Raw genomic sequence first — 56,378 nt, 5'->3', positions numbered from 1 at the left:
CGTCGCTTCCGAAGCTAGAGCGCCGCAGGTAAACTGCGTTTCCCGTGTAAATGTCTGCAGGCTGGAGTCGGTAATGCGTAAAGATAAGAAACAGGTGATTGGTGACGAGATCGGCGACGACCAGATCAAGTTGTTCCTGGACTTCGAGCCGGTTGACGCGACTTCACCGTCCCTGCACAAGCTGATCAAGGCCTACCGTGGCCTGCGTATCGATGACTTTGGGCGGTTCCTGGGCTTTTTCAAGGAAGCCGGCCTGGACCTGGACGGCAAGGACGAGCATGGCCAGACCTTCGTTGACCTGATCAAGGATCAGCGCAACGCCGATGAGTACATCGAACTGATCAACGCCGCCCGCGGCTGATTACGCGAGACATAAAAAAACGCCCCGAGGGGCGTTTTTTTGATCGTTCCCACGCTCTGCGTGGGAGTGCATCCTGTGACGCTCTGCGTCACGTCCTCAAGCGTAGCTTTCGGCTTCGTTGCTTTGCTCAACCAGTTCCAGGCTGATGTTGTTCTGCGTGTTGATCTTGCGATACAACTCGGCATCCGTCTCCAGCACTTTTTCCCGCGCCGGGAAGATCTCGTGCAGCTTGGCCGCCCACTCACCGGCGGCTTTTTCCGGGAAGCAGCGCTCGATCAACTCCAGCATGATCGACACCGTCACCGAAGCGCCTGGGGACGCGCCCAGCAGGGCTGCCAGCGAGCCGTCTTTGGCCGCGACCAGCTCGGTGCCGAATTGCAGCACGCCGCCTTTCTTCGGGTCTTTCTTGATGATCTGCACCCGTTGGCCGGCCACTTCCAGGCGCCAGTCTTCGGCTTTCGCTTCAGGGTAGAAGCGACGCAGGGATTCCAGGCGTTGCTCCATGGATTGGCGCACTTCGCTGACCAGGTACTTGGTCAGGTCCATGTTGTCGCGGGCTACGGCCAGCATCGGGCCGATGTTGCCGGCGCGAATCGACAGCGGCAGGTCGAGGAACGAGCCGTGCTTGAGGAACTTGGTGGTGAAGCCGGCATATGGCCCGAACAGCAGGGATTTCTTGCCCTCGACGACGCGAGTGTCCAGGTGCGGCACGGACATCGGCGGCGAACCCACCGCAGCCTGGCTGTAGACCTTGGCCTGGTGATGCTTGACCACTTCCGGGTTGTCGCAACGCAGCCACTGGCCGCTGACCGGGAAGCCGCCGAAGCCTTTGCTTTCTTCGATACCCGAGGCTTGCAGCAACGGCAGCGCCGCGCCACCGGCACCGAGGAACACGAACTTGGCGTCGACTTCACGGCTGTTGCCGCTGTTGACGTCCTTGATGCTTACGGTCCAGCCTGCGCCATTGCGCTTGAGGCCGGTGACACGCTTGCTGTACTTGACCTGGGCATCCGGTGCGCTGGTCAGGTGCGACAGCAGTTGGTTGGTCAGGGCGCCAAAGTTGACGTCAGTGCCATTCATTACGCGGGTGGCAGCGATTTTTTCGTCGAGCGGGCGGCCCGGCATCATCAGTGGCATCCACTCGGCCATTTCGCTGCGGTCTTCGGTGTAGTGCATGTCCGAGAACGCGTGGTGCTGGCTGAGGGTTTCAAAGCGCTTCTTGAGGAAGGAAACGCCTTTGTCGCCCTGCACAAAGCTCAGGTGCGGCACCGGGCTGATAAAGGATTTGGACGAGCCAAAGGTGCCTTTTTTGGTCAGGTACGCCCAAAACTGCTTCGACACCTCAAACTGGGTGTTGATGTGCACGGCTTTCTTGATGTCGATGGAGCCATCGGCGGCCTGCGGCGTGTAGTTCAGCTCACACAGCCCGGCGTGACCGGTACCGGCGTTGTTCCACGGGTTGGAACTTTCCGCGGCACCCGAATCCATCAGCTCAACGACTTCCAGCTTGAGGCCGGGGTCGAGCTCTTTGAGCAGAACGGCCAGGGTGGCACTCATGATGCCGGCCCCTACCAGAACTACGTCGACTGCTTCGTTATGCGCCATTTAACGCGTCTCCAAAATCTGCAGCACCAAATTGACGGCATGGCTGCCAGGAGTGATGGGGCGGTTCACGTGTTGCCCCAGGTTACCCATGGCCAGGATCGCCATGTCCGTTTCGCAATTCTTTGCATCTTCAGCACACGCTTCCTGCCGGGCTAATCTGCCTATGAACGCATTCATGGGCGCCTGTGGCAATTCGACTTATGGTCAAAGCGTGTGATTTGTGCAACCAATCCGTAGCGGACAGGCTCAAGCTCCGGTTTTTGAGGAGTACTCGGTCCTGTGTGGTTGGGCTGTTCCAGACGCTGATGGTGCTTGTACAAACGCCAAACTATTCATTTGCTCGCCACACTCTTGTGAAGTTGTGAAAACCCGTTTTTTCACGCTCTTTTGAAGACGTGAACCTCAAAAAAGGGCTGCCCCAGCCTGGCACCTGGCCCGCAAACCTCTGCCGACACGCGGCAAAACGGGCAAACAACTCAAGTGGCCGAGCGCAATGGCAGCTCTGGCAGATTCGGTAAGGCGGGAGGTTTGCAAAGAAAACAGCAAGCGCGCCAGCTTCACTCGATCTGTGTGGGCGGCTCTCTGTGGGCGATTTTGGGGTTAATACCGAGGCATTAACGATGCTGCGAGGCCCGATCAGGAGACGTCCTTATAATCGGGGGGAGATTGTAGCGAAGAACGTCAGGGAAATGGGCGTGTTTTATGACTTTTATTAGCGTCTCGGTCAGGAGGCCAACGCATGCCGGGTTTGCGCGTGTGCAACCTTCGGGCTGATCCTGGCACTCGCCGGCAGCGGGCGGTGCATCCAGCCCAGGTGCGTCTCTGCGACCTCCACCCAGCCGTCGCCGACGGGCGGCAAGCTGCACTGTTTGAACGCCAGGCAATGGCCATGGCAATCGAGCAGGGCATAGTGCCGATGACGGCCGCGAGGCATGAACAATGACTTGAGAAGGCGCATGGCTTTGTACCTGTTACGTTACATGCTTGAAGGTTGCCAGTGTGCCATGACATTGGAATGACGGATTTATGTGAAATTGTAATTTGAGCCCGCCTTCAGCTGCCGTTCAGGATGGCTGGTGAGTGGCGCGTGTGCACCGTTATACTGGCGGCCTGTTTGCATCTAGTCCTGGAGAAATGAGTATGTTGCAACGCCTGTTGTTCGGTTTGATCACTGTGACCAGTTTGACCCTGGTTGGCTGCGCCAACAGCCCGCAACAACTCAGCCCGCAACCTAAAGTCACCGCGCAGTTGGCCCCTGTCGGCCACGGTCAGCCGGTATCGGTGCGTGTGGTAGACGGTCGTCCGTCGCCGACCCTGGGCTCGCGCGGCGGCCTGTACCCCGAGACTGCGCTGATTTCGGTACAAGGCCAGGACGTGCTGCCCAAGCTGCAAGCCCAGGCTGAAGCCGCCGTGCGCCTGCTGGGCTTCACCCCGGCCAACTCGCCGGGCGCGCCTCAATTGACCATCACCCTGGCCGAACTGAAGTACCAGTCGCCCAAGGAAGGCCTGTATGTGACTGAAGCCTCGATTGGCGCGACGTTCAAGTCCGACGTCAGTGCCGGTACGCGCCGCTACAGTGGCCGCTACGGCGCCTCGCTGAACCAGCGTTTTGGCATGTCGCCGAATCAGGAAACCAACACCAAGCTGGTCAGCGACGTGTTGAGCGACGCGCTGACGCGTTTGTTCAAAGACCCGAGCATCGGTTCGCTTCTCAGCTCGCAGTGACCGTCGGGCGGGCGCGGAGCGCCCCGATCGCCGTTACCACGCAGAGCGTGGGAACGATCACCGGGCTCAGTGATGAGCCCGGTTTTTTTATGCCTGTAACGTTCATGCAGCCGTTTCGACATACAAGTCCAGCACACTCACGCCGGTGAGCAGGTCCAGCTCCGGCAGGTCGGCATGCTGGTGCCCACCCAGCGCGCAATACACCAGCCAGTGGCGATCCTGAACGTTGAACGCCAAGCCGCCGACAAGCGCCTCCTGTTCATCCGTCGGGGCGATCAGATACAGCCGATCCTGGTTTTGCGCATGCAACATGACGAGCTCCTGAGCGTTCGAAGGGCAACAGAGTGGCTTGTTAAGGTGACGTTCAGGTGACGCTGTAAATTAATGGATACATTAATCGTACATGGGGGACGGAACGTTTCAGCGGCAGGATGCCAATATCGTTCAGGTTTGTATCTGAATTGATACCAGAACACTGTCCGACTGAGGTTCGCGATGGCGCTGCCCGCACTGCTGATCAATGCTGTGGCTTTATTGGTGGCCTGCCCGGGTGCAGCGCTGCTGTTCATTACCCGTCTACGCGAGCAACGTGCGCTGGCCGACCTGACCGCGCAAAGCGAAGATCGCGCTATCGACCAACCGATGTTGTTTCTGGATGTGCGCACCGAACGGGCGCATCGCCTGGCTTACCGCGTCGGGTTTGCCTGCCTCGCTCTGGCGCTGGGCGTCTCCTGGCTCAGCACCCACCTCTAACAAACACCACAAAACAAATGTGGGAGCGGGCTTGCCCGCGATAGCAGTGTGTCAGTCGATAAATTCGGTGCTGACACGCCGCCATCGCGGGCAAGCCCGGCTCCCACATTTGATCGGCGGCGGGCGCGAAATGTTGGTCTGGCAGAAACAAGTGTGGGAGCTGGCTTGCCTGCGATGGCGGTGGGTCAGCCAGCTTGGCTGTTACTGAACCACCGCCTTCGCGAGCAAGCCCGCTCCCACATTTTTTCCGCGTATTACAGCGGGATTCCCGCTTTAACCCGATACTGATTACGCACCGGCGTTGCATACTGCACCACCAGGTACGGGCGGTGTTCGGACGGGCATTCGTTCAAGCGCCGCTCCCATTCCGCCTTGGCCTTGGCCAGCTCATCCGCCGGGAACACCTCGGCCGCCGTCGGCACCTGCAATTGCGGGTCGGCGTCGCTCCATTGCGCATACGCCAGGTAATGCACCGGGAACAAGCGATAACCGCCGAGAATCTGCCGGTCCATTTCCACGGCCAGCAGCTTGGTGTCTTCAAAACGCTCGGTGATCGGCGGTGCAAAGTTGATGTGCACCCGGCCCTTGTAGCCGGTGATGCCGAGGGCAATGCTCACGTCATCTTCGCCTGGCGCTTTGGTGTAGGTGCCGGTGGTGGCACGGATATACAGCTCGCGCGCCTTGGCGGTGTCGCACGGGTCGTATTCGTAGCTGATCGACACCGGCGTGAGGTTCAACGACTGGATCACCTCGGCAAACGGCTCATCCTTGCGGCTGACGTGGAACATCTTGAGGATCGCCGACTCGGTGCGATCATCGCCATCCTTGGCACGCCCTTCGGCCTGGGCGATCCAGATCGACTGGCAATCGTTGCGGATCGAATGGTTGATGTAGGCCGACAGCAAGTTGTACGCCGCCATCTTCTCCTTCCGCCCGGTGATCGAGCGGTGCACGATGAAGCTCTTGTTCAGGCGCATCAGGTCGCTGACGAACGGCTTTTGCAGCAGGTTGTCGCCAATCGCGATGCGCGGCGTCGGCAGCCCGGCGTGATACACGGCGTAGTTGACGAAGGCCGGGTCCATCACGATGTCGCGGTGGTTGGCCAGAAACAGGTAGGCAGTGCCGGACTTGAGCTGCTCGACGCCGGTATAAGTAACGCCGTCGGTCGCGCGGTCAATGGTGTGGTCGACGTAATATTCGACTTTGTCCTGCAGCGTGGCCACGGTGGTGACGCCAGCGAACTCGCGGCGCAGCTTGCGGGCGATCATTGGCTTGAGCAGCCAGCCCAGGGCGCCGGCAAAGCGCGGGAAACGAAAGTGGGTCAGGATGTCCAGAAAGGCCTTGTCACTGAACAGACGTGCCAGCACTGCCGGGACTTCGCTGTCGTTGTAAGGTCGGATGGTATCGAATTCGCCCATCATGCTCTCTTGTTAGAAACGGCTAGTGTTAAGTAAAGGAAATATCAGGGTGCGGCCGCAATATTGGCTCTGCCGTGAATAGCCCTGTAAATAGACCGGCGATTATACGCACAAGTCACCTGGGAGACCGCGATGGAAGAGGAGTCGTACGAATGTCCTTATTGTGGCGAAGTGGTCACGGCGCTGCTGGACCTGTCCGCAGGCGATCAGGAATATATAGAGGATTGCCCCGTGTGCTGCCGGCCGATTACGTTCGAGCTACAGGTGCACGGTGACGAATGGATGCTGAACGTACGCAGCGAGAATGAATAACAGGTACGCCCATGCAGCGAATCTACGAACCGGAAAACCTGATGGAAGGCGAACTGCTGCAGCAGATGCTTGCCAGCGAAGGCATTGAGGCGCACCTGGTGGGGCGCCATTTGCTTGGTGGCACCGGCGAGTTGCCGATTTTCGGCCTGCTGGGCCTGGAAGTGGACAACGACCAGGCTGCCTACGCCCGCGAGCTGATTACCGCCTACAACGGCGCGCAACCACTGCCCGGCGATGAACCCGACAGCTTCCCCGACGTATTGGTCTGTTAGGCTGTCGGTCGGTTTACCCAAGAGTCGTGTTACCCCATGTGTGGACGTTATGCCCTGTTTCGCTGGAACCCCGCCTTCGCAGCCTTGCCCGGCTTCCCTGCCGATCAGCAGGCCCAGTGGAACATTTCCCCGAATGATTCGGTGCTGATCCAACGCCTGGAAGAAGGTCAGCGCACCCTGGCCCGCGCGCGCTGGGGCCTGACGCCGCCCTGGCTGACCGACCTTTCCCGCACGCCAGCCCATGCCCGCGCCGAAACCCTGGCCGAACAACCGATGTTTCGCGAAGCCTTTCGCCAGCGCCGCTGCCTGCTGCCGGCCAATGGGTTTTACGAATGGCGTGGCACCCAGCGCAAGCGCCCGTATTGGCTGACGCCGGGGGAGGGCTCGACGTTGTTTTTTGCCGCGATCTGGGAAGCGTATCCGGTGCAGGAGCAAGTGTGGCTGAGTACCGCAGTGGTGACCCAGGCGGCGCAGAGTCAGCGGCGGCCGTTGATTCTGGACGCGGCGGGCCAAGAGGCGTGGCTGAATCCGCAGACGCCATTGCATGTGTTGCAGGGCTTGTTGGCGGGTGAGCCGGCTGCGTTGCGTGAGCGGGTGTTGGCCAATATGGTCAATGATCCGAAGCTGAATGGGCCGGAGTGCCTGACCCCAGGCTGAGGTGGGATTCACTGGCCCCATCGCAGGCAAGCCAGCTCCCACCATTGATTGTATTCACAGATCCAAGTGTGAGAGCTGGCTTGCCTGCGATAGCGGTCTCAAGACCACCGCCAATCCCTAAACCTTAAACTGATTGATCAACCGCCGCTGCTGCTCCGCCAGCTTGGTCAAATCCGCACTCGCCGCACTCGACTCATCCGCGCCGCCCGCCACTTCATTGGCCACCTGGCCGATATTGATCACATTGCGATTGATGTCCTCAGCCACCGCGCTCTGCTCCTCGGCCGCGCTGGCAATCTGGGTGTTCATGTCGTTGATCACCGACACCGCCTGCGTAATCGTCTCCAGTGCCTCGGCCGCTTTGGCTGCATGCTGCACGCTTTCATCGGTACGGTTCTGGCTGTCTTCCATCACCTTCACCACGTCCCGCGTGCCTTGTTGCAGCTGCTGGATCATGGTTTGGATTTCTTCGGTGGCCTTCTGGGTTTTCTGCGCCAGGTTGCGCACCTCATCGGCCACCACCGCGAAGCCACGGCCTTGTTCGCCGGCCCGCGCCGCCTCGATGGCAGCGTTGAGCGCCAACAGGTTGGTCTGCTCGGCAATCCCGCGAATCGCCGTGAGGATCGCGTTGATGTTCTCGCTGTCCTTGGCCAGGGCTTGCACCACGCCCACCGCCTTGCCAATTTCTTCGGCCAGTGCGCCGATGGACGTGGAGGTGTCGCGCACGATGCGCATGCCTTGGCTCGCGGCCTGGTCGGCATGGCTGGCGGCTTGCGCGGCCTGGGTGGCGTTGCGCGCCACGTCCTGGGCGGTGGCGGTCATCTCGTGCACGGCGGTGGCCACCTGGTCGATCTCGACCATCTGTTTATGCACGCCCTGGTTGGTGCGAATCGCGATATCGGCGGTGTGCTCCGACGAATCGCTGACCTTCTGCACAGAACTCACCACTTGCGTGATCATGCCCTGCAGCTTGATCAGGAAGGTATTGAAGCCCGTGGCGATGGCGCCCAGTTCATCGGCGCGGTCACTGGTCAGGCGGCGCGTCAGGTCGCCTTCGCCTTGGGCGATGTCGTTGAGCATGGCCACCATTTGCTTGAGCGGGCGGGCGATGCCGTGGCCCACCAGCCAGATCACCAGCAAGCCGATGCCGGCGATCAGCAGGCCGACCATGGCCATGCCGAAAGTGTCAGTCTTGCGCTGGGCTTGCAGGTCGCTTTGCAGTTGCTGCGAGTCGGCCATCACCGCGCTCAGCGGCAGTTGCAGCATCAAGGTCCAGCGGGCTTCGGCCTGGCCGATGTTGAACGGCAGGAACAGCTCGATATGCCCGTGTTCCTTGTCGATGTCGTAGCGCACTTCGCCGACTTTCAGCTGGCCGAGGTTGGCCAGTTCATTGCTGTCGAGCAGGTCGGTGGCTTTTTCGCCGAGCTTGCTGGCGTCTTTGGTGTAGGCCACCAGGCGCCCATTGCTGGAAATCAGCGCCATTTCACCGGCGCCGTTATAGAGGTTCTGGTCGGCGCGGGTGAGCATGTCCTGGATGAAGTTCACCGACAGGTCGGCGCCGACAATCCCCTGAAAGGTGCCGTCGATCATGATCGGTTCGATAAACGAGGCGAGCATCACCATCGCATTGCCGACCTTGTAAGGCGCGGGGTCGATGGCGCAGGGCTTTTTGCTCTCTTTGGAACACAGGTAGTACTCACTGGCGCGCACGCCGGTGGAAAGAATGTTCTTGTCGTTGACGTCGGCGAGTTTATCCAGGCCCAGGCTGCCATCGGCATTGCGATACCACCACGGCAGGAAACGGCCGTCGGCGGCCATGCCGACAATCGGCGTGTTCACGTAGGCGGCGTCATTGTGGTCGATCGCATTGGGTTCCCAGCCGATATAAGCGCCGAGGATTTTCGGGTTGCGCACCACGGTTTCGTGCAGCAGGTTGATCAGTTGTTCGCGGCCCACTTGCAAGGCCGGTTCGCCATTGGCGCCTTTCATGCCGAGCAGGGCGTTGGCGGTGGCCAGGCCTTTGGCGGTCACCAGCGGTGCTTCCAATTCACGCTGGATCAGCGTGGCCTGGGTTTGCGCCAATGCCGTAAGGCGCTGCTCAATGATCTGCTCGAACTGCGCCTGGGTGCGTTCCTGCACCAGTTCCTGGGTGCGCGCGCCGGCAAACACGGCGTAGAGCACCAGCACCGCGACCACACTCAGCACGATGGCGCCGGTCAGTGCGGCGACAGAAAACTGAATCGACTTGAATTTCATGAAGGCTCCGGGCGCAAGGGCAGATGGGCTGCCTTTTTTGTATCGGCCACGAGCGCGGGAGGCTTAAGGCCGGGCCGGTGAAATAGTGCCGGATGTCGCAAATGGGCTGTTCGCCGCCGTTGTAGGTATGTGGGATGTATCTGAAAGTTAGCGGTTACACGTCTTGTGTATCTGGCGCAGATACACATGAGCGCCTACGATACGCGCCATGTTTTCAGGGAGCGTGTTCATGAAGAAGTCATTGGCGGTAAGTGGGCTGGCGGCGGCGTTGCTCCTGGCGGGTTGCCAGGTGGTCAACACCACCAGTGGCGGCGCAGTTGGCGTTGAGCGAAAGCAATATATGTACAGCCTGTTGTCGAGTCAGGAAGTCGACCAGATGTATGCCCAGTCCTATCAAAAGACCTTGGGCGAGGCGAGTGGTAAAGGTGTCGTCGACAAGACCAGTGCCAATGCCAAGCGCGTGCAGGCGATTGCCAAGCGTTTGATCGTGCAGGTGCCGGCGTTCCGCCCGGACGCTGCGCAGTGGCAATGGGAAGTGAACCTGATCAAAAGCGACGAGATCAACGCTAACTGCGGGCCAGGCGGCAAGATATTCGTATATAGCGCGCTGATCGACGACCTCAAATTGACCGATGACGAGTTGGCTGCGGTGATGGGGCATGAAATCGCCCACGCCTTGCGCGAGCACAGCCGTGAGGCCATGTCCAAAGCATACGGTATCGAAATGGCCAAGCAGGGCGCCTCAGCCTTGTTGGGTCTGGGCCAGGACAGTATGGCGCTAGGTGATGCTGCCGTTAAATACGGCCTGACGTTGCCCAACAGTCGCAGCAACGAGAACGAAGCGGACCTGATCGGCCTGGAGCTCTCGGCCCGTGCCGGTTACAACCCGAACGCAGCCATCAGTCTGTGGAACAAAATGGCCAAGGCTTCCCAGGGCGGGACACCGGAGTTCATGAGCACGCACCCGGCATCCGACAGCCGAATCGCCTCGTTGCAGGCGGCGATTCCGAAGGTGATGCCGTTGTATCAGCAGGCCAAAAAGTCCTGATTGATCGTTCCCACGCTCTGCGTGGGAATGCCGCTCTGGACGCTCTGCGTCCGCTCTTAAAGGCGCGACGCAAAGCGTCACAGAATGCATTCCCACGCGGAGCGTGGGAACGATCAGGTCGATCTAGATCCAGCCGCTGCTTTGCATGGCCTTGTAAACCGCCACCACCGCCAGGACGAAGAACGCCGTAGCCGCCAGCCTGCGAATCAACGTCAACGGCAGTTTCTCCGCCGCAAAATTCCCCGCCAGAACCACCGGCACGTTGGCAATCAGCATGCCCAGCGTGGTGCCGATAATCACCAGCCACAGCTCAGGGTATTGCGCCGCCAGCATCACCGTGGCGATCTGCGTCTTGTCACCGATTTCGGCGAGGAAGAACGCAATCAGCGTGGTCAGGAACGGGCCGAACTTGCGCGTGGTACTGGCTTCGTCATCGTCGAGTTTGTCTGGCACCAGGGTCCACAGTGCCGTGGCACAGAAGCTCGCCGCGAGGATCCAGTGCAACACCGCATCCGAGAAGAAACTGCCGAACCAGGCCCCCACGGCGCCGGCGGCCGCATGGTTGGCCAGGGTCGCGGCGACGATGCCGGCGATGATCGGCCAGGGTTTGCGAAAGCGTGCGGCCAGGATGAGCGCGAGCAGCTGCGTCTTGTCGCCGATTTCGGCCAAGGCAACGATTGCGGTAGGAACGAGTAATGAATCCAGCATCAGGTAGGTTTCCAGGGGCGGGTCGACACGGCTATGACACGTACAGCCTTCCCGCCCCGGGTAAGGTGTGCGTGTCATAGGTCTTGTCAAACCCCGGTCCGTCTGTGCGGACTCCTGGGTCGCATACGCCATGGTCTGTTGACCAAGTATGTTGACGTATGCCGGACGAGCATGGCGCTCGTGGGAGACTACTCCCCTAGGACGGAGCGGATTCTGCCTAGGCAAAACCCATTCGGCAAGCCTTCTTTTTCAAAAAGCCATCAGCCGCGTTTGGCACGATAAATGCGAAAACCATTGCCTTCGGCCTTGATTGCACACACGCCCAAATGCTCTTCGATCAGCGGTTGATACTTGAGGAAGCTGTTGGCGACCAAGCGAAGTTCGCCGCCTTTTGCCAGGTGTTTCGCAGCTTTTCGCAGCAGGTTTTCCGTGGCGAAATAATCCGTATGCACCCCGACGTGGAACGGCGGGTTGCTCAAAATCGCGTTCAAACCCATCGGCGCGGCGTCGATGCCGTCACCGCTCAACACTTCGGCTTCCAGACCATTGGCTGCCAATGTCAGGCGACTGCTGGCGGCGGCAAATGCATCCACGTCGAGCATCGTCACCGTGTTATGCGGGTAGCGACGCTTGACCGCCGCCCCGAGCACACCGGCGCCGCAACCAAAGTCCAGCAAGTGCCCGCTGGGCAGCTTGTCCAAGTGTTCCAGCAACAGTTCGGTGCCGCGATCCAGACGACCGTGGCTGAACACGCCCGGCAGGCTCACCACCTTGAGCGGCCCTTCGGCCAACGGCACGTCGAACACCTGCGCCAGGCTTTCCAGCTCGACCGCTTGCGGCGCATTGGCCACGGTGACTTGCCACAGTTGGCAGTGCCGCGCGTTGTCGAGCTTGCGCGGCTTGCCGAACGGGATCATCTGCTTGGCGGCGCTTTCGATGCCGCCTTTTTTCTCGCCGACCAGAAACAGCTCGGCGCCGGGCAAGCGCGCGGCCACGGCGTTGAGCAGGTAGTCGGTGAGGTCCTTGGACTTGGGCAGGAAAATCACCGCCGCATCAAACCCGCGTTCGGGCACGTTGACGCCGAACAGGCTGCGCTCCGGGAAGCGTGCGTCGAGCGCCGCCTGGTCGCCGGCGTGCCAGCTCCAGCCGTGGGCATTGGGCAGGCGGCCGAGCAAATCGTCGGCGGGCAAGCCTACCAGCAGCAGGTTGCCTTGAAAAAGTTCGGCCTGACGAAGCAGTACTTCACTGCGCGGATCCATGGTCTGCTCCTTGAAAAGGGGCGCAGTTTATCAACTGACGACGCGCAGCGGGGCGCCGCTGAAAAAGCCTCGGGCGTTTTCCGCCAATTGGCCGACGATACGCTGCCGCGCTTCGCGGCTGCCCCAGGCGTTATGCGGCGTGACGATCAGGCGGGGGATGTCACCGGCCAGCAGCGGGTTGCCATTTACCGGTGGCTCAACGCTCAGCACATCGGTGGCGGCGCCGCCCAAGTGGCCGTTGCGCAGGGCGTCTGCCAGTGCCTGTTCGTTGATCAAGCCACCGCGCGCGGTGTTGACGATAAACGCGCCGGGCTTGAGCAGTGCCAGCTCGCGGGCGCCGATAAAGTCGCGGGTGTGTTCATTGAGCGGGCAGTGCAGGGTCAACGCGTCGACCTGCGCGAGCAGTTCATCCAGCGGCACGCGGTCGGCACGGGCAGGGCGCCCCGGAATCGCGCCGAGCACCACGCGCATGCCGAAGGCTCCGGCCAGGCGTGCCACGGCACCGCCCAGTTCGCCGTGGCCGAGCAGGCCAAGGGTTTTGCCTTCCAGCTCGACAATCGGGTAATCCAGCAGGCAGAACTGCTTGGCCGCTTGCCACTTGCCGGCAGCCACATCGCGTTGGTAGTCCTTCAGTCGCGTCGCCAGGTTGAGCAACAGCATGATCGTATGCTGCGCCACCGACGGCGTGCCGTAGCCCTGGCAGTTGCTCACGGTGATGCCATGGGCGCGGGCCGCGTCGAGGTCGACGTTGTTGGTGCCGGTGGCTGAAACAAGGATCAGCTTGAGCTCGGGGCAGGCTTCCAGGGTTTCGGTGTTGAGCGCGATCTTGTTACTGATGGCCACCTGAGCGCCTTGCAGGCGTTCGATCACATTCTGCGGCGTGGTATGCGCGTACAGCTGGAGGTCGCTGAAGCTGTTGCGCAATTCGCTGAGGTCGAGGTCCCCCAGGTCCAGGGACGGGTGATCAAGGAAGACGGCGCGGCGATTGTTCGTCATCAACTGTACCTTTTGCGACAGGGTTCGAAGGCGTAATCTGCCGAGCCTATCAGATGAAATAATCAGTTACTTAATGGAGTGAGCATGTACGCCGCCGAGTTTTTGACCGTAGCCTTGATTCACTTGTTGGCAGTGGCCAGCCCCGGCCCGGATTTCGCCGTGGTGGTGCGCGAGAGTGTCACCCATGGCCGCCGCGCCGGCACCTGGACCGCGCTGGGCGTGGGTTCGGCGATTTTCCTGCACGTGGGTTACTCGTTGCTCGGGATTGGCTTGATCGTGTCGCAGTCCATCGTGCTGTTCAACGCGCTGAAATGGGCCGCCGCCGCGTATTTGCTGTACATCGGCTTCAAAGCCTTGCGCGCGCAGCCGGCCAAGCCGGTCGCCGAGGGCGAGTTGCACCGTGAAGCGGGCGAGCGCACCCCGCGCGGGGCCTTTACCGCAGGTTTTGTGACCAATGGCTTGAACCCCAAGGCCACGCTGTTTTTCCTGTCGCTGTTCACCGTGGTGATCAACCCGCACACGCCGCTGGCGATCCAGGCCGGGTACGGCGTGTATTTGGCGGTGGCGACGGCGCTGTGGTTCTGCCTGGTGGCGATGCTGTTCAGCCAGCAGCGCGTGCGTGCGGGATTTGCGCGGATGGGGCATTGGTTTGATCGGACCATGGGCGCGGTGTTGATTGCGATTGGGGTGAAGTTGGCGTTTACCAGCATGAAGTAAACACGGTTCCCAAGTCACCACAGCTCAAAATGGATCTGTGTAAGGCTCCAGTGCTGGCTCAAAGCTAGCATTCATTGGCCTCTACAAATCATTCCTTTGGCTGATTTGGCTGACACATAAGCTCTCTAAAGTGCAGGTCTTCAAGCCAAGACCGTGCAGTCAGATAAGGGATTCGTATGTTGCAGACCCGTGTTATCCCGCCCGCCGAAGGCGCTTACCAATACCCGCTGTTGATCAAACGCCTGCTGATGTCCGGGGCGCGTTACGAGAAGACCCGGGAAATCATCTACCGCGACAAACTGCGCTACACCTACCCAACCCTGATCGAGCGCGTGGCGCGCCTGGCCAATGTGCTCACCGAAGCCGGGGTCAAGGCCGGCGACACCGTTGCCGTGATGGACTGGGACAGCCACCGTTACCTGGAATGCATGTTCGCCATCCCGATGATCGGCGCGGTGATCCACACCATCAACGTGCGCCTGTCGCCGGAACAGATTCTCTACACCATGAACCACGCCGAGGACCGCTTTGTGCTGGTCAACAGTGAGTTCGTGGGGCTTTACCAGGCCATCGCCGGGCACCTGACCACGGTCGACAAGACCCTGCTGCTCACCGACGGCGACGCCAGGACCGCCGAACTGCCCAACCTGGTAGGCGAGTACGAAACCCTGCTGGCGGCCGCCGGCCCCAAGTATGACTTCCAGGATTTCGACGAAAATTCCGTCGCCACTACCTTCTACACCACTGGCACCACCGGCAACCCCAAGGGCGTGTACTTCACCCACCGCCAGTTGGTGCTGCACACCATGGGCGTGGCGACCATCATGGGCAGCGTCGACAGTGTGCGCCTGCTGGGCACCAACGACGTGTACATGCCGATCACGCCGATGTTCCACGTACACGCCTGGGGCCTGCCGTATGTGGCAACCATGCTCGGCTTGAAACAGGTCTACCCCGGCCGCTACGACCCGGAATACCTGGTGGAGTTGTGGCGCAAGGAAAAGGTCACCTTCTCCCACTGCGTGCCGACCATCCTGCAAATGGTGCTCAACGCCAAGGCCGCCCAAGGCGTGGATTTTGGCGGCTGGAAAATCGTCATCGGCGGCAGCGCGCTCAATCGCACGCTGTATGAAGCGTCCAAGGCGCGTGGCATTCAACTGACCGCCGCGTATGGCATGTCCGAGACCGGGCCGCTGGTGTCCTGCGCCCACCTCAACGAAGAGCTGATGGCCGGCACCGAGGACGAGCGCACCACCTACCGCATCAAGGCTGGCGTGCCTGGGCCGTTGGTGGAGGCGGCGATTGTCGACAGTGAGGGTAATTTCCTGCCCGCCGACGGCGAGTCCCAAGGTGAGCTGGTGCTGCGCGCGCCGTGGCTGACCGAGGGTTATTACAACGAGCCGCAAAAAGGCGCCGAGCTGTGGGAAGGCGGCTGGATGCACACCGGCGACGTGGCCACCCTCGATGCATTTGGCGTGATCGATATTCGCGACCGCATCAAGGACGTGATCAAGACCGGTGGCGAGTGGATTTCCTCGCTGGCCCTCGAAGACCTGGTCAGCCGCCACCCGGCGGTACGCGAAGTAGCGGTGGTGGGCATCGCCGACCCGCAGTGGGGCGAACGCCCGTTTGCGTTGCTGGTAGTGCGTGATGGCCATGTGATAGGTGCTCGCGAGCTCAAGGAACACCTCAAGCCTTTCGTCGAACTGGGCCATTTGAGCAAGTGGGCGATTCCAAGCCAGATCGCCGTTGTTACGGAAATTCCCAAGACCAGCGTAGGAAAACTCGACAAAAAACGTATCCGTATCGACATCATTGAATGGCAGGCCAACAACAGCACCTTCCTCTCCACCCTCTGACGCCTTGCGCCGCGCCCGTTCGGGCGCGGCAATGCTCTATCTCGCGCCTTCACTTGTGATTTGCCAATTTTCAGCCATCCTTGCCCCGCCGACCTTCGTTGGCGTGGCGAAAGGGTTGTGGCAGACGGGTCGGTGATGCAAATCACACTTTAGAGGGATCAAGCGATACCCCCCGCTGGCTATAGTCCCCTTCAGAGTTTTTCAAGGATGTTGTGCTTCGGGCCATGGGGGCTCGGTTGCCGTTCGGCATTGGAATCGTTGTATTCCGGCCGTTACATGCATCCAGAAGACAGAACTCACTGCCATAACAATAATGCACATGGAGTAGCGTCGATGACCTCAGTAAACCAGTTCTGGCGCCGGGCAAGACTGCCCCTGGCCGTCAGTCTCGCTTCTACGCTCGCCGGGCCCGCATTCGGCGTCAGTTTCAATATCGGTGAAATCGAAGGTAGCTTTGACTCATCCCTGTCGGTGGGGGCGAGCTGGTCGACTGCAGGTCGAAATAAAGACCTGATCGGTGCCAACAACGGTGGCAAGGGGCTGTCGCAGACCTCTGATGACGGCCATCTGAACTTCGACAAGGGCGATTCCTTCTCGAAGATCTTCAAGGGTATCCACGACCTTGAATTGAAATACGGCGACACGGGTATCTTTGTGCGGGGCAAGTACTGGTACGACTTTGCCCTGCAAAACGAAGACCTGGACTTCAAGAACGTCAGCAACAACAACCGCAAAGAAGGCGCCAAGTCCTCCGGCGGGCAGATCCTTGATGCATTCGTCTACCACAACTACACCATTGCCGATCAGCCGGGTAACGTGCGCCTTGGCAAGCAGGTGGTGAGCTGGGGTGAAAGTACTTTCATTGGCGGCGGTATCAACTCCATCAACCCGATCGACGTGTCTGCATTCCGTCGGCCGGGCGCCGAGATCAAGGAGGGCTTGATTCCGGTCAACATGTTCTATGTGTCCCAGACCCTGACCGACAACCTCTCCGCAGAGGCGTTCTACCAGCTGGAGTGGGACCAGACGGTTGTGGATAACTGCGGCACGTTCTTCTCCCAGCCCGACGTGATTGCCGACGGTTGCAGCAATAACCTGCGCGTCTTGAACAAGCGCTCCACCATCCCCGGCGCGGCCTTGCCGACATTGAATGCGCTGGGCGTGGACGTGAACAATGAGGGCGTGCTGGTAAAACGTGGCGGTGACCGTGATGCACGGGACAGCGGCCAGTTCGGCGTGGCCATGCACTACAACTTCGAACCGCTGGACACCGAATTCGGCGCGTACTTCATGAACTACCACAGCCGTGCGCCGATCTTCAGCGCGACAGGTGCGCCTAACTCGGCCTACACCCGTCCGCTGGGGCCGCTGGCGGCATTGCGTCCGCTGATCGTGGCTGGCAGTTCCCAGTACTTCGTCGAGTACCCGGAAGATATCCGCCTCTACGGCTTGAGCTTCTCCACCACGCTGCCTACCGGCACCGCCTGGAGTGGTGAACTGAGCTACCGGCCAAACGCGCCGGTACAACTGAGCACCACCGATATTCTGTATGCGGGCGTTACGCCAATTCCGGGCTTTGGCAATGCATCGGTGCTCAAGGGCACACCGGGCCAGGACCTGCACGGCTACAACCGTAAGGAAGTGACCCAGTTCCAGACCACCTTCACGCACTTCTTCGACCAGGTAATGGGCGCCACCCGCCTGACCACCGTGGGCGAAATCGGCGTAACCCATGTGGGCGGCCTGGAGAGCAAAAACGAGGCACGTTATGGGCGTGATCCGGTCTTCGGCCCTGGCAGCCTGCCGGGCGGCTTCTGTAACGCGCTGAACAATTCGACCGCTCAGGGTGCCGGCCTGCCTAATGCGTCCGGCCTGAACACCAACTGCAACAACGATGGCTACACCACGGCCACGTCCTGGGGTTACCGCGCCCGGGCCATCTGGGAGTACCCGGATGTGTTTGCCGGTGTGAACCTCAAGCCCAACGTGGCCTGGTCACATGACGTCAAAGGTTATTCGCCAGGCCCTGGCGGCAACTTTGAAGAGGGTCGCAAGGCCGTCAGCCTGGGTGTCGATGCCGAGTACCAGAACACCTACACCGTCAGCCTGAACTACACCAACTTCTTTGGTGGCAAGTTCACCACGGTGGATGACCGCGACTTCATCGCGCTGAGCGCCGGCGTGAACTTCTAAGCACACTCTCTTTAAGCAGTTTGTTTTCAGGAAGAACCAGAGCATGAAAATAACTAAAAGTCTGTTGCACGTGGGTGTGCTTGGGCTGTCGATCCTGGCGAGCAACGTCATGGCGGCGGTCTCGGCGGATGAAGCCGCCAAGCTGGGGACGACCCTGACCCCGATGGGCGCTGAAATGGCCGGTAACGCCGCTGGCACCATCCCCAAATGGTCACCGTTGCCGACCAATGCCGGCGCCGTGGACGCCCGGGGTTTCCTGGCCAACCCGTACGCCAGCGAACAACCGCAGTTCACCATCACCGCGCAGAACGTCGAGCAGTACAAAGACAAACTGGCGCCTGGGCAGTACGCGATGTTCAAGCGCTACCCGGACACCTTCAAGATGCCGGTCTACCCGACCCATCGCGGCGCCACGGTGCCGGCTGATGTGTTCGCCGCCATCAAGAAGAACGCCACCAACACCAACCTGGTGTCCGGCGGCAACGGCCTGGAAAACTTCGAAACCGCGATTCCGTTCCCTATCCCGAAAAGCGGCGTGGAAGTCATCTGGAACCACATCACCCGCTATCGCGGCGGCAGCGTGACCCGTCTGGTGACCCAGGCGACCCCGCAAACCAACGGCTCGTTCAGCCTGGTGTACTTCCGCGACCAGTTCGTGTTCCGCGACAAAATGAAGGACTACGACCCGAAAAACCCAGGCAACGTGTTGTTCTACTTCAAGCAGCAAGTGACCGCGCCGGCGCGTCTGGCCGGTGGTGTGCTGCTGGTGCACGAAACCCTCGACCAAGTGAAAGAGCCGCGTTCGGCGTGGGTCTACAACGCCGGTCAGCGCCGCGTGCGCCGGGCGCCGCAAGTGTCCTATGACGGGCCGGGTACAGCGGCCGACGGCCTGCGCACCTCTGACAACCTCGACATGTACAACGGTGCGCCGGACCGCTACGACTGGAAGCTGGAAGGCAAAAAAGAAATCTACATCGCCTCCAACAGCTACAAGGTCGACGATCCGAAGCTCAAGTACACCGACATCATCAAGGCCGGCCACATCAACCAGGACCTGGCCCGCTACGAGCTGCGCCGCGTCTGGCACGTGGTTGCCACCCTCAAGGAAGGCCAGCGCCACATCTACGCCAAACGTGACTTCTTCATCGACGAAGACACCTGGCAAGCCGCAGTCATCGACCACTACGACGGCCGTGGCCAACTGTGGCGCGTTGCCGAAGCCCACGCCGAGAACTACTACGACAAGCAAGTGCCGTGGTACGCCCTCGAAACCCTCTACGACCTGCAGTCCGGCCGCTACCTGGCCCTGGGCATGAAGAACGAAGAGAAGCAGGCGTATGACTTCGGCTTCACCGCCACCACCAGCGACTTCACCCCGGCGGCGTTGCGCCAGGATGGGGTTCGCTAAGCCGCTTTAACTGAGGCCGCATCCTCGAGTGTGGGAGCGGGCTTGCCCGCGAAGACGGTGTATCAGTGGCACATGTGCTGACTGATACGCCGCTTTCGCGAGCAAGCCCGCTCCCGCATTTTATTTGGGGCGTTGGGAATTCCTGAGTCAGACAGCTGGATATTTTTTGTCGTAGTCTTTTTCAGACATTTGTTGCAAAGATCTACAAACCTGCCGCTTTTACCGCTAGTCTGCGGACATCTGCAATGCCGACAACAGCCTTCTACAAGAGCCCGGCGATGACTGATCTGTCCCGAATCCAAGGGCCTGCAAGCGCGGTGATTCCAACCCTGGAAGCACGCTTTTACAGGCCGCCTTTGCCTGACGGCTATGTGCTGCGCCCGCGCCTGTGCGAACGGCTGAGTGCCGGTCTTGCCGGGCGACTGTTGCTGGTCAGCGCACCCGCCGGGTTCGGCAAGAGTTCGTTGGCGGTGGAGTTTTGCCAGAGTTTGCCGGCCCATTGGCAAAGCCTGTGGCTGGGCCTGAGCCCACGGGACAATGACCCCGGCCGATTCCTCGAGCGCCTGCTCGACGGTTTGCAACAGTACTTCCCGCAGATCGGCGCCCAATCCCTGGGCCTGCTGAAAATGCGCCAGCGTCACCAACCCTTTGCCTTTGAAGAATGGCTCGACGGCCTGCTCGATGAACTGACGCTGCACCTGTCCACCCGCGCGCCGTTATTGCTGGTGCTGGATGACTACCATTTGGCCCAGGGCCCGGTGCTGGATCGCTGCCTGCAATTTTTCCTCAATCATTTGCCGGACGGGCTGGTGGTGATGGTCACCAGCCGCCAGCGCCCCGACTGGCACCTGGCGCGGTTGCGGCTGTCACGGCACCTGCTCGAACTGCACGAACAAGACCTGCGCCTGACCCACGACGAATCGCTGGCCGTGCTCGATCGGCACAGCAGTTCGTTGCGCGGCGAGGCGCTGGACAACCTGATTCGGCGCAGCGAGGGCTGGGTGGCGGGCCTGCGTTTTTGGCTGCTGGCCTTGTCCGAAGCCGGCAATGAAAGCGCGCTGCCGCAGAGCTTGCACGGCGGTGAAGGGCTGATTCGCGATTATCTGCTCGAAGAAGTCATCGACTGCTTGCCGGCTGAAGTGCAGGCGTTCCTGTACGACACCGCGCCCCAGGATCGTTTTTGCAGCGAGCTGTGCGACGCCGTGCGCGAAGCCCATGACAGCGCCGAGATCCTGCGCTATTTGCAGGCCCATCAAGTGTTTCTGGTGCCGCTGGACGAACAAGGCCATTGGTATCGTTATCACCATCTGTTTTCCGACCTGCTGCGCACCCGCCGTGCCAGTAACGCCACGTTGCCGATAGCCAGCCTGCACCTGCGGGCCTGTCGCTGGTTCAATGCCCAGGGCCTGATCGACGAAGCGGTGGAGCAGGCGTTGCGCGCCGGCCACCTCGATGTGGCGGCGAACCTGGTGCAGAACCTCTCGGAGGAACAACTGCTGGCCGAGCAGAACGTCGGCATGCTGCTGCGCTGGAAGATGGACTTGCCCGACAGCCTGCTGATCAGCACGCCGCGTTTGATCGTGCTGTACAGCTGGGCCTTGGGCTTGGCGTGTCAGCTGGATGCGGCCGAAGAGTTGTCCGGCTACCTCAGCCGCTTCCTGCCGGCGCCGTCGGCCACCGCGCAAAAATCGATGCTGGCGCAGTGGCTGGCGCTGAGCGGGATCATTGCCCGTGGGCGCGGCGACCGCGAGTTGACCCAGCGTTATTGCAGCGAAGCCCTGGAAAGCCTGCCGCACAAACGCTACGGCCAGCGGTTGATGTGCCTGTCGACCCTGTCCAACCTGGCCATTGTGGACGCCGACCTGTGGCGGGCCCGCGGCCTGAATCGCGAATCCCTGGAGTTGGCGCAGCGTGTCGGCAACCCGCTGTTTGAAGCGCTGGCCCACTACGACCGAGCACGTGTCTTACAGGCGCGTGGCGAAATTTTGCGCTCCCTCGACGAAGTCCGCCAAGGCCTGCAGCGCCTGCAAGGCCTGGCGCCCCAGCGGCTGTACGCCGTGCGTGCGCGCTTGTCGCTGTACGAAGGTTATTTGCTGCTGGTGCGTTATCAGCCCGAAGCCGGCCTGGCGCGCCTGCGTGCCGGCTTGAGCGAAGCGCGTGCCTGCCGGGATATCAGCGTGCTGATCGGGCATTGCGTGATCGCCAATTTCGAAGGGCGACGCGGCGATTTTGCCAAAGCCTTCGCCGAACTCGCCGAGGCCGAGCGCTTGATGCACATCTGGGATGTGCCGCCGATCTACTACCTGGCGATGATCACCCTGATCAAATGCGAATTGTGGTTGGCCCAAGGCCGTACCGACCTCGCCGACGCATGGCTGGCTCGGTTGGGGCAAACCTACAACGGCGAGCACGCTGCCGCCGCGCCGGAGTTTCATCCGCACCTGGCGCAACACATCGGGCTGCAACAGGCCGCCCTTGACGCCATCCGCCACCAGCCCGCCGCCGCGTTGCAGCGTCTTGAAGAGCTGGCGCAGCAAGCGCACAACAGCGGGCGCCAGATGATTGCCTTGATGGCCCTGACTCAGCAGGCGCATTTATTGTTGGCCTGTGGCCAGGAAGCCAAGGCGCGGCCGATTCTGGCCCAGGCACTTGAGGCCGGAGCGGGTGGCGCGCTGCAACCGTTCCAGCGCTTGCTGGAAAGCCACCCGGACTGGATGCGCGAGCAACTCGGCAAAGACCCGCACGGCTTGCTCAACCAGAGCCTGTTGGCGCTGCTGCCGGTGGTGGCCGCCATCGAGACCTCGCCCACCCACGAAACCCTCAGCACCCGCGAGCTGGCGGTGCTGCAACTGATCGCCCAGGGTTGCTCAAACCAGGAGATCAGCAACCAGCTGTTCATTTCGCTGCACACGGTGAAAACCCACGCCAGCCACATCAACAGCAAGCTGGGCGTGGAGCGGCGCACCCAGGCGGTGGCGCGCGCCAAGTCGATGGGCTTGCTGGCCTGATAATCGGCCGCTCCCACAGAAAAGCAGAGCACAGAAGTTTGAACGCCGAACTCGGTAAAATTGTGGGAGCGGGCTTGCTCGCGAATGCGGAGGGTCAGTGACACATGAGCTGGCTGGCACGCCGCCTTCGCGAGCAAGCCAGCTCCCACAGGTTTACTGCGGCGCAGTCGGGCACGTTTTCAGTGACGTGTCGGCGGTTTTGCTGACCAGGGCGGCGAAGCGCTTGAGGTTGTTCTGATGCGCCACTACCAGGTCGTCTATGCTCGGGTCCACTGGCGTCTGCAAGGTGGTGCGGCAGGTCAGGGGTTGAGCATCACCGCCAAGGGTGGGCCGCAGGCGCCAGCGCACGTCGAGCAATGCGTATTGGCCGGGCACCGAGTCGAATCGCTGCACTTCAACGCGCAACGATACGGGCTGCCGGGAATGACTGTTGGCCAGTTGATCCACCAGCGCACTTTTCAGTTCATCGGCCAAGGTTGCGGCCCACCACTGGGTTTCAAGAATCGCCACGCCACTATCCCCTTGGCGAATCACGATCTGTGCGCGGTCGACCTGGGGCGGCACGCTGATGCTTTCAATGCGGATATCGCTGGCCTGCGCTTGAGTGCTGTTATTCCAGTGCACCGGGGTCAGGGTGTGGAACGCAATCGGCTCGCTGCGGCAGGCTGCAAGTAACAGCAGCGCGCCGACCAGGGTGATCTTCAACGGAAACGTCATGGCTGCTCCAGTGCTCATTTGCGGGGTGGCCCTTGCAGGTCTGTCGGCGCGGCGTTGTCGGGGCGGCCGCGAATCAACGATTCCGGGTGCCGGCCGAGGTAATCCGACAGCTCGCGCAAGGAGCGCGACATCCGCCCCAGTTCGTCCAGGGTCTGGGTCAGTTGCTCGCGTTGCGGCGAGTCTTCGGCCAGGGTTGAATTGGCCGACTGCAGGGTCTTGCTCACGTCGCCCAGCGTGCTCTGCACGCCGGGCAGGGTCTTGGCGTTGAACTGGTTGAGCCCTTTGCGCAGTTCGACCAGGCTGCCATCCAGGTTGCCGGCGATGCGCTCGATTGGCAGCTGATTGATCTTGTTGACGATGCCTTCGAGTTTTACCTGCAGTTGTTCCAGGTTGCCGGGAATGGTCGGGATGTTGATCGGGCGCAGGTTCGGGTCAAACGCGACTTTCTCGGCTTTCGGGAAGAAATCCAGAGCGATGTACAACTGGCCGGTCAGCAGGCTGCCACTGCGAGCCTGGGCGCGCAGGCCGTTTTCGATAAACGTGCCGATCAAGCGTACGCCGCCGGCCTCATCGTTGGGGTCGTGGTTGGTGGCCTTGAGCAGCTTGGTATTGGCCTCCCCAAGCAATTGTGGATAGATCACGATGCCGACGTTGATTGGAAAGCTGCGTTTCTTGGCGTCGTAGTCCAGGTTGATCGACACCACTTTGCCGAATTCAACGCCGAGGAACTCAACCGGCGCGCCGACTTTAAGGCCGCGCAGTGCCTGATCAAAGCGCAAGGCCATGTATTGCCCTTTGCCGGTGGGCGGGGCGAGGGCGCTTTGCTGGTCGTCGAACAGCTCGTAGGCATGGTCTTCGTCAGCCGGTTTGTCGTTGGGGCTGTAGGGCGGCGCCTGGAACGCGATGCCGCCGGCCAGCATCGACGACAAGGATTCGGTTTTCAGCGCGAAACCGTTGGCGCCGACGCTCAGGTCAATGCCGCTGGCATTCCAGAACCGCGTGTTTTCGGTGACATACACATCATTGGGCGCATGCACGAACACCTCGATGTTCACCCCTTTGCCTTCGGCATCCAGCTCATAGGCCACCACCTGGCCCACCGGAATTTTGCGGTAATACACCGGCGAGCCGATATCCAGCGACCCCAGGCCCTGGGTGTGCAGGGTGAAGCGCTTGCCCGGCTCGCCGTAGGTGATCGGCGGTGGGTTTTCCAGGCCTTTGAACTGCTTGGCACGGGTGTCGGACTGGCCGATGTCGGCACCGATGTAGTCGCCGGACAGCAAGGTGTCGATGCCGGACACGCCACCGGCGCCGATGCGTGGGCGCACCACCCAGAATTTAGAGTCTTCGCGGGTGAAGCTTTCCGCCTGTTTGGCCAACTTGATGGTGGCGTTGACGCTTTTCTGGTCATCACTCAAGGCCACGTCGGAGACTTGGCCGATCACCACGTTGCGGTATTTGACTTCGGTTTTGTTGGCGACCAGGCCGCTGCCGGTCTTGAAATTAAGGATGATGGTCGGGCCCTGTTGCAGGACGTTGTGAACCACCAGCGAGATGCCCACCAGCACCGCGACAATCGGCACGATCCACACCAGCGAAACGCTGAAGCGCCGCGTCTTGATCGCAGGCGTGCCTGCCGATGTGCCAGCAGGGTTGTCAGCGTTGTGTGGCGTCATCCAAGTGCTCCTCGTTGTGTGGGGTTTCCCAGATCAGGCGCGGGTCGAAACTCATGGCCGCAAGCATCGTAAACACCACCACCAAGCCAAAAAACAAAATGCCCAGGCGCGGCTCGATCGTGCCCAAGGCCTGGAACTGCACCAGCGCGGCCACCAGTGCCACCACGATCACATCGAGCATTGACCAGTAGCCGATCAGCTCGACAAACCGAAACAGCTTCGAGCGCTCCTTGCGCGCCCAGCGGCTGTTGCGCTGCACGGTGACCAGCAGCAGTGTCAGCGACACGAATTTGATGCCGGGCACCGCAATGCTGGCGATGAAAATGATCAAGGCGATGTCCCAGGCGCCGTGCTGCCAGAACTCCAGCACGCCACTCATGATCGTGCTGTCCGCGCCCGAGCCGAGCATCGTCGTATTCATCACCGGCAACAGGTTCGCCGGAAAATAAAACGCCAGCGCTGTGAGCATGTAGGCCCAGGTGCGGGTCAGCGAGTGCACCTTGCGCCGGTGCAGGGCCGCGCCGCAACGGTCGCACTCGGTGGGCGCGCTGCTCATGTCGCAGGGCTGGCCGCAGGTGTGGCACAGGCACAGGTTGAGTTCACGGGCGGTCGGTGGCGAATTCATAGAACGTCCCACAAATCGCGCACATCACGCCCGGCGATGCGGATCAGCAACAGGCTCAGCGCTGCCAGCGCAAACAGGCCGGTGCCGGGCACCACGTCGAGCATGCCGGCCAGCTTGAACACCGCCACCATCGCGCCGAGCAGGCAGACCTCCAACATGCTCCACGGCCTGAGGGCTTCCAGCCAGCGCATGCACAGCTTGAACGCGGGTGAGCGCCGGCCGGACAGGGCGAAACTCAAGACCCAGATCAGCAGCACCAGCTGGAATACCGGCGCGATGATGATGGAAATCGCGGCCACCAACGCAATAAAGGTGATCGGCCCCAGGCTCAGCGCAACCACCGAATCCCACAGGGTCGCGCTGTTGTTCAAGCCCTGCAGGCTGATGCTCATCACCGGGTAGAAGTTGGCGAACGTCCACAGGACGGCGGCGGTAACGCTCAACGCGAGGCGTTGTTGCACCGACAGGCCGTTGTAACGCTGCAATACGCCTGCGCAGCGTATGCACAGGGCTTTTTGATGTTTGGCGAGCGTGACTTTTTCATACACGCAGTCGCAGTGTTCGCAGATGACCCGTTGATTCGCCATAAGTGTTGCTCCCAACGCGACGCGCTGCGGTCTTGGACGGTGCTGCTGATTCAATGGCGCTTGGACAGCTTAGCAGTAGATGTGTTGCGGGCTGCTCTCTTCCGGATCAGGGGCAAGCTCAACCATACTGCGCGTGGAATGTGCCATAGAGCTTGCAGGAACACCCATGAATAACCAAAAAACCGCGCTGATCCGCGAAACCTTCCCCGTCGGCCCGTTGCAGTGCAACTGCACGATCATTGGCGACCCAATCACTAAAAAAGCCATTGTGGTCGACCCGGGCGGCAATCACGAGCTGATCCTGGCGCGCCTCGATGCGCTGGGTCTGAAGGTGGTGAGCATCATTCATACCCACGCCCACCTGGATCATTTCCTGGCGTCCGGCCAGTTGAAAGAGAAGACGGGCGCCACGTTGCACTTGCACAAGGAAGACCAATTTCTGTGGGACAACCTGGAGATGCAATGCCAGATGTTCCGTGTGCCTTATACGCCAGTGCCGTCGCCGGATCGGTGGTTGGAAGATGACGAAGAGCTGGCGTGTGGCTGCGGGGTGGCCTTGCACACGCCGGGGCATACGCCGGGCTCGATGAGCTTCTGGTTTGCCGACGCCAAGCTGTTGATTGCCGGTGACACATTGTTCAAGCGCGGCGTGGGGCGCACCGACCTGTGGGGCGGCGATCAGGCGACCATTGTGCGTTCGATCAAGCAACGTTTGTATACGCTGGATGAAGGTGCGACGGTGGTGACCGGGCACGGGCCGGACACGCGGTTGGGGGACGAGATGCGTGAGAATCCGTTTGTCAGGGCCTAGATACCAAATGGCAACCGTCCGACGAGGCTTATAGAGAAAATGACAATTTCCGTTCAGGAAGTCTCTGCTAGGGTTTTAGTGTGCTCAACCTTTGTAGAGCGCGGGCTGGCCGGGCATGGAATTTTTACCGTTTGTCGCGTTCAAAACCCGGCACAGGTCCATTGCCAATGTCCTTTGCACCACAGAATGCAAAAGTAGGAGCTCCCTTCATGTTTACTCCGCGTCGTCTTCTTGTTGTTGCCACCGCCGTAGCCTTGTTGTCCGGTTGCGCCTCACCTAATCCTTACGACGGCAGCCAGGGGCAGGCAAATGATGGTTCGCAAGGTGGTATCAGCAAGACCGCCAAGTACGGTGGCCTGGCTGCATTGGCCGGTGGTTTGGCCGGTGCCGCAATCGACCATAATAACCGTGGTAAAGGCGCCCTGATTGGTGCCGCCGTCGCAGGTCTTGGTGGTGCGGGTTATGGTTACTATGCCGACCAGCAGGAAAAGAAACTGCGAGCCAGCATGGCCAACACGGGTGTTGAAGTGCAGCGCCAGGGCGATCAGATCAAGCTGATCATGCCGGGTAACATCACCTTCGCCACCAACTCGGACGCGATCTCCAGCAGCTTCTACACACCGCTGAACAACCTGGCGGGCTCGCTGAAGCAGTTCAACCAGAACACCATTCAGATCGTTGGCTACACCGACAGTACCGGCAGCCGCCAGTTGAACATGGACCTGTCCCAGCGCCGTGCGCAGAGCGTGGCCAACTACCTGACGTCCCAAGGTGTCAGCCCGACCAACCTGAGCGCACGCGGTGCCGGCCCGGATAACCCGATTGCCAGCAACGCCGACGTGAATGGTCGCGCCCAGAACCGTCGCGTAGAGGTCAACCTCGGCCCGATCCCTGGCCAGCAATACGGTCAGCCAGGCCAGCAGCAGCAACAACAAGCGCCGCAGCAGAACAACCAGTTCCAGGGCAACCCGTACCAGCAGTACCAATAAACCCTGGCCAATAAAAAGGGCGCCGTGCAGTCAATGCACGGCGCCCTTTTTTGTGGCTTGCGTTTACATCAGTCGATGTATTCGAAGACTTTTACGATCTTCTGCACGCCGGACACGCTTTGTACCAGGTTGGCTGCGCGAGTGGCTTCCGCCTGGGTCAGCAGGCCCATCAGATAAACGATGCCGTTGTCGGTGACGACCTTGATCCGCGAGCCTGGAACGGCGCTATCTGTGAGCATCTGCGCCTTGATCTTGGTGGTCAGCAAGGCATCGTTGCTGATAGCCAGCAGCGTGATCGGGTCCATGACTTGCAGTTCGTTGTGAACCTTCTTCACCCGTTGCACGCTCGAGGCGGCCTGTTCGGCCTGGGCCTTGAGGTCGGCACGCGGTGTTTGCCCTGCAAGCAGTACTACACCGTTGAAGCTGGTCACCACAATGCGCGACGCGCCGTTACCCAGGTCTGTTGCGGCCTTGGCAACGTTGACCTTGACCTTGGTTTCGATCAGCGAGTCATCAATGGTGCTGCCAAAGGTACGTGTGCCCCGGTCATCCTGAATCGGTGTGTCACGTGTCGCAGTGATTGCCGTGCTGCAGCCGCTGATGGCGAGGCACAGCGTAATGGCCAAAAGGCTGAGGCGGTTAACGGTCATTCTTCACTCCCGAACAGTTGGCTGTCGATCAGATCGCACAGGCAGTGGATCGCCAGCAGGTGGACTTCTTGAATGCGTGCGGTGACATTGGCCGGGACGCGAATCTCGACGTCCTCCGGCAACAGCAGCGAGGCCATGCCGCCGCCATCGCGTCCGGTCAATGCTACGACAATCATTTCGCGATCATGTGCGGCCTGGATCGCTTGAATAATATTCGCCGAGTTGCCGCTGGTCGAAATCGCCAGCAACACATCCCCTGGTTGTCCCAGGGCGCGGATCTGTTTGGAGAAGATCTCGTTGTAGCTGTAGTCGTTGGCGATCGAGGTGATCGTCGACGTGTCGGTGGTCAGGGCGATGGCCGGCAGGCTCGGGCGCTCGCGCTCAAAGCGGTTGAGCAGCTCGGAGGAGAAGTGCTGGGCATCACCGGCCGAACCGCCGTTGCCGCACGAAAGCATTTTGCCCTCGTTGAGCAAGGCATTGACCATGACCTGACTGGCTTGCTCGATGTGCGGTGCAAGTACGTCCATCGCCTGTTGCTTGGTGTCGATACTGGCCTGGAAAAGCTGGCGAATTCGGGATTGCATGTCCATCTGTGTGACCTTAAGTAGCGCGGCTGTTTGGCACAGGAATGTGCAGCCCGCAAAGCAAAGAGCAAAAGTGTGTGGTGAAGGTGTCCGTTGAATCAGCTGTCGAAGGCATCTTTCAGCCAGTTCAGATCAGCGAGGCCAGACGGTGTGCTTTCTATGGCAACCACATCGAAACGGCAGGGGGAATCAGCCCAGCGATGCTCTTTTTGCAGGAAAAACTGCGCGGCGAGTATCAGCTTCTGACGCTTGCGCCCGTCGATACTGGCGAGCGCGCCACCCCATTGTGCGTGTTTTCTGTAGCGGACTTCGACGAATACTACTGTATCGCCGTCAAGCATGACCAGATCAAGCTCACCGCGTTTACACAACCAGTTCTGCGCCAGAAGGCGCAGACCCTGTTGTTGCAGATAGTTGAGCGCTTGAAGTTCGGCATCCTTGCCGCTTTGTGCGCTGGACCGCTCGGGCATCAGCGCGGGGTGTCCGGCAGACGCTGGATGTCGCCGCCGACGAACTTCGCCCATGGCATCTGGCGGTCAACACGTTGGAAGCCACCGATGCCCAGGCTGCCGGAGAGGCCGTCTACGCGTGTGTCCGGCAGCGCCTTCAGTTGACCCAGGCGCGGTGCCAGGCGGTAGGCGTCGGCGCCCATCGCGTACAGGCGGCCGAGGCTGCCATTGGCCTGTGGCCATTGCGCGGCAACCTGGTTGCGCAGCGGGTCGGTGGTGTTGAGCAGCCAAGGCGTTTCACAGAACATGACGTTGGTCATGTCCAGGTACTGGTTCTTGTCGCCGCTGGCGCTGAACACGTGGGACGTTGCATACACAGGCACATCGCCGGCGTACTGGAAGTTCAGGGTCGGCTTGATCTGCTGGGCCAATTGCGGCGTCACAGCCAGGAAGATGAACTCGATGTCCTGGCGGCGCGAAGGTTGCGCCGCGACGTCGGTGCCCACTGTGTTTTGCAGGCTCTTGGCACGGCCTTCGCTTTTACGCAGTTGGAACAGGTCGGCAATTTGCTGGGCGAGGGCGACCGGCTGGTCAACGTACTCGACGCCGACGACGGTGCCGCCATTGGCTTCCCAATCCTGACGGAAGGCTTTGTAGACACGCTCGCCCCATTCGCCACGCGGCACCATGGCGGCGGCGCGGTGCAGGCCGTCGGCACGGGCGCGGCGCGAGACTTCGCGGGCTTCGTCTTCAGCGGCCAGGCCAAACTGGTACAACTGCGGCGGGTTTTCATTCAGTTCGCTGTAGTTCAGCGCCAGCGTGGTGATCGGCAGTTGCGGGCGAGAAGCAAGTTGTTTGACCAGCGGTTTTTCCAGCGGGCCGACCACCAATTGCACGCCGGCGGCCTGGGCCTTGGCGTAGAAGTCGTCGAGGGAGGACAGGCGCGAGCTGTCATAGAACTCGATGACCGGCGGCTTCTGCCCGGCTTGTTCGGCCTGGTAGTGAGCGGCCATGAAGCCTTCGCGCAGTGCCTTGCCGACTCCCGCCAAAGGACCTTCCTGCGGCAACAGCAGGGCGATCTTGTTCAGGGGCTGGCTGGCCAGTTCCTTGAGTTTTGTCAGCGGGGTTGGCAGGTTGACTGCCGCTGGGTGGCCTGGATTCTGTGCGCGCCAGGTATCGATGGCGGCCTGTTGTTGCTCCAGGGTGCCGGCGCCTTTGACCGCTTTGGCCAAGCTGATCCAGCCGTCGAGTGTCGGGTTGCCGCTGGCTTGCAGCTGTTCGGCCGGCAGTGCGGCAATCAGCGCCCAGATGGCTTCGTGGTTGCTGGCGGCAGCATCGCCCGTCAGCAGCGGGGCCATGGCGACTCGCTCGCGCGCGGCGGCCAGCGTCTGGCCATCAGCTTCATAAGCGCGGGCATGCACGGTGCCGGTGCGCACCTGCTGTTCGGTCGGCAGGTCCTTCAGGCTTTGCAGGCTAGGGTGGTTCAGGGCCGCCAACGCCGCTTTTGGCTGATTGCGTGCCATGGCCAGTTCGGCCGACAGGGTGCTGGCAAATACTTGCGCAGCCGGCTTCAGGACATCCAGGGGCACCTGCGCAAGAATCTGCGCCGAACGACCAGGGTTGTTCTGGCGATAGGCCAGGTCAGCCGCACTCAGGCGCAACATCGCGGCCTTTTCTGGCGTACTGGCGGAAGTCGCCTGTTCGAGCAGTTGCTCGATACTGGCATCCGGGGTCCGGGGGAGGTCGCCAAGGCTGGACGAGGGCGAGCTGGCACAAGCGGCCAGCAAGGCAGCGAGGCAGAGGGCGGAGAGCAGCCGCAGGCAAGCGATCATGTAAGTGTTCCTGATACCGATCAAATTAGCGTGGAATTGTACCCAAGCACTGGCCCAGGCGCGATGTTACTGGCGTGAAACCGTCGATTTAGGTCGTGCAATTGTTGCAAACGAGCATCGACGGCCGAACTTGCGGGCATATTATCGAGGCGCCTACGCGCTACAATGCGACTTTTCCCTACCATCGAGGTGTGCGTTTTGACTGCTCCAGGTCCTTTGAATTCCACTGCAGGCTCGCTTTTTGTCGTGGCGACGCCCATTGGCAACCTGGACGACATCAGTGCTCGAGCCCTGAAAGTGTTGCGCGAGGTAAAACTGATCGCGGCGGAAGACACGCGACACTCCCAGCGGTTGATGCAGCATTTTGGTATCAGCACGCCACTCGCCGCGTGCCACGAGCATAACGAACGCGAAGAAGGCAGCCGTTTTATCACGCGCCTGTTGGCCGGTGACGATGTGGCGCTGATCTCCGATGCCGGTACGCCGCTGATTTCCGATCCTGGCTACCACCTGGTTCGTCAGGCGCGTGCCGCTGCTATCAATGTAGTGCCTGTTCCGGGGGCGTGCGCGCTGATTGCAGCATTATCTGCCGCCGGGTTGCCGTCGGATCGTTTTATCTTCGAGGGCTTCCTGCCGGCCAAGACGGTTGGGCGCCGTGCGCGTCTGCAGGCACTAAAGGAAGAACCGCGCACGTTGATCTTCTATGAAGCCCCGCACCGCATCCTGGAATGCCTGCAGGATATGGAGCTGGTGTTCGGCGGCGAACGCCTCGCGTTGCTGGCGCGTGAGCTGACCAAGACCTTCGAAACCCTCAAGGGCTTGCCGTTGGAAGCGCTGCGCGCGTTTGTAGAAGGCGACAGCAATCAACAGCGCGGTGAGTGCGTGGTGCTGGTGGCGGGTTGGACGGCGCCGGAAGAAGAAAATGCGGTGGGCAGTGAGGCCATGCGCATTCTGGATTTGCTGCTCAAGGAAATGCCCCTCAAGCGCGCAGCGGCACTGGCGGCTGAAATTACCGGCGTGCGTAAGAATGTTCTGTATCAAGTTGCGCTGGATAAACAGAAAGCCGAATAGTTCCGGGGTTAAACCTGTATTCCGTCTGAACGTGATGGCATTGCTGTACTTTTAATACTTGTCCTGAGGCCGCCGTGCCGTTAACCTGCGCGGCGGAGAGTCGATTGGACAGTCGCTGCCCTCTATGAAAATTAGGGGGGGGAGGAAAGTCCGGGCTCCATAGGGCGAAGTGCCAGGTAATGCCTGGGAGGCGTGAGCCTACGGAAAGTGCCACAGAAAATAACCGCCTAAGCACTTCGGTGCCGGTAAGGGTGAAAAGGTGCGGTAAGAGCGCACCGCACGACTGGCAACAGTTCGTGGCTAGGTAAACCCCACTTGGAGCAAGACCAAATAGGGTCCCAAGGCGTGGCCCGCGCTGGGACCGGGTAGGTTGCTAAAGATGTCCAGTGATGGCCATCGTAGACGAATGACTGTTCAAGACAGAACCCGGCTTACAGATCGACTCTCCACCTTTTTTCCTTCTGTCTGAATCTCGGGCAGAAAACCGGTAGTAACGCAAGAATCCCTCCCTGCCGAATCATTGGCAGATGCGTCTTCGTAATACCAAAAAAATCTTACTCTTAATAAATTACTTTAACTTTGAGCTATAGCTCTATGAGCTATTTGCGATTGTTGAGTCAAAATCCTCGCCGAACTCGCCTTTCTCCTCCTTTTGCGCTCCTAAATCTCCGTTCTGTAAGGCTTTTCCTTGAATCCGCGCCTTGACGGTGTGGTGGGCGCATTCCTATAGTGTGCGCAAGTGGCGGAAAGTGGCACAAAGTGGGTTTTTTGAACGTAAAACGCTAAAATTTGGAGAAACGCATCTGTGTTTCGCGGAGCTAACGCTATCAGTCTCGATGCAAAAGGCCGTCTCGCCATGCCGAGCCGGTATCGTGACGAGCTCATTTCGCGAAGCTCCGGGCAGTTAATCATCACGATTGACGCCGTTGACCCTTGTTTATGTGTTTACCCCCTCGACGAGTGGGAGTTGATTGAAACCAAGTTGCGCGCTCTGCCTTCATTGCGTGAAGAAAACCGCCGCCTGCAGCGTTTGCTGATTGGTAACGCCGTCGACCTCGAACTCGATGGCAGCGGTCGTTTCCTGGTGCCTCCACGTTTGCGCGAGTACGCCAAGCTGGACAAGCGCGCAATGCTGGTCGGCCAACTGAACAAGTTCCAATTGTGGGACGAAGATGCTTGGGATGCTGTTTCTGCAGCAGACCTGGCTGCTATTCAACAACCGGGCGCCATGCCTGATGAACTGCGTGATTTGATCCTGTGACTATTGATAGCGGCTTTAACCACATCACCGTACTGCTTGACGAAGCCGTTGAGGCTCTCGCCGTACGTGCGGATGGCTGCTATTTGGATGGCACCTTCGGCAGGGGCGGGCACAGTCGGCTGATACTCAGCCAGCTCGGGTCCGACGGCAAACTCCTCGGGTTCGACAAAGACCCTCAAGCGATTGCCACCGGGCAAGCGCTAGCGGCCGAAGACGGCCGCTTTGTCGTTGTGCAGCGCAGCTTTGCCGAGCTCGGTGCCGAAGTCGCCGAACGTGGCATGGCAGGCAAGGTGGCCGGGGTTTTGCTCGATCTGGGCGTGTCTTCGCCGCAGCTTGACGACCCGGAGCGCGGCTTCAGCTTCATGAACGACGGCCCGCTCGACATGCGCATGGACCCGACCCGTGGCGTCAGTGCGGCGCAGTTCATTGCCACTGCACCGGTTGAAGAAATCGCCCGCGTGTTCAAGGAATACGGTGAAGAACGCTTCGCCGGTCGCATGGCCCGCGCCGTGGTCGAGCGTCGCGAAATCCAGCCGTTCGAGCGCACTGCCGACCTGGCCGAAGTGCTGAAAGTCGCCAACCCTGCCTGGGAAAAGGGCAAGAACCCGGCGACCCGCGCGTTCCAGGGCCTGCGTATTCACGTCAACAACGAATTGGGCGATTTGGAAGCCGGCCTCGAAGCCGCGCTGGAAGCCTTGGAAGTGGGTGGTCGCCTGGTGGTGATCAGCTTCCACTCCCTGGAAGACCGCATCGTCAAACTGTTCATGCGTCGTCTGGTCAAGGGCGAGTCCGATAACCTGCCGCGCAACCTGCCGGTACGTTTCGAAGCCTTTGTGCCGAAAATCAAAATCCATGGCAAAGCGCAGTTCGCTTCCGAAGCCGAACTCAAGGCCAACCCTCGTTCCCGTAGCGCCGTCATGCGCGTTGCGGAGAAGCTGCGGTGAGCAAGCTTTTCGCCAAGCCCCTCCCGGGCGGCAGCTTCTTTATGTTGCTGCTGTTTGTCGGCGTATTGATTTCCGCGATTGCGGTGTCCTACAGCGCCCACTACAACCGCCAATTGCTCAATACCCTGTACGGGGAATTGAGTGTGCGTGATAAAGCGCAGGCGGAGTGGGGCCGGTTGATCCTCGAGCAAAGCACCTGGACCGCCCATAGCCGCATCGAAGTGCTGGCGACCGAGCAACTGAAAATGCACATTCCGGGCGCGGCCGAAGTTCGCATGGTGGCGCCATGATGAAACTCGAAGGCGCACTCTACCCATGGCGCTTCCGTCTGATGCTCGGCTTGCTGGCATTGATGGTGGGCGCGATTGCCTGGCGCATCATCGACCTGCAAGTGGTCGACCGTGACTTCCTGATCGGCCAGGGCGATGCCCGTAGCCTGCGTCACATTCCGATTCCTGCGCACCGCGGCCTGATTACCGACCGTAACGGCGAGCCCCTGGCCGTCAGTACACCGGTGACCACCTTGTGGGCCAACGCCAAGGAATTGCAGGTTGCCAAGGACAAGTGGCCAGAATTGGCCGCGGCCCTGGGCCAAGACCCGAAAGCCTTGTCCGAGCGCCTGGAAGCCCAGGCCAATAAAGAATTCATCTACCTGGTTCGCGGGCTTACCCCTGAACAGGGCCAGCAAGTGCTCGACCTTAAAGTCCCCGGTGTCTACGGCATCGAGGAATTTCGTCGTTTCTACCCGGCCGGTGAAACCACCGCTCACATGGTGGGCTTTACCGACATCGATGACCACGGCCGCGAAGGCGTGGAACTCGCCTACGATGAATGGCTGGCCGGGGTCCCCGGCAAACGGCAGGTCATCAAGGATCGGCGCGGCAGACTGATCAAAGACGTCCAGGTCACCAAAAACGCCAAGGCCGGTAAGCCCTTGGCGTTGTCGATTGACCTGCGTCTGCAATACCTGGCCAACCGCGAGCTGCGTAACGCAATCATCGAGAACGGCGCCAAGGCCGGTAGCCTGGTGATTATGGACGTGAAGACCGGCGAGATTCTCGCCATGGTCAACCAGCCGACCTACAACCCGAACAACCGTCGCAACCTGCAACCGGCGATGATGCGTAACCGCGCGATGATCGACGTGTTCGAGCCGGGTTCGACCATGAAAGCCATCTCCATGAGTGCCGCCCTGGAAACCGGGCGCTGGAAACCCAGCGACAAAGTCGAGGTTTACCCAGGCACCTTGCAGTTGGGCAAATACACCATTCGAGACGTGTCCCGTACCGAAGGCCCAGTGCTGGATTTGACAGGCATCCTGATCAACTCCAGTAACGTGGGCATGAGTAAAGTCGCCTTCGATATCGGCGGTGAAACCATCTACCACCTGGCGCAAAAAATCGGCTTGGGCCAACCCACCGGTCTGGATTTCCCAGGCGAGCGCGTGGGTAACCTGCCGAACTACCGCGACTGGAAAAAAGCCGAGACTGCCACGCTTTCCTACGGCTACGGCCTGTCGGTGACCGCGATCCAATTGGCCCATGCTTTCTCTGTATTGGCCAATAATGGCCGGATGGTTCCACTGAGCCTGATCCACGTCGACGAAGCGCCGAAAGCCACCCAGGTCATTCCGGAAAACGTCGCCAAGACCATGCAAGGCATGCTGCAACAAGTGATCGAAGCGCCACGCGGTGTATTCCGCGCCCAGGTGCCGGCGTATCACGTGGCCGGCAAGTCGGGTACTGCACGTAAAACGTCGGTGGGCACCAAGGGCTACGCCGAGAACTCGTATCGTTCGCTGTTCGCCGGCTTCGGCCCGATGAGCGACCCGCGCTACGCCATCGTTGTGGTGATTGATGAGCCGAGCAAGGCCGGCTATTTCGGTGGCCTGGTGTCGGCGCCGGTGTTCAGCAAAGTGATGTCCGGCACCCTGCGCCTGATGAACATCACGCCGGACAACCTGCCGCCCACCCAACAAGCGAACGCCGGCCCGCCGGCCGCTGCTGCCAAAGCCAATGGAGGGCGCGGCTGATGTCTCTTAGCTTGAACAAGATTTTTGCCCACGCCGGACGCGATCTACTGATTCGCGAGTTGAGCCTGGACAGCCGAAATGTACGCGCCGGTGACCTGTTCCTGGCCGTGCCTGGCGGCAAGTTCGATGGCCGCGCGCATATCGCCGATGCGCTGCAGCGCGGTGCTGCGGCCGTGGCGTATGAAGTCGAAGGCGCCACCGTGCTGCCGATCACCGACGTGCCGTTGATTCCGGTCAAAGGCCTGGCTGCGCAACTGTCGGATATCGCCGGGCGTTTTTATGGTGACCCGAGCCGTCAGCTCAACCTGGTCGGCGTGACCGGCACCAACGGCAAGACCAGCGTGACCCAGCTTGTGGCGCAGGCGCTTGACCTGCTCGGCCAACACTGCGGCATTGTCGGCACCCTGGGCACCGGTTTTTATGGCGCGCTGCAAAGCGGCCTGCACACCACACCAAACCCGATTGCCGTGCAAGCGACCCTGGCCGACCTGAAAAAGGCCGGTGCCAAGGCGGTTGCCATGGAAGTGTCCTCCCACGGCCTGGACCAAGGCCGCGTGACGGCGCTGGCCTTTGACGTGGCGGTGATGACCAACCTGTCGCGCGATCACCTCGATTATCACGGCACCATGGAGGCATACGCTGCCGCCAAGGCCAAGCTGTTCGCCTGGAATGACTTGAAGTGCCGGGTGGTAAACCTCGATGACGCTTTTGGTCGCCAACTGGCTGCCGAAGACAGTGAAGCGCGCCTGATCAGCTACAGCCTGGAAGATTCCAGCGCGTACCTGTATTGCCGCGACGCCCACTTTAATGACGAAGGCGTGCTCGCCACGCTGGTCACGCCGCAGGGCGAGCACCACTTGCGCAGCACCTTGCTGGGGCGCTTCAACCTGAGCAACGTGCTGGCGGCCATCGGTGCATTACTCGGCCTGGATTACGCCCTGGATGAAATCCTGCGTGTACTGCCCAAACTGGAAGGCCCGGCCGGTCGCATGCAGCGTTTGGGCGGCGGCTCGCAGCCGCTGGTGGTGGTCGATTACGCCCACACCCCGGACGCCCTGGAAAAAGTCCTCGAAGCCTTGCGCCCACACGCCAAGGGCAAATTGCTCTGCCTGTTCGGCTGCGGCGGCGATCGTGATCGCGGCAAGCGCCCGTTGATGGCCGAGATCGTCGAGCGCCTGGCCGATGGCGTACTCGTCACCGACGACAACCCGCGCAGCGAAGACCCGAGCCAGATTTTCGATGACATCCGTGCCGGTTTCAAAGACGCGTCCAAGGCGACCTTCGTCGCCGGTCGTGGCGCCGCCATTGCCCAACTGATCGCCAGCGCCAGCGCTGACGATGTGGTGGTGCTGGCCGGCAAAGGTCACGAGGACTACCAGGAAATCAACGGCGAACGCCATGCCTTCTCCGATCTGGTCGAGGCCGATCACGCCCTGACCGCCTGGGAGGTCGCGCATGCTTAAAGCGATGAAATTCAGCGAACTGACCCAGGCCCTGTCGGCCCGCGTAGTGTCGAGTGATTGCAGCTTCGACGGCGTGAGTATCGACAGCCGCAACATCCAGCCTGGGCAATTGTTTGTTGCACTGGCCGGCCCGCGCTTCGACGGCCACGACTACCTGAATGACGTCGCCGCCAAAGGTGCCGTGGGTGCCCTGGTGCAGCGCGAAGTGGCGGATTCCACCTTGCCGCAACTGTTGGTTGCCGACACCCGTCTGGCCCTGGGCCAGTTGGGTGCGCTGAACCGCGCCGCGTTTGACAAGCCGGTTGCAGCCATCACCGGCTCCAGCGGCAAAACCACGGTCAAGGAATTGCTCGCCGGCGTCCTGCGCACGCGCGGGCCGGTGCTCGCCACCCGTGGCAACCTGAACAATGATTTCGGCGCACCGCTGACCCTGCTCGAACTGGCCCCGGAACACACGGCGGCGGTGATCGAACTGGGTGCTTCGCGCGTCGGCGAAATCGCCTACACCGTGGCGCTGACCAAGCCCCACGTGGCAATCATCAACAATGCCGGCACCGCCCACGTTGGCGAGTTCGGCGGCCCCGAGAAAATCGTCGAAGCCAAGGGTGAAATCCTTGAAGGTCTCGACGCCGCGGGCACTGCAGTATTGAACCTCGACGACAAGGCCTTCGAGACCTGGCGTGTACGCGCCGCCGGTCGCAAAGTGCTGACGTTTGCCGTGTTGAATGCAGCCGCCGATTTCCACGCTTCCGATATCCGCGTCGACGCGCGTGGCTGCCCGTCCTTCACCTTGCACACCCCGCAAGGTAGCGAGCACGTACAACTGAATCTGCTGGGCAACCACAACGTCGCCAACGCCTTGGCCGCTGCGGCTGCCGCGCATGCCCTGGGCGTGTCGCTGTTTGGTATCGCCACCGGGTTGGGCGCGGTGCAGCCGGTCAAAGGCCGCACGGTTGCGCAACTGGCAACCAATGGCATGCGCGTGATTGATGACACCTACAACGCCAACCAATCCTCGATCTGCGCCGCCATCGACCTGCTGAAAAGCTTCGACGGTCGCAAGGTGCTGGTACTGGGCGATATCGCCGAGCTGGGCGACTGGGCCGAACAGTCCCATCGTGAAGTCGGCGCGTACGCCACCGGCAAAGTCGACGCGTTCTACGCCGTCGGCCCGAACATGGCTCACGCCGTCGACGCCTTCGGCCTCGGCGCGCGGCATTTCGCTACCCAGGCCGAGCTGATCCAGGCCCTGGTGGCGGCAGAACAAGACAAACACACAACCATTTTGATCAAGGGATCGCGCAGCGCGGTGATGGAAAACGTCGTCGCGGCCTTGTGTGGCTCAAGTACGGAGAAACATTAATGCTGCTGCTGCTGGCTGAGTATCTGCAACAGTTCCACAAAGGCTTCGCGGTCTTTCAGTACCTGACCCTGCGCGGGATTCTGGGTGTGCTGACCGCGCTGTCTCTGTCGCTGTTCCTGGGGCCGTGGATGATCCGCACCCTGCAGAACCTGCAAATTGGTCAATCGGTTCGTAATGACGGCCCGCAGTCGCACCTGTCCAAATCCGGCACCCCGACCATGGGCGGCGCGCTGATCCTGTCGTCCATTGGCGTCAGCACCTTGTTGTGGGCCGACCTGCATAACCGCTACGTGTGGGTGGTGCTGCTGGTGACCCTGTTGTTCGGCGCCATCGGCTGGGTCGATGACTACCGCAAAGTGATCGAGAAAAACTCCAAGGGGCTGCCAAGCCGCTGGAAGTATTTCTGGCAGTCGGTATTCGGCCTTGCCGCCGCGATTTTCCTGTACACCACTGCGCCAAGCGCGGTTGAAACCACCTTGATCATTCCGATGCTCAAGGACGCCAGCATTCCACTGGGCATCGGCTTTGTGGTGCTGACCTACTTCGTGATCGTCGGCTCCAGCAACGCGGTGAACCTGACCGACGGCCTCGACGGCCTGGCGATCATGCCGACGGTGATGGTCGGCGGCGCGCTCGGCATTTTCTGCTACCTGTCGGGTAACGTGAAATTCGCTGAATACCTGCTGATCCCGTATGTGCCGGGCGCAGGTGAGCTGATTGTGTTCTGCGGCGCGCTGATCGGTGCCGGCCTGGGGTTCCTGTGGTTCAACACCTACCCGGCACAAGTCTTCATGGGCGACGTCGGTGCACTGGCGCTGGGCGCAGCCCTGGGCACCATTGCGGTAATCGTTCGCCAGGAAATCGTGTTGTTCATCATGGGCGGTGTGTTCGTGATGGAAACCCTGTCGGTGGTCATCCAGGTGGCTTCCTTCAAATTGACCGGGCGCCGCGTGTTCCGCATGGCGCCGATTCACCACCACTTTGAACTCAAGGGCTGGCCCGAGCCACGCGTGATCGTCCGTTTCTGGATCATCACCGTGATTCTGGTACTGGTCGGCCTTGCCACCCTGAAACTGAGGTAGAAACGAGTGTCCCTGATCGCTTCAGACCACTTCCGCATCGTTGTCGGCCTCGGCAAGAGCGGCATGTCCCTGGTTCGCTTCCTGGCGAACCGGGGCACGTCGTTTGCTGTGGCCGATACGCGGGAAAATCCACCGGAGCTGGTCACGCTGCGCCGTGACTACCCGCACGTGGAAGTGCGTTGTGGCGAGCTGGATGTCGAGTTTCTGTGCCGTGCCGATGAGCTCTACGTGAGCCCAGGCTTAGCCCTGGCGACACCGGCTTTGCAAGCTGCTGCCGCACGTGGCGTGAAGCTCTCCGGCGATATCGACCTGTTCGCGCGCAACGCGAAAGCGCCGATTGTGGCCATCAGCGGCTCCAACGCGAAAAGCACCGTGACCACGCTGGTGGGCGAGATGGCCATTGCGGCCGGCAAGCGCGTGGCCGTGGGCGGTAACCTCGGCACACCGGCGCTGGATTTGCTCAGCGACGACGTCGAGCTGTACGTGATGGAACTGTCGAGCTTCCAGCTTGAAACCACCCACGACCTCGGCGCCGAAGTGGCCACCGTGTTGAACGTCAGCGAAGACCACATGGACCGCTACAGCGGCCTGCCGGCGTATCACTTGGCCAAGCACCGGATTTTCCGTGGTGCCAGGCAAGTCGTGGTCAACCGTCAAGACGCCCTGAGCCGTCCGCTGATGGGCGAAGGCCTGCCGTGCTGGACCTTTGGCCTCGGCAAACCCGATTTCAAAGCCTTCGGCATTCGCGAAGAGAACGGCGAGAAATACCTGGCCTTCGAATTCCAGAACCTGATGCCGGTGCGTGAGCTGAAAATCCGTGGCGCGCATAACCAGTCCAATGCGCTCGCAGCCTTGGCGCTCGGTCATGCGGTCGGCCTGCCGTTCGATGCCATGCTCGCCAGCCTGCGCACCTTCGCCGGTCTTGAGCACCGCTGCCAGTGGGTGCGCGACCTCAACGGCGTCAGCTATTACAACGATTCCAAGGCCACCAACGTCGGTGCTGCCCTGGCTGCCATCGAAGGCCTGGGTGCCGACATCGAAGGCAAGCTGGTGCTGATCGCTGGTGGCGATGGCAAAGGTGCCGACTTCAAGGACCTCAAAGGTCCGGTGGCCGCCCATTGCCGCGCCGTGGTGCTGATGGGCCGTGATTCCGATTTGATCGCCGCCGCCCTCGGTGACGCGGTGCCGCAAGTGCGTGCCACGTCCCTGGACGACGCCATCGCTCACTGCCAAGCCCTGGCCCAGCCGGGTGATGCAGTGCTGCTGTCGCCGGCGTGCGCCAGTTTCGACATGTTCAAGAACTACGAAGAGCGCGGCCAGCTGTTCGCCCGCGGCGTGGAGGCCTTGGCATGAATTTCAGAAATATCATCAAGCCGTACCCGTCGCCGATCATCACTGGCCGTGGCATCGACCTCGACTTCCCGATGCTCGCCGGCTGCCTCGCGCTGCTGGGCCTGGGCTTGGTGATGATCACCTCGGCATCCTCCGAAGTGGCCGCCGTGCAGTCGGGCAACACCCTGTACATGATGATCCGTCACCTGGTGTATTTGGTCATCGGCCTCGGCGCGTGCATCGTCACCATGATGATCCCGATTGCCACCTGGCAGCGCCTGGGCTGGATGATGCTGATCGGCGCGTTTGGCTTGCTGATCATGGTGATCCTGCCCGGCATCGGCCGCGAGGTGAACGGTTCGATGCGCTGGATCGGCTTCGGTGCGTTCAACGTGCAGCCGTCGGAAATCGCCAAGGTGTTCGTGGTGATCTACCTCGCCGGCTACCTGGTGCGGCGTCAGAAAGAAGTCCGCGAAAGCTGGATGGGCTTCTTCAAGCCCTTCATCGTGCTGCTGCCGATGGCTGGCCTGTTGCTGATGGAGCCCGACTTCGGTGCCACCGTGGTGATGATGGGTGCCGCCGCCGCCATGCTATTCCTCGGTGGCGTCGGCCTGTTCCGTTTCACCTTGATGGTGGTGCTGGCCGTGGCTGCCGTGACGGTGCTGGTGCAGGCGCAACCCTACCGGATGGCGCGTCTGATCACCTTTACCGACCCATGGTCCGACCAGTTCGGTTCCGGCTACCAGTTGACCCAGGCGCTGATTGCCTTCGGTCGCGGCGAATGGCTGGGCGTGGGCCTGGGCAACAGCGTGCAGAAGCAGTTCTACCTGCCGGAAGCGCACACCGACTTCGTGTTCTCGGTACTCGCCGAAGAACTGGGCGTGGTCGGTTCGCTGTGCACCGTCGCACTGTTCGTGTTCGTGTGTGTGCGCGGCATGTACATCGGCTTGTGGGCCGAGAAAGCCAAACAGTATTTCGCCGCGTATGTGGCGTACGGCTTGTCGTTCCTGTGGATCGGCCAGTTCCTGATCAACATCGGCGTGAACGTCGGTCTGCTGCCGACCAAGGGCCTGACCTTGCCGTTCCTCAGTTACGGCGGCAGTTCGTTGGTGATTTGCTGCGCGTGCCTGGGGTTATTGCTGCGCATCGAGTGGGAGAGTCGAACCCACTTGGGCAGCGAAGAGATGGAATTCAGCGAAAGCGATTTTGCCGAGGAGCCGAACCATGGGCGCTAACGTGCTGATCATGGCGGGCGGCACCGGGGGCCACGTGTTCCCGGCCCTGGCGTGCGCGCGCGAATTCCAGAACCGCGGCTACACCGTGCATTGGCTCGGTACACCGCGCGGCATCGAAAATGAATTGGTGCCGAATGCCGGCTTGCAGCTGCATTTGATCAACGTCACCGGCCTGCGTGGCAAGGGCAAGCTGTCCCTGCTCAAGGCGCCGTTCGTGTTGCTCAAGGCGGTGTGGCAGGCACGCAACGTCATCCGCGAATTGAAGCCGGTGTGCGTGCTCGGTTTTGGTGGTTACGTGACCGGCCCTGGCGGCGTGGCAGCCAAGCTCGCCGGTGTGCCGGTGATCGTGCACGAGCAGAACGCCGTCGCCGGTACTGCCAACCGCCTGCTGGTGCCGTTGGCCGCACGGGTGTGTGAAGCGTTCCCGAAAACCTTTGCCGCCTCGGACAAGCTGCGCACCACCGGCAACCCGGTGCGCACTGAACTGTTTATGGCCATTGCCCGTGAGGCATTGGCCGGGCGCAAGGCGCATCTGCTGATTCTGGGCGGAAGCCTGGGCGCCGAGCCGCTGAATAAATTGCTGCCCGAAGCGCTGGCGCAACTCTCTGTGGAATTGCGCCCGGAGATCTTCCACCAGGCCGGCAAGAACCACGATGAAGTGACCGCCACTCGCTATCGCGAGGCCGGGGTCGAGGCGAATGTACAGCCCTTCATTAAAGACATGGCCCACGCCTATGGCTGGGCCGACCTGGTGGTCTGTCGCGCTGGTGCGCTGACCGTCAGTGAACTGGCCGCCGCCGGTCTGCCGTCCTTGCTGGTGCCTTTGCCCCACGCGATTGACGATCACCAGACCCGCAACGCCGAATATTTGGCCGGGGAGGGCGCTGCCTTCCTGCTGCCGCAAAGAACGACTGGCGCCGCCGATTTGGCCGCACGCCTGACCGAGGTTTTGATGCAACCGGAACGACTCAACAGCATGGCGAGCACCGCAAGCCGCCTGGCCAAACCTGACGCAACCCGCACCGTGGTCGATATCTGCCTGGAGGTGGCCCATGGTTGAGAATCAGAAAGCCATGCCACAACCGGAAATGCGCCGCATCCGTCGCATTCACTTCGTCGGTATCGGCGGTGTGGGCATGTGCGGTATTGCCGAAGTACTGCTGAACCTGGGCTACCAAGTGTCCGGCTCCGACTTGAAAGAGTCGCCGGTCACCGACCGCCTGAAGTCCTTTGGCGCGCAAATCTTTATCGGCCACCGCGCCGAGAACGCCGCCGAGGCTGACGTGCTGGTGGTTTCCAGTGCCGTGAACACCTCCAACCCGGAAGTGGCCACCGCCCTTGAGCGCCGTATCCCCGTGGTGCCGCGTGCCGAGATGCTCGCCGAGCTGATGCGCTATCGCCACGGCATCGCCGTTGCCGGTACGCACGGCAAAACCACCACCACCAGCCTGATTGCCTCGGTGTTCGCCGCCGGTGGCCTGGACCCGACCTTCGTGATCGGTGGCCGTCTGAATGCAGCGGGCACCAATGCCCAGCTCGGCACCAGCCGCTACCTGATCGCCGAAGCCGATGAAAGTGACGCGAGCTTCCTGCACCTGCAACCGCTGGTTGCGGTGGTCACCAACATCGACGAAGACCACATGGCGACCTACGACGGTGACTTCAACAAGTTGAAGAAAACCTTCGTCGAATTCCTGCACAACCTGCCGTTCTACGGTTTGGCCGTGGTGTGCCTGGACGATCCTGTCGTGCGTGAAATCCTGCCGCTGGTCAAGCGTCCGACCGTGACCTACGGCTTCAGCGAAGACGCCGACGTGCGCGCGATCAATGTGCGCCAGGAAGGCATGCAAACCTTCTTCACCGTGCTGCGCCCCGACCGCGAACCACTGGATGTCTCGGTGAACATGCCGGGTAACCACAACGTGCTCAATTCCCTGGCGACCATCTGCATCGCCTCCGACGAGGGCGTCAGCGATGAAGCCATCGTTGAAGGCCTGTCGCGCTTTGCCGGGGTTGGCCGTCGCTTCCAGGTCTACGGCCAATTGCCGGTGGACGGCGGCGACGTGATGCTGGTGGACGATTACGGTCACCACCCGACCGAAGTCGCCGCAGTCATCAAAGCCGTGCGCGGTGGCTGGCCGGAGCGTCGCCTGGTGATGGTTTACCAGCCGCACCGCTACAGCCGCACCCGTGATCTGTACGACGATTTCGTCAATGTATTGGCCGATGCCAACGTGCTGCTGTTGATGGAAGTCTACCCGGCCGGTGAAGAGCCGATCCCGGGCGCCGACAGCCGCAAGCTGTGCAACAGCATCCGTCAGCGTGGCCAGTTGGACCCGATCTACATCGAGCGCGGTGTGGACCTGGCGCCGATCGTCAAGCCGCTGCTGCGTGCCGGTGACATCCTGCTGTGCCAGGGCGCCGGTGATATCGGTGGCCTTGCGCCCAAGTTGCTGGCGAGCCCGCTGTTCGGCGCCGTGCAGGGGAAGTCGAAATGACCACCCATTACGACGCCCTGTTTTCCACGATTACGCCTGCCGACTTCGGCCGCGTGGCCGTGCTGTTTGGCGGCAAGAGCGCCGAGCGTGAAGTGTCGCTCAAGTCCGGCAATGCCGTGCTTGAAGCCCTGCAAAGTGCCGGCGTGAACGCGTTCGGTATCGACGTGGGCGATGATTTCCTCGCCCGCCTGCAGGCCGAAAAAATCGACCGTGCCTTCATCATCCTGCACGGCCGTGGCGGCGAAGACGGCAGCATGCAAGGCTTGCTCGAGTGCGCCGGCATCCCTTACACCGGCAGCGGCATCCTCGCGTCGGCACTGGCGATGGACAAGTTGCGCACCAAGCAGGTGTGGCACAGCCTGGGTATTCCAACCCCGCGTCACAGCGTGCTGTGCAGCGAAGACGATTGTATTTGCGCAGCCAAGGAACTGGGCCTGCCTTTGATCGTCAAACCAGCCCATGAAGGCTCCAGTATCGGCATGGCCAAAGTGAACTCGGCCGCCGAATTGATCGACGCATGGAAAGCGGCAAGTACCTACGATTCGCAAGTGTTGGTGGAACAGTGGATTCAAGGCCCTGAGTACACCATCGCCACCCTGCGTGGCCAGGTATTGCCGCCTATCGCATTGGGTACGCCCCACACCTTTTACGACTACGACGCCAAGTACGTGGCTTCCGATACCCAGTACCGGATCCCGTGCGGCCTCGACGCAACCAAGGAACAGGAATTGATGGACCTCACGGCGAAAGCCTGTGAGGCGCTGGGTATCGCCGGTTGGGCGCGGGCAGACGTGATGCAGGATGACCAAGGGAATTTCTGGTTCCTGGAAGTCAACACCGCTCCCGGTATGACCGATCACAGCCTGGTACCTATGGCAGCCCGTGCAGCCGGTTTGGATTTCCAGCAGTTGGTGCTGGCGATCCTGGCCGCAAGCATTGAGCCAAGAGGCTAAACACATGAACGGCGCATCGCTTCGTCATCAGCAACCTCCAGTGCCCAGCCGCAAGCCGGTGCCTCGGGGTGCCAGCCGAATGGTGGCTAAAGAGCCGATGTCGGCGCGCCTGCCGAAAGCCAACTTTGGTTTTCTCAAAGCGCTGTTTTGGCCGGTGCTGTTGGTAGCGTTGGGCTTTGGTACTTACGAAGGTGCGCAGCGCCTGTTGCCGTATGCCGATCGACCGATTACCAAGATCAGTGTTCAGGGCGACTTGAGCTACATCAGTCAGCAAGCGGTACAGCAGCGCATCGGCCCGTACCTGGCGGCGAGCTTCTTTACCATCGACCTGGCCGGTATGCGCTCGGAGCTGGAGCAAATGCCGTGGATCGCCCACGCCGAAGTCCGCCGCGTCTGGCCGGACCAGGTGACGATCCGCCTGGAAGAACAGCTGCCCGTGGCCCGTTGGGGCGATGGCGCGCTGCTGAACAACCAGGGCCAGGCGTTTACCCCGCGCGAGTTGGCGAATTACGAACACCTGCCGCAGTTGATCGGGCCGCAGCGGGCGCAACAGCAAGTAATGCAGCAGTACCAGGCCTTGAGCCAGATGCTGCGCCCGCTGGGTTTCTCCATTGCACGCCTGGAACTGCGTGAACGGGGCAGCTGGTTTTTGACCACCGGGGCAGGCAGTTCCGGCCCGGGCATCGAGTTGCTGCTGGGACGCGGCAACCTGGTGGAAAAGATGCGCCGCTTTATTGCCATCTATGACAAGACCTTGAAAGAACAGATTACGAACATTGCGAGCGTCGACCTGCGTTACGCCAACGGCCTGGCCGTCGGCTGGCGTGAACCAGCTGCGCCGACGACAGCCAAACCCGCTGTCGCGAAGAATTAAGAAGAGGCAGGACCCATGGCAAACGTGCAAAGCGGAAAAATGATCGTCGGTCTCGATATCGGCACCTCCAAAGTGGTGGCGCTGGTCGGCGAGGTCGGTGAAGACGGTGTTATCGAAATCGTCGGTATCGGCACGCATCCGTCCCGGGGCCTGAAGAAGGGCGTGGTGGTGAACATCGAGTCCACCGTGCAATCGATCCAGCGCGCCATCGAAGAAGCGCAGCTGATGGCCGGTTGCCGGATTCACTCTGCGTTCGTCGGCGTGGCCGGCAACCATATCCGCAGCCTGAATTCCCACGGCATCGTGGCGATCCGCGACCGTGAAGTCAGCTCCGCCGACCTTGAGCGCGTACTCGACGCCGCCCAGGCCGTGGCGATCCCGGCTGACCAGCGCGTGCTGCACACCCTGCCGCAGGACTACGTGATCGATAACCAGGAAGGCGTTCGTGAGCCGCTGGGCATGTCGGGCGTACGTCTGGAGGCCAAGGTTCACGTGGTGACCTGCGCCGTAAACGCCGCACAGAACATTGAAAAATGCGTGCGCCGCTGCGGCCTGGAAATCGACGACATCATTCTTGAGCAGCTGGCGTCGGCCTACTCGGTACTGACCGACGACGAAAAAGAGCTGGGCGTGTGCCTGGTCGACATCGGCGGCGGCACCACCGATATCGCGATTTTCACCGAGGGTGCGATCCGTCACACCGCCGTGATCCCGATTGCCGGTGACCAGGTCACCAACGACATCGCCATGGCGCTGCGTACGCCGACCCAGTACGCCGAAGAAATCAAGATCCGTTACGCCTGCGCCCTGGCCAAACTGGCTGGTGCCGGTGAAACCATCAAGGTGCCAAGCGTCGGCGATCGCCCACCGCGTGAGCTGTCGCGTCAGGCCCTGGCCGAAGTGGTCGAGCCTCGCTACGACGAGCTGTTCACCCTGATCCAGGCTGAACTGCGCCGCAGCGGTTATGAAGATTTGATCCCGGCCGGCATCGTGCTGACCGGTGGCACCTCGAAGATGGAAGGCGCGGTCGAACTGGCCGAGGAAATCTTCCACATGCCGGTTCGCCTGGGCGTGCCCCATGGTGTCAAAGGCCTGGGCGACGTGGTGCGCAACCCGATTTATTCAACCGGTGTGGGCTTGCTGTTGTACGGGCTGCAAAAGCAGACCGACGGCATTTCCCTGTCGGGCCCAAGTATCCGTGACAGCTACCGCAGCGACGACGAGGCGAAAGCGCCGTTGTTCGAGCGGCTGCAGGCTTGGGTAAAAGGCAATTTCTAACGATTTACCGCGACACCGCAGCACCGCAGTAAGCAGTAGGCGAAAAAACTAGAGAAAATGAAAGGAGAGGGAACATGTTCGAACTCGTAGACAACATCCCCGCAAGCCCGGTTATCAAAGTAATCGGTGTCGGCGGTGGCGGCGGCAACGCTGTCAACCACATGGTCAAAAGCAACATTGAAGGCGTTGAATTCATCTGCGCCAACACTGATGCCCAGGCGCTGAAAAGCATCGGCGCGCGGACCATCCTGCAATTGGGCACAGCCGTGACCAAGGGCCTCGGCGCTGGCGCCAACCCGGAAGTCGGCCGTCAAGCCGCACTGGAAGACCGCGAGCGTATTGCTGAAGTGCTGCAAGGCACCAACATGGTGTTCATCACCACTGGCATGGGCGGCGGTACCGGTACCGGTGCGGCCCCGATCATTGCCGAAGTGGCCAAGGAAATGGGGATTCTGACGGTTGCTGTCGTCACCCGTCCGTTCCCGTTCGAAGGCCGCAAGCGCATGCAGATCGCCGACGAAGGCATCCGTCTGCTGTCTGAAAGCGTCGACTCGTTGATCACCATTCCCAACGAGAAGCTGCTGACCATCCTGGGCAAGGACGCAAGCCTGCTGTCCGCGTTCGCCAAGGCTGACGATGTACTGGCCGGTGCCGTTCGCGGTATCTCCGACATCATCAAGCGCCCAGGCATGATCAACGTCGACTTTGCCGACGTACGTACTGTCATGAGCGAAATGGGCATGGCGATGATGGGCACTGGCTGCGCCAGCGGTCCGAACCGTGCGCGTGAAGCCACTGAAGCGGCGATCCGCAACCCGTTGCTGGAAGACGTGAACCTGCAAGGCGCACGCGGCATCCTGGTGAACATCACCGCCGGTCCTGACCTGTCCCTGGGTGAGTACTCCGACGTGGGTAGCATCATCGAAGCCTTCGCTTCCGAGCACGCGATGGTCAAAGTCGGCACCGTTATCGACCCGGACATGCGTGATGAACTGCACGTGACCGTGGTGGCTACCGGCCTGGGCGCTAAAATCGAGAAGCCTGTGAAGGTCATCGACAATACCGTTCACACCGGCCACAACAGCCACGCCAGCCAGCAAGCTGCCGCTCCAGCGCCTGCGCGCCAGGAACTGCCGTCTGTGAACTATCGTGATCTGGACCGTCCGACCGTGATGCGCAACCAGGCTCAGGCCGGTGCTGCGGCGTCCCGTAGCCCGAATCCGCAAGATGATCTGGACTACCTGGACATCCCGGCATTCCTGCGTCGTCAGGCCGATTAATGGAATGTATCAGGGCTATGAAGGTGATTGGTGTTCAGCAAAGGTCTGGTCTGTTATTATCGCCAGCCTTTGTTGATACCAGTTCGCAATTTGCGCTGAAGCGGTCCAAGCCATGATTAAACAACGCACCCTGAAGAATATTATCCGTGCCACAGGTGTAGGTCTGCACTCCGGGGAGAAGGTATACCTGACCCTCAAGCCCGCACCTGTCGACACCGGCATCGTGTTTGTTCGTGCCGACCTGGACCCTGTGGTGCAGATTCCTGCTCGCGCGGAAAACGTTGGCGAAACCACGATGTCGACCACATTGGTCAACGGTGACGTCAAAGTGGACACGGTGGAGCACTTGCTCTCGGCCATGGCTGGCCTGGGCATCGATAACGCCTACGTCGAGCTCTCCGCGTCCGAAGTCCCGATCATGGATGGCAGCGCTGGACCCTTCGTATTCTTGATTCAATCTGCCGGCCTGGAAGAACAGGACGCAGCCAAGAAGTTCATTCGCATTCTGCGGGAAGTGACAGTAGAAGACGGCGACAAGCGCGCCACCTTCGTCCCGTTCGAAGGCTTTAAAGTGAGCTTTGAGATCGATTTCGATCACCCGGTATTCCGTGACCGCACCCAAAGTGCAAGCGTGGATTTTTCCAGCACTTCGTTCGTAAAAGAAGTCAGCCGCGCCCGTACCTTTGGTTTCATGAGTGACATCGAGTACCTGCGCAAGCACAACCTCGCACTCGGCGGCAGCGTTGAAAACGCCATTGTGGTCGACGCGGATGGTGTACTGAACGAAGACGGCCTTCGCTACGAAGACGAATTCGTGAAGCACAAGATCCTCGATGCAATCGGTGACCTCTACCTGCTGGGCAATAGCCTGATAGGCGAGTTCAAAGGCTTCAAGTCGGGCCACGCCCTTAACAACCAGCTGCTGCGCAAGTTGATTGAGCAGACAGACGCTTGGGAAGTCGTGACCTTCGAAGATGCCAGCACCGCACCGATCTCTTACATGCGTCCCGTTGCGGCGGTGTAAGTAACAACTCTCTTTCTTTAGTTTTGAAAGGCCACCTTCGGGTGGCCTTTTTTTATGCCTGATGTGAAAGCACCGCAGCCCTCCTGTGGGAGCTGGCTTGCCCGCGATAGCATCACTGCGGTACGCCATAAATACCAAGGCACCTGCATCGCAGCTTCGCTATTAATTTACGCTGCACTCACCCAGCTTGAAGCGTTGCAGTATCCACAATCCGATTGCGCCCGCTGTGCTTGGCCTCATACAACGCCTGATCCGCACTCAACAACAACGCCTCCAACGACATGCGGCTGCGCTTGTCCCACGTACTCATGCCGATACTCACCGTAATCGGCCGCTCGGCGCCGGCGACCCGTGGCAGGTGCTCGACACTGCTGCGGATATGCTCGGCGATCAGCCACGCGCCTTTAGCGTCGGTATGCGGCAGCACCACCGCAAACTCCTCCCCGCCGTAGCGCGCCGCCAGGTCAGCGGGGCGGCGGATGTTGTCTTCGATCACCTGGGCCACCGTGCGCAATGCCGCGTCACCGCCGTGGTGGCCATGACGGTCGTTGAAAGCCTTGAAGTGGTCTACGTCGATCATCAGCAAAGTCAGCGGCTCCGTTGAGCGTTGCGCGCGGTCCCATTCCTGGCGCAGGCGCTGGTCCAGGGTGCGGCGGTTGGCCAACCCGGTCAGGGCATCGGTGGCTGCCAGTTCTGACAGCACCTGCTCGGCGCGGTGGCGGCGGCGCAATTCTTTGCTCAGCATCCAGCTCAGCCATAGCAAGCCAATGCACAGCACGCCGGTTGCCAGGCTGATCAGCAAGGCCGCGCGCTTCCATTGGGCGAAGATGTCTTCGGTAGACAGGGCCACCGCCACGATCAGCGGTAAGTCGCCCACACTGGAAAAGGTATAGAGCCGTTCCTGGTGGTCGACGCTGGAAACCCCGCGAAAGCTGCCGTCGCGTTCCTTGAGCATGCGCGCGACGTTGGGGCGCTGGCTCAAGTCCTTGTCGATCATGTCGAGTTCCAGCAGGGGGTATTGCGCAAGCAGGATGCCCTGCTGGTTGATCAGGTTAATGGTGCTGTTGCTGCCGATGTTCAGGCTGCTGAACAGTTGGTGAAAGTACGACAGGCGCATGGACGCCACCGCGACGCCCTGAAAGCGTCCATCGGGCCCGGAAATACGCCGGCTGAATGCAATGCGCCATTGGTCGTCACACACGCAGCGCGCCATGAACGGCCGGCTGATATACAGCCCGATATCAGGTTTTTTCCGGTGCGCCTGAAAATAGTCCCGGTCGGCAAAGTTACCGGTCTTGGGCGTGAGCAAGGACGAGTCGGCAATCACCTCGCCGTTGGCGTCGAGCAGCAGGATGTCGCCCTTGTACGGTGCGGCGGCGGAGCGGTCGAACAGCACCAGGTGACGAATTTCGGCGGAAACGCTGTGCAGGTCATTGCGCTCCGTGGCGGCGATCAGGCCTTTGAGGGCCATGTCGTAGAGCTCGGCATTGCGCAGTACATCCGCGTCGATCAGTTGGGTAATGTTGTTCGCGGTGCGTTTGGCGGTCTGCAGGGTGCTGGCGTGTTCACGAATCAGCAGCACCGCCACGATCGCCACGATCAGCAGGGCCGTGAGCACGCTGCCCAGGATCAGCAAGCGCTCCGGGCGACGTGTAGGGCGGGAAAGGCTCGGGCTCATCGGGCTTACTTCTGCTTCGAGGATGCCAATAGCGTAGTACGTGCAGGGCGTTGCAGCCGATCAGCGTGTGGCCGCCTCCACAATCCGGTTGCGCCCGCTGTGCTTGGCCTCATACAGCGCCTGATCCGCGTGCAGCAGCAACGCCTCGAGTGATAGGCGGCTGCGTTTGTCCCAGGTACTCATGCCGATACTTACGGTGATCGGCCGCTCGGCACCGGCGACCCGTGGCAGGTGCTCGACTTCGCTGCGGATATGCTCGGCGATCACCCAGGCGCCCTTGGCGTCGGTATTCGGCAGCACCACCGCAAACTCTTCCCCGCCATACCGTGCAGCCAGGTCGGCTGGGCGGCGGATGTTGCCGCCGATCACCTGGGCGACCGTGCGCAGTGCCGCGTCACCGCCATGATGGCCATGGCGGTCGTTGAAAGCCTTGAAGTGGTCCACGTCGATCATCAACAGCGTCAGCGGCTCGGTGGAACGCTGTGCGCGTTCCCATTCCAGGCCCAGGCGTTGATCCAGGATACGGCGGTTGGCCAGGCCAGTCAGGGCATCGGTGGCGGCCAGCTCCGACAGCACCTGTTCGGCGCGATAACGGCGACGCAGTTCACGGCGCAACATCCAGGTCAGCCATAACAAACCTATGCAGAGCACGCCGGTGGCGCCACTGGTAAGCAGCGCGGCGCGCTTCCAGGGGGCGAACACGTCCTCACTGGCCAGCGCCACCACCACAATCAGCGGCAGCTCACCGACATTGGTGAAGGTGTATAAACGCTCTGTGCCACTGATGGCTGAGATAGCCCGAAAGCTGCCTTGGCCTTCGCGCAGTATGCGTTTGAAGTTGGGCCGATCGCTGAGGTCTTTATCGATCATGTCGCGTTCCAGCAGCGGCTGCTGGGCCAGGAGAATGCCGCGATTGTTCAGCAGGTTGACCGAGCTGCCATTGCCGATGGTGAGGCGGTTGAACAACTGATCGAAGTACGCCAAACGCATCGTCGCCACCGCGACACCGGCAAACTCGCCGTCGGGCCCGCTTATTCGGCGACTGAATGCCATGCGCCAGACTTGGTCGCAATCGCAGCGGATCTTGAACGGCCGGCTGATAAACAGGCCTGCCTGGGCATTCTGTTTATGCACCTGGAAATAATCGCGGTTGGCGAAATTGCGCGGTGTGGGCCGCAGCGTCGAGGAGTCGGCAATCACCGCGCCATCGGCATCCAGCAACAGCACTTCGCCTTTGAAGGGCGCCGCGTTGGATTGATCAAACTGCACCACGTGGCGGATTTCCGGCGACGCCTGCGCCAGGTCCTTGCGCTTGGCGGCGCTGATCAAGCCCAGCAGCGCCAAGTCATACAGCTCGGCGTTACGCAACACATCGGCATTGATCAGTTGGGTGATATTGGTGGTTGCGCGTTTGGCCGCCTGCAAGGTGCTGGCGTGTTCGCGGGTCAGCAACGCTGCAACGATAATCACAATCAGGATAACGGTGAGGCCACTGCCCAGAATCAGCAAAAGCTCCGAGCGTGCAGGCAAAGAAGGAGGGCGGAGTTGACTCATCGCGCAGGCTTCAACAGGGAAGATACTGGCAGTTTAGTTCTACGCGATGAAAATTAGAGCATGGGCTAAAAAAGAAAAATCAGCGGGTTAGAACACGTTGATCGGGTAGTCCACGATTACCCGGTATTCATCCACATCGCGATCCACCGCCGCGTAGCCATTGCCGCCACGGTTGGTTGCCCACTGCAGGCGTACCGCCAGATCCTTGGCCTTGCCGCCTTGCACCACGTACTTCAAGTCGATGTCCCGCTCCCAGTGTTTCGCGTCCTTGCCATCGGCGCTGTACCAGGCGCTGTAGCCACGGCTGTTGGGGTCGACCTTGGTCAGGTCGGTCTTGCCGCTGATGTAGGACACGGCGGACGTCAGCCCAGGCATGCCGAGGCCGGCGAAGTCGTAGGCGTACTTGAGTTTCCACGAGCGCTCGTTGGGGCCGTTGAAGTCCGAGTATTGCTGGGAGTTGTCCAGGTAAACGCTGTCGCCCTGGCTGATGTAGTCGAACGGCGTGTTGCCGTTGACCCGCTGGTAGGCGGCGGTGACGCTGTGGTTGCCCACGCCCACGGTGAAATGCAGGCTGTAGGTGTTGTTGTCGATATTGCCCAGCAGTGACTGGCCGGTGTCCTGGGTGTGGTAGTAGTGCAGGCCCGGGTTGAGGCTGACCAGGTCATTGAGCGCGTAGGTGTAGTCCAGGTCGTAGTAGTACTGGTGCCATACGTCCTTGAGTTCGGAGGCGTACAGGTTGCTGGTCACGCCTGGAATGCCGCTGAACGACACACCGGCCCAGTTCAGGTGCTTGCTGTCGGCGTGGTCCGGCAGCGCGCCGTAGCTGGTGCCGATGCGCCGGTGGCCGCTCTGGTTGTAGAGCTTGGTGAAACTGGCCTGGCCACCTTCGAGCATCCAGCCGTCGAAGCTGTGGTTGGTCAGGCTCACGCCACGAAAGTCCTGCGGCAGCATGCGGGTCATGCCGCCGGCGATCACCGGGTTGTTGAGGAACAGGTCGCCGGCTTTCAGCTCGGTGTCGAAGGCGCGCATCTTCAAGGTGCCGCCAGCGGTAGAGAACGAACCGGGGGCTTTGCCGTTGCCGCTGCCGTACGGGAGGATGCTGGAACCGTCAGTGCCGCCACCGCCGTCGAGTTTGAGGCCGAGCATGGCGTTGAGGTCCAGGCCGAAGCCGACAGTGCCTTGGGTGTAGCCGGATTCGAAAGTGCCGATGAAACCCTGGCCCCATTCCTCGCTGTCATCGGTGTGAATGTCGCGACGGTCGCGGTTCATGTAGTAGTTGCGGGTGTTGATCTTGAGGCTTGCGCCTTCGACGAAACCGTCGGCGGGGGTGGTGTCTGCCGCGTGGGCGAGGGGGGCGATCGTTGCTGCAATCGCTAGGAATAGCGGGGTGAACGTCAGCGAGTTCTTCACCGGTGGAGCTCCTTTGGTCAATCGTAAACGGCCAATGTCGTGGGGGTGTGCCTGGCCTTTTTTACGGCAAAAAAAAGCCGCTGAAGTCAGCGGCTTTAAACAGATTCCCAGTGTAGAGCCCTGGAAATAAGTCGAGGGAAATTGGGGTGAGCGGGAAGCTGTGTTTGCCGTCGCGCTCATCGGTGCGTCAAATTAACGCAGGTGAGCGGTGCGATACAGAGTGTAACAAGATAATGACTGTTGCCCAAATCGCAATAGTCGAGGCGGCAGAGCCTCCTGTCGGAGCTGGCTTGCCTGCGTTGAGTTCCATAAGTCGACTCCGATTCAACGGATACGCCGCGATCCAAATGTGGGAGCGGGCTTGCTCGCGAAGGCGGCGGGTAGGTTGGTGGTTTGGTTCAGGACGACCGAGTACATATCCATTTCTGCGGTAACGGCCACTTAGGGTTCCGCCCTTACGGCGGGTCACTTTTTTACAAACGCCTAAAAAAGTAACCAAAAAACGCTTTGCCCCACCACTCGGTGCCTCGCCTAGGCTCGGCATGCCCGCACGCAGGCTTGAATCCGTGGG

Annotated in this window: 51 protein-coding genes, 1 other RNA gene, 1 pseudogene and 1 riboswitch; of the genes and pseudogenes, 32 read left to right on the top strand and 21 right to left on the bottom strand. The window is 60.9% G+C overall.

Features of this window, described 5'->3' with window-relative positions:
* Positions 1 to 73: 73 nt before the first annotated feature.
* Positions 74 to 361 carry a PA4642 family protein gene (locus tag HX783_RS07635; RefSeq protein ID WP_159954275.1) on the top strand — a complete coding sequence of 96 codons (288 nt, stop codon included), beginning with the start codon at positions 74 to 76 and terminating at the stop codon, positions 359 to 361.
* 96 nt (positions 362 to 457) lie between these two features.
* Here HX783_RS07635 and mqo read toward each other — a convergent pair whose 3' ends face one another.
* The 3 genes from mqo to HX783_RS07625 form a co-directional block, all read right to left on the bottom strand.
* Positions 458 to 1,966, bottom strand: coding sequence for a malate dehydrogenase (quinone) (gene mqo, locus HX783_RS07630; protein WP_159954276.1), 1,509 nt, complete (start codon positions 1,964 to 1,966; stop codon positions 458 to 460).
* Positions 1,967 to 2,143: a hypothetical protein gene (locus HX783_RS29795; protein ID WP_218175188.1), complete on the bottom strand. Its 177-nt coding sequence runs from the start codon at positions 2,141 to 2,143 to the stop codon at positions 1,967 to 1,969. It abuts the gene before it with no gap.
* 547 nt (positions 2,144 to 2,690) lie between these two features.
* The gene (locus HX783_RS07625) at positions 2,691 to 2,924 is read right to left on the bottom strand and encodes a hypothetical protein (protein ID WP_177016492.1); all 234 of its coding nucleotides are present in this window, start codon (positions 2,922 to 2,924) and stop codon (positions 2,691 to 2,693) included.
* 182 nt (positions 2,925 to 3,106) lie between these two features.
* Here HX783_RS07625 and HX783_RS07620 point away from each other — a divergent pair, with 182 nt between their 5' ends.
* Positions 3,107 to 3,691, top strand: a complete 585-nt coding sequence (locus tag HX783_RS07620; RefSeq protein WP_159954279.1) for a YajG family lipoprotein — start codon at positions 3,107 to 3,109, stop codon at positions 3,689 to 3,691.
* Between the two features lie 102 nt (positions 3,692 to 3,793).
* Here HX783_RS07620 and HX783_RS07615 read toward each other — a convergent pair whose 3' ends face one another.
* A complete protein-coding gene (locus HX783_RS07615; protein WP_159954280.1) occupies positions 3,794 to 4,003 on the bottom strand; it encodes a hypothetical protein in 210 nt (69 codons plus the stop codon).
* A 183-nt stretch (positions 4,004 to 4,186) separates the two neighbouring features.
* Here HX783_RS07615 and HX783_RS07610 point away from each other — a divergent pair, with 183 nt between their 5' ends.
* Positions 4,187 to 4,444 (top strand): hypothetical protein, encoded by a 258-nt coding sequence (locus HX783_RS07610; RefSeq protein ID WP_159954281.1) that lies wholly within the window; start codon positions 4,187 to 4,189, stop codon positions 4,442 to 4,444.
* Between the two features lie 254 nt (positions 4,445 to 4,698).
* Here the strand turns inward: HX783_RS07610 and HX783_RS07605 are convergent, their stop codons facing one another.
* Positions 4,699 to 5,862, bottom strand: a complete 1,164-nt coding sequence (locus HX783_RS07605) for a 1-acyl-sn-glycerol-3-phosphate acyltransferase (protein ID WP_177016491.1) — start codon at positions 5,860 to 5,862, stop codon at positions 4,699 to 4,701.
* A gap of 132 nt (positions 5,863 to 5,994) precedes the next feature.
* Here HX783_RS07605 and HX783_RS07600 point away from each other — a divergent pair, with 132 nt between their 5' ends.
* Genes HX783_RS07600 through HX783_RS07590 form a run of 3 tightly spaced genes read left to right on the top strand, consistent with a single transcriptional unit; the run spans position 5,995 to position 7,103 of the window.
* Positions 5,995 to 6,174: a CPXCG motif-containing cysteine-rich protein gene (locus HX783_RS07600; protein ID WP_053254444.1), complete on the top strand. Its 180-nt coding sequence runs from the start codon at positions 5,995 to 5,997 to the stop codon at positions 6,172 to 6,174.
* Positions 6,175 to 6,185: 11 nt separating this feature from the next.
* The gene (locus HX783_RS07595) at positions 6,186 to 6,446 is read left to right on the top strand and encodes a putative signal transducing protein (RefSeq protein WP_094953020.1); all 261 of its coding nucleotides are present in this window, start codon (positions 6,186 to 6,188) and stop codon (positions 6,444 to 6,446) included.
* Between the two features lie 36 nt (positions 6,447 to 6,482).
* A complete protein-coding gene (locus tag HX783_RS07590) occupies positions 6,483 to 7,103 on the top strand; it encodes an SOS response-associated peptidase (protein WP_159954283.1) in 621 nt (206 codons plus the stop codon).
* 117 nt (positions 7,104 to 7,220) lie between these two features.
* Here HX783_RS07590 and HX783_RS30210 read toward each other — a convergent pair whose 3' ends face one another.
* Both HX783_RS30210 and HX783_RS30205 read right to left on the bottom strand, forming a co-directional pair.
* Positions 7,221 to 7,964: a methyl-accepting chemotaxis protein gene (locus tag HX783_RS30210; protein ID WP_371317664.1), complete on the bottom strand. Its 744-nt coding sequence runs from the start codon at positions 7,962 to 7,964 to the stop codon at positions 7,221 to 7,223.
* Between the two features lie 114 nt (positions 7,965 to 8,078).
* Positions 8,079 to 8,273, bottom strand: a pseudogene (locus HX783_RS30205) (HAMP domain-containing protein); the annotation flags it as partial.
* Between the two features lie 1,315 nt (positions 8,274 to 9,588).
* Between HX783_RS30205 and HX783_RS07580 the strand changes: the two are divergent.
* Positions 9,589 to 10,407, top strand: coding sequence for a M48 family metallopeptidase (locus tag HX783_RS07580; protein WP_177016489.1), 819 nt, complete (start codon positions 9,589 to 9,591; stop codon positions 10,405 to 10,407).
* Between the two features lie 123 nt (positions 10,408 to 10,530).
* Here HX783_RS07580 and HX783_RS07575 read toward each other — a convergent pair whose 3' ends face one another.
* From HX783_RS07575 to HX783_RS07565, 3 genes are all read right to left on the bottom strand, one after another.
* Positions 10,531 to 11,115, bottom strand: a complete 585-nt coding sequence (locus HX783_RS07575; protein WP_016974259.1) for a TMEM165/GDT1 family protein — start codon at positions 11,113 to 11,115, stop codon at positions 10,531 to 10,533.
* A gap of 89 nt (positions 11,116 to 11,204) precedes the next feature.
* Positions 11,205 to 11,324, bottom strand: a riboswitch (yybP-ykoY riboswitch).
* A gap of 51 nt (positions 11,325 to 11,375) precedes the next feature.
* Positions 11,376 to 12,374, bottom strand: a complete 999-nt coding sequence (locus HX783_RS07570) for a class I SAM-dependent methyltransferase (RefSeq protein WP_177016488.1) — start codon at positions 12,372 to 12,374, stop codon at positions 11,376 to 11,378.
* A gap of 30 nt (positions 12,375 to 12,404) precedes the next feature.
* A complete protein-coding gene (locus HX783_RS07565; RefSeq protein WP_177016487.1) occupies positions 12,405 to 13,370 on the bottom strand; it encodes a 2-hydroxyacid dehydrogenase in 966 nt (321 codons plus the stop codon).
* An 84-nt stretch (positions 13,371 to 13,454) separates the two neighbouring features.
* Here HX783_RS07565 and HX783_RS07560 point away from each other — a divergent pair, with 84 nt between their 5' ends.
* From HX783_RS07560 to HX783_RS07540, 5 genes are all read left to right on the top strand, one after another.
* Complete coding sequence (locus tag HX783_RS07560) at positions 13,455 to 14,087, top strand: LysE family translocator (protein WP_016978297.1); 633 nt, start codon at positions 13,455 to 13,457, stop codon at positions 14,085 to 14,087.
* Positions 14,088 to 14,263: 176 nt separating this feature from the next.
* Positions 14,264 to 15,946, top strand: coding sequence for a fatty acid--CoA ligase (locus HX783_RS07555; protein WP_177016486.1), 1,683 nt, complete (start codon positions 14,264 to 14,266; stop codon positions 15,944 to 15,946).
* A gap of 333 nt (positions 15,947 to 16,279) precedes the next feature.
* Complete coding sequence (locus HX783_RS07550) at positions 16,280 to 18,139, top strand: DUF1302 domain-containing protein (protein ID WP_177016485.1); 1,860 nt, start codon at positions 16,280 to 16,282, stop codon at positions 18,137 to 18,139.
* Between the two features lie 43 nt (positions 18,140 to 18,182).
* Positions 18,183 to 19,547 (top strand): DUF1329 domain-containing protein, encoded by a 1,365-nt coding sequence (locus tag HX783_RS07545; RefSeq protein ID WP_159954290.1) that lies wholly within the window; start codon positions 18,183 to 18,185, stop codon positions 19,545 to 19,547.
* A gap of 278 nt (positions 19,548 to 19,825) precedes the next feature.
* Positions 19,826 to 22,555, top strand: coding sequence for a LuxR C-terminal-related transcriptional regulator (locus tag HX783_RS07540; protein WP_177016484.1), 2,730 nt, complete (start codon positions 19,826 to 19,828; stop codon positions 22,553 to 22,555).
* Between the two features lie 153 nt (positions 22,556 to 22,708).
* Here the strand turns inward: HX783_RS07540 and HX783_RS07535 are convergent, their stop codons facing one another.
* From HX783_RS07535 to HX783_RS07520, 4 genes are read right to left on the bottom strand one after another with little or no spacing between them, the layout of a single operon-like run.
* Positions 22,709 to 23,272 carry a membrane integrity-associated transporter subunit PqiC gene (locus HX783_RS07535; RefSeq protein WP_177016483.1) on the bottom strand — a complete coding sequence of 188 codons (564 nt, stop codon included), beginning with the start codon at positions 23,270 to 23,272 and terminating at the stop codon, positions 22,709 to 22,711.
* A gap of 14 nt (positions 23,273 to 23,286) precedes the next feature.
* Complete coding sequence (locus HX783_RS07530; RefSeq protein WP_177016482.1) at positions 23,287 to 24,948, bottom strand: intermembrane transport protein PqiB; 1,662 nt, start codon at positions 24,946 to 24,948, stop codon at positions 23,287 to 23,289.
* Positions 24,929 to 25,573 carry a paraquat-inducible protein A gene (locus HX783_RS07525; protein WP_177016481.1) on the bottom strand — a complete coding sequence of 215 codons (645 nt, stop codon included), beginning with the start codon at positions 25,571 to 25,573 and terminating at the stop codon, positions 24,929 to 24,931. The genes HX783_RS07530 and HX783_RS07525 overlap by 20 nt, the downstream gene beginning before the upstream one ends.
* Positions 25,570 to 26,160, bottom strand: a complete 591-nt coding sequence (locus HX783_RS07520; protein WP_159954295.1) for a paraquat-inducible protein A — start codon at positions 26,158 to 26,160, stop codon at positions 25,570 to 25,572. Before HX783_RS07520 ends, HX783_RS07525 begins: the two co-directional genes overlap by 4 nt.
* Positions 26,161 to 26,326: 166 nt before the next feature.
* Here HX783_RS07520 and HX783_RS07515 point away from each other — a divergent pair, with 166 nt between their 5' ends.
* Both HX783_RS07515 and HX783_RS07510 read left to right on the top strand, forming a co-directional pair.
* Positions 26,327 to 26,971 (top strand): MBL fold metallo-hydrolase, encoded by a 645-nt coding sequence (locus HX783_RS07515; protein ID WP_177016480.1) that lies wholly within the window; start codon positions 26,327 to 26,329, stop codon positions 26,969 to 26,971.
* A gap of 209 nt (positions 26,972 to 27,180) precedes the next feature.
* A complete protein-coding gene (locus HX783_RS07510; RefSeq protein ID WP_159954297.1) occupies positions 27,181 to 27,960 on the top strand; it encodes an OmpA family protein in 780 nt (259 codons plus the stop codon).
* 68 nt (positions 27,961 to 28,028) lie between these two features.
* Here HX783_RS07510 and HX783_RS07505 read toward each other — a convergent pair whose 3' ends face one another.
* The 4 genes from HX783_RS07505 to HX783_RS07490 form a co-directional block, all read right to left on the bottom strand.
* Positions 28,029 to 28,610: a BON domain-containing protein gene (locus HX783_RS07505; protein ID WP_177016479.1), complete on the bottom strand. Its 582-nt coding sequence runs from the start codon at positions 28,608 to 28,610 to the stop codon at positions 28,029 to 28,031.
* Positions 28,607 to 29,200, bottom strand: coding sequence for a phosphoheptose isomerase (locus HX783_RS07500; RefSeq protein WP_003216190.1), 594 nt, complete (start codon positions 29,198 to 29,200; stop codon positions 28,607 to 28,609). The genes HX783_RS07505 and HX783_RS07500 overlap by 4 nt, the downstream gene beginning before the upstream one ends.
* A gap of 92 nt (positions 29,201 to 29,292) precedes the next feature.
* The gene (locus HX783_RS07495; protein WP_159954299.1) at positions 29,293 to 29,664 is read right to left on the bottom strand and encodes a YraN family protein; all 372 of its coding nucleotides are present in this window, start codon (positions 29,662 to 29,664) and stop codon (positions 29,293 to 29,295) included.
* A complete protein-coding gene (locus HX783_RS07490) occupies positions 29,664 to 31,475 on the bottom strand; it encodes a penicillin-binding protein activator (RefSeq protein WP_177016478.1) in 1,812 nt (603 codons plus the stop codon). The genes HX783_RS07495 and HX783_RS07490 overlap by 1 nt, the downstream gene beginning before the upstream one ends.
* Positions 31,476 to 31,640: 165 nt before the next feature.
* Between HX783_RS07490 and rsmI the strand changes: the two genes are divergently transcribed.
* The 18 genes from rsmI to lpxC all read left to right on the top strand — a co-directional run bounded on the left by rsmI (position 31,641) and on the right by lpxC (position 51,165).
* A complete protein-coding gene (rsmI, locus tag HX783_RS07485; protein WP_177016477.1) occupies positions 31,641 to 32,546 on the top strand; it encodes a 16S rRNA (cytidine(1402)-2'-O)-methyltransferase in 906 nt (301 codons plus the stop codon).
* A 96-nt stretch (positions 32,547 to 32,642) separates the two neighbouring features.
* An RNA gene (rnpB, locus tag HX783_RS07480) (RNase P RNA component class A) lies at positions 32,643 to 32,996 on the top strand.
* Positions 32,997 to 33,351: 355 nt separating this feature from the next.
* Positions 33,352 to 33,807, top strand: a complete 456-nt coding sequence (gene mraZ, locus HX783_RS07475) for a division/cell wall cluster transcriptional repressor MraZ (protein WP_003171868.1) — start codon at positions 33,352 to 33,354, stop codon at positions 33,805 to 33,807.
* Positions 33,804 to 34,751: a 16S rRNA (cytosine(1402)-N(4))-methyltransferase RsmH gene (rsmH, locus tag HX783_RS07470; protein WP_012722289.1), complete on the top strand. Its 948-nt coding sequence runs from the start codon at positions 33,804 to 33,806 to the stop codon at positions 34,749 to 34,751. The genes mraZ and rsmH overlap by 4 nt, the downstream gene beginning before the upstream one ends.
* Positions 34,748 to 35,041: a cell division protein FtsL gene (gene ftsL, locus HX783_RS07465; protein WP_010213047.1), complete on the top strand. Its 294-nt coding sequence runs from the start codon at positions 34,748 to 34,750 to the stop codon at positions 35,039 to 35,041. Before rsmH ends, ftsL begins: the two co-directional genes overlap by 4 nt.
* Positions 35,041 to 36,783, top strand: coding sequence for a penicillin-binding protein 2 (locus HX783_RS07460; protein ID WP_164487968.1), 1,743 nt, complete (start codon positions 35,041 to 35,043; stop codon positions 36,781 to 36,783). Before ftsL ends, HX783_RS07460 begins: the two co-directional genes overlap by 1 nt.
* Positions 36,783 to 38,246 (top strand): UDP-N-acetylmuramoyl-L-alanyl-D-glutamate--2,6-diaminopimelate ligase, encoded by a 1,464-nt coding sequence (locus HX783_RS07455; RefSeq protein ID WP_177016476.1) that lies wholly within the window; start codon positions 36,783 to 36,785, stop codon positions 38,244 to 38,246. Before HX783_RS07460 ends, HX783_RS07455 begins: the two co-directional genes overlap by 1 nt.
* Complete coding sequence (gene murF / locus HX783_RS07450) at positions 38,239 to 39,609, top strand: UDP-N-acetylmuramoyl-tripeptide--D-alanyl-D-alanine ligase (protein ID WP_177016475.1); 1,371 nt, start codon at positions 38,239 to 38,241, stop codon at positions 39,607 to 39,609. Before HX783_RS07455 ends, murF begins: the two co-directional genes overlap by 8 nt.
* Positions 39,609 to 40,691 carry a phospho-N-acetylmuramoyl-pentapeptide-transferase gene (gene mraY, locus HX783_RS07445; protein ID WP_159954304.1) on the top strand — a complete coding sequence of 361 codons (1,083 nt, stop codon included), beginning with the start codon at positions 39,609 to 39,611 and terminating at the stop codon, positions 40,689 to 40,691. The genes murF and mraY overlap by 1 nt, the downstream gene beginning before the upstream one ends.
* Before the next feature lie 6 nt (positions 40,692 to 40,697).
* Positions 40,698 to 42,044 carry a UDP-N-acetylmuramoyl-L-alanine--D-glutamate ligase gene (gene murD / locus HX783_RS07440; RefSeq protein WP_177016474.1) on the top strand — a complete coding sequence of 449 codons (1,347 nt, stop codon included), beginning with the start codon at positions 40,698 to 40,700 and terminating at the stop codon, positions 42,042 to 42,044.
* The gene (ftsW, locus tag HX783_RS07435) at positions 42,041 to 43,258 is read left to right on the top strand and encodes a putative lipid II flippase FtsW (protein ID WP_159954306.1); all 1,218 of its coding nucleotides are present in this window, start codon (positions 42,041 to 42,043) and stop codon (positions 43,256 to 43,258) included. The genes murD and ftsW overlap by 4 nt, the downstream gene beginning before the upstream one ends.
* Complete coding sequence (gene murG / locus HX783_RS07430) at positions 43,248 to 44,318, top strand: undecaprenyldiphospho-muramoylpentapeptide beta-N-acetylglucosaminyltransferase (protein WP_177016473.1); 1,071 nt, start codon at positions 43,248 to 43,250, stop codon at positions 44,316 to 44,318. Before ftsW ends, murG begins: the two co-directional genes overlap by 11 nt.
* Positions 44,311 to 45,756, top strand: a complete 1,446-nt coding sequence (gene murC, locus HX783_RS07425; RefSeq protein ID WP_177016472.1) for a UDP-N-acetylmuramate--L-alanine ligase — start codon at positions 44,311 to 44,313, stop codon at positions 45,754 to 45,756. Before murG ends, murC begins: the two co-directional genes overlap by 8 nt.
* Positions 45,753 to 46,709 (top strand): D-alanine--D-alanine ligase, encoded by a 957-nt coding sequence (locus HX783_RS07420; RefSeq protein WP_177016471.1) that lies wholly within the window; start codon positions 45,753 to 45,755, stop codon positions 46,707 to 46,709. Before murC ends, HX783_RS07420 begins: the two co-directional genes overlap by 4 nt.
* 4 nt (positions 46,710 to 46,713) lie before the next feature.
* Positions 46,714 to 47,583, top strand: a complete 870-nt coding sequence (locus HX783_RS07415) for a cell division protein FtsQ/DivIB (RefSeq protein WP_159954310.1) — start codon at positions 46,714 to 46,716, stop codon at positions 47,581 to 47,583.
* A gap of 15 nt (positions 47,584 to 47,598) precedes the next feature.
* The gene (ftsA, locus tag HX783_RS07410) at positions 47,599 to 48,861 is read left to right on the top strand and encodes a cell division protein FtsA (RefSeq protein ID WP_110623104.1); all 1,263 of its coding nucleotides are present in this window, start codon (positions 47,599 to 47,601) and stop codon (positions 48,859 to 48,861) included.
* A 74-nt stretch (positions 48,862 to 48,935) separates the two neighbouring features.
* Entirely contained in the window at positions 48,936 to 50,141 is a 1,206-nt protein-coding gene (gene ftsZ, locus HX783_RS07405) for a cell division protein FtsZ (protein WP_017138180.1), read from the top strand.
* Positions 50,142 to 50,253: 112 nt separating this feature from the next.
* Positions 50,254 to 51,165 carry a UDP-3-O-acyl-N-acetylglucosamine deacetylase gene (lpxC, locus tag HX783_RS07400; RefSeq protein WP_003171886.1) on the top strand — a complete coding sequence of 304 codons (912 nt, stop codon included), beginning with the start codon at positions 50,254 to 50,256 and terminating at the stop codon, positions 51,163 to 51,165.
* 178 nt (positions 51,166 to 51,343) lie between these two features.
* Here lpxC and HX783_RS07395 read toward each other — a convergent pair whose 3' ends face one another.
* From HX783_RS07395 to HX783_RS07385, 3 genes are all read right to left on the bottom strand, one after another.
* Positions 51,344 to 52,843, bottom strand: coding sequence for a sensor domain-containing diguanylate cyclase (locus HX783_RS07395; RefSeq protein WP_177016470.1), 1,500 nt, complete (start codon positions 52,841 to 52,843; stop codon positions 51,344 to 51,346).
* Positions 52,844 to 52,903: 60 nt separating this feature from the next.
* On the bottom strand, positions 52,904 to 54,397 hold the full coding sequence (locus HX783_RS07390; protein ID WP_177016469.1) for a sensor domain-containing diguanylate cyclase: 1,494 nt from the start codon (positions 54,395 to 54,397) through the stop codon (positions 52,904 to 52,906).
* An 87-nt stretch (positions 54,398 to 54,484) separates the two neighbouring features.
* Positions 54,485 to 55,807 carry an OprD family porin gene (locus tag HX783_RS07385; protein WP_177016468.1) on the bottom strand — a complete coding sequence of 441 codons (1,323 nt, stop codon included), beginning with the start codon at positions 55,805 to 55,807 and terminating at the stop codon, positions 54,485 to 54,487.
* Positions 55,808 to 56,378: the final 571 nt, after the last annotated feature.

Source organism: Pseudomonas sp. D2002 (assembly GCF_013385735.1).
Taxonomy (GTDB): Bacteria; Pseudomonadota; Gammaproteobacteria; order Pseudomonadales; family Pseudomonadaceae; genus Aquipseudomonas.
This window is presented reverse-complemented; position numbering and strand designations above follow the sequence as displayed.

Coding starts and splice junctions, on each gene's coding strand:
- mqo (WP_159954276.1), bottom strand. CDS start 1,966: ATGGCGCATAACGAAGCAGTCGACGTAGTTCTGGTAGGGGCCGGCATC.
- HX783_RS07595 (WP_094953020.1), top strand. CDS start 6,186: ATGCAGCGAATCTACGAACCGGAAAACCTGATGGAAGGCGAACTGCTG.
- HX783_RS07455 (WP_177016476.1), top strand. CDS start 36,783: ATGTCTCTTAGCTTGAACAAGATTTTTGCCCACGCCGGACGCGATCTA.
- HX783_RS07525 (WP_177016481.1), bottom strand. CDS start 25,573: ATGAATTCGCCACCGACCGCCCGTGAACTCAACCTGTGCCTGTGCCAC.
- HX783_RS07610 (WP_159954281.1), top strand. CDS start 4,187: ATGGCGCTGCCCGCACTGCTGATCAATGCTGTGGCTTTATTGGTGGCC.
- ftsA (WP_110623104.1), top strand. CDS start 47,599: ATGGCAAACGTGCAAAGCGGAAAAATGATCGTCGGTCTCGATATCGGC.
- HX783_RS07515 (WP_177016480.1), top strand. CDS start 26,327: ATGAATAACCAAAAAACCGCGCTGATCCGCGAAACCTTCCCCGTCGGC.
- HX783_RS07520 (WP_159954295.1), bottom strand. CDS start 26,160: ATGGCGAATCAACGGGTCATCTGCGAACACTGCGACTGCGTGTATGAA.
- HX783_RS07415 (WP_159954310.1), top strand. CDS start 46,714: ATGAACGGCGCATCGCTTCGTCATCAGCAACCTCCAGTGCCCAGCCGC.
- HX783_RS07550 (WP_177016485.1), top strand. CDS start 16,280: ATGACCTCAGTAAACCAGTTCTGGCGCCGGGCAAGACTGCCCCTGGCC.
- HX783_RS07500 (WP_003216190.1), bottom strand. CDS start 29,200: ATGGACATGCAATCCCGAATTCGCCAGCTTTTCCAGGCCAGTATCGAC.
- HX783_RS07545 (WP_159954290.1), top strand. CDS start 18,183: ATGAAAATAACTAAAAGTCTGTTGCACGTGGGTGTGCTTGGGCTGTCG.
- HX783_RS07575 (WP_016974259.1), bottom strand. CDS start 11,115: ATGCTGGATTCATTACTCGTTCCTACCGCAATCGTTGCCTTGGCCGAA.
- HX783_RS07570 (WP_177016488.1), bottom strand. CDS start 12,374: ATGGATCCGCGCAGTGAAGTACTGCTTCGTCAGGCCGAACTTTTTCAA.
- HX783_RS07580 (WP_177016489.1), top strand. CDS start 9,589: ATGAAGAAGTCATTGGCGGTAAGTGGGCTGGCGGCGGCGTTGCTCCTG.
- HX783_RS07555 (WP_177016486.1), top strand. CDS start 14,264: ATGTTGCAGACCCGTGTTATCCCGCCCGCCGAAGGCGCTTACCAATAC.
- HX783_RS07600 (WP_053254444.1), top strand. CDS start 5,995: ATGGAAGAGGAGTCGTACGAATGTCCTTATTGTGGCGAAGTGGTCACG.
- HX783_RS07605 (WP_177016491.1), bottom strand. CDS start 5,862: ATGGGCGAATTCGATACCATCCGACCTTACAACGACAGCGAAGTCCCG.
- HX783_RS07460 (WP_164487968.1), top strand. CDS start 35,041: ATGAAACTCGAAGGCGCACTCTACCCATGGCGCTTCCGTCTGATGCTC.
- HX783_RS07495 (WP_159954299.1), bottom strand. CDS start 29,664: ATGCCCGAGCGGTCCAGCGCACAAAGCGGCAAGGATGCCGAACTTCAA.
- lpxC (WP_003171886.1), top strand. CDS start 50,254: ATGATTAAACAACGCACCCTGAAGAATATTATCCGTGCCACAGGTGTA.
- HX783_RS07540 (WP_177016484.1), top strand. CDS start 19,826: ATGACTGATCTGTCCCGAATCCAAGGGCCTGCAAGCGCGGTGATTCCA.
- HX783_RS07510 (WP_159954297.1), top strand. CDS start 27,181: ATGTTTACTCCGCGTCGTCTTCTTGTTGTTGCCACCGCCGTAGCCTTG.
- HX783_RS07565 (WP_177016487.1), bottom strand. CDS start 13,370: ATGACGAACAATCGCCGCGCCGTCTTCCTTGATCACCCGTCCCTGGAC.
- HX783_RS07560 (WP_016978297.1), top strand. CDS start 13,455: ATGTACGCCGCCGAGTTTTTGACCGTAGCCTTGATTCACTTGTTGGCA.
- rsmI (WP_177016477.1), top strand. CDS start 31,641: ATGCGACTTTTCCCTACCATCGAGGTGTGCGTTTTGACTGCTCCAGGT.
- HX783_RS07635 (WP_159954275.1), top strand. CDS start 74: ATGCGTAAAGATAAGAAACAGGTGATTGGTGACGAGATCGGCGACGAC.
- HX783_RS07395 (WP_177016470.1), bottom strand. CDS start 52,843: ATGAGCCCGAGCCTTTCCCGCCCTACACGTCGCCCGGAGCGCTTGCTG.
- murC (WP_177016472.1), top strand. CDS start 44,311: ATGGTTGAGAATCAGAAAGCCATGCCACAACCGGAAATGCGCCGCATC.
- murF (WP_177016475.1), top strand. CDS start 38,239: ATGCTTAAAGCGATGAAATTCAGCGAACTGACCCAGGCCCTGTCGGCC.
- HX783_RS07535 (WP_177016483.1), bottom strand. CDS start 23,272: ATGACGTTTCCGTTGAAGATCACCCTGGTCGGCGCGCTGCTGTTACTT.
- HX783_RS07505 (WP_177016479.1), bottom strand. CDS start 28,610: ATGACCGTTAACCGCCTCAGCCTTTTGGCCATTACGCTGTGCCTCGCC.
- HX783_RS07390 (WP_177016469.1), bottom strand. CDS start 54,397: ATGAGTCAACTCCGCCCTCCTTCTTTGCCTGCACGCTCGGAGCTTTTG.
- HX783_RS07625 (WP_177016492.1), bottom strand. CDS start 2,924: ATGCGCCTTCTCAAGTCATTGTTCATGCCTCGCGGCCGTCATCGGCAC.
- ftsW (WP_159954306.1), top strand. CDS start 42,041: ATGAATTTCAGAAATATCATCAAGCCGTACCCGTCGCCGATCATCACT.
- HX783_RS30210 (WP_371317664.1), bottom strand. CDS start 7,964: ATGGTCGAGATCGACCAGGTGGCCACCGCCGTGCACGAGATGACCGCC.
- ftsZ (WP_017138180.1), top strand. CDS start 48,936: ATGTTCGAACTCGTAGACAACATCCCCGCAAGCCCGGTTATCAAAGTA.
- HX783_RS07420 (WP_177016471.1), top strand. CDS start 45,753: ATGACCACCCATTACGACGCCCTGTTTTCCACGATTACGCCTGCCGAC.
- HX783_RS29795 (WP_218175188.1), bottom strand. CDS start 2,143: ATGAATGCGTTCATAGGCAGATTAGCCCGGCAGGAAGCGTGTGCTGAA.
- HX783_RS07620 (WP_159954279.1), top strand. CDS start 3,107: ATGTTGCAACGCCTGTTGTTCGGTTTGATCACTGTGACCAGTTTGACC.
- murG (WP_177016473.1), top strand. CDS start 43,248: ATGGGCGCTAACGTGCTGATCATGGCGGGCGGCACCGGGGGCCACGTG.
- HX783_RS07590 (WP_159954283.1), top strand. CDS start 6,483: ATGTGTGGACGTTATGCCCTGTTTCGCTGGAACCCCGCCTTCGCAGCC.
- HX783_RS07490 (WP_177016478.1), bottom strand. CDS start 31,475: ATGATCGCTTGCCTGCGGCTGCTCTCCGCCCTCTGCCTCGCTGCCTTG.
- HX783_RS07615 (WP_159954280.1), bottom strand. CDS start 4,003: ATGTTGCATGCGCAAAACCAGGATCGGCTGTATCTGATCGCCCCGACG.
- HX783_RS07530 (WP_177016482.1), bottom strand. CDS start 24,948: ATGACGCCACACAACGCTGACAACCCTGCTGGCACATCGGCAGGCACG.
- mraY (WP_159954304.1), top strand. CDS start 39,609: ATGCTGCTGCTGCTGGCTGAGTATCTGCAACAGTTCCACAAAGGCTTC.